Genomic DNA, 56522 nt, shown 5'->3' with positions numbered 1-56522 from the left:
CCGGTCTTGCCGGCAAAGGGCAGGCCCTCGCGATCGTCATCCGCATCCGGCATGGGGCCGATGACCATGATGCCCGAGGAAGCGTCACCTTCGGTGAAGATCGTATTGCGGGCGCTGTTCTTGAGGTTGCATCCGGAAAAACCCTCAAGCGCGGTTTTCAGTTCGGCAAGCGATCTCGCGCTTTCTGCGGCAAAACGCGCCGCTGCCACCGCCTGCTCATCCGGCATGGCGACATTCTGCTGAACGGCAGGACTTGCCGGCGCTCCGCGCGCGGGAGCACTGCGCGTTGCTCCCTGCCGCTGCGGCACATCGGCGCCGCGATCCGCGGGCCTTTCAGTCTGCCGTGCAGATGTCGCCGCCGCCTGAACAGGCGCGGACCGGGCAGGGCGGGCGGCGGCAAATTCGGCGAAACGGTCTACGGGCGCCTCTTCCAGCAACCAGTCGACGCCCGCATCCGCATGGAAATGCAGGAGGGCGGCGAGTTCGGCCGGGGAGAGGTCTTGAGCGGCGATCATGGGCGGAAATTACCCCATGTTCCCCGCCCGGGGAACCCGCAAATCACACTGTCCAGCGCTGAATATCGCCGCTTTCGCCGATCATGGCCAGACCATGGGCAATCGAAAGCAGCTCGCCGCCGCTTTCGATGCGGTCGGCGTCGAAACGGCGGGTGAAAAGCTCCCGCACCGCCGGCACGAAGGAGGTTCCGCCGGTCAGGAACACCTTGTCGATCGCATCTGGCGAAACCTGCGTCTTTTCCAGAACCTCGTCGAGCGCTTCTTCTATCTTGGCAAGGTCCTCGGCGATCCAGCTGTTGAAATCGCTGCGCTTCACCATCTTGCGTCCGGCCTTGCCGAGCGGCGCAAAGTTGAACTCCGCTTCTTCCGCCGAGGAGAGCGCCATCTTGGTGGCGGAAATAGCCTGATAGAGCGGGTAGCCCTCATCATGCTCAACGAGGTCGATGAACATTTCCAGCTTTTCCGGCTCCAGCGCCGAGCGCACCAGCGACTTCAGATCGGTGAATTCCTTCGAGGTCTTGAAGATCGACAGCTGGTTCCAGCGGCCGAAATTCACGTAATAGCCGGAGGGCACATCCAGCACCTTGTCGAAACTCTTGAACTTGCTGCCCTTGCCGATCTCCGGCGACACCAGATTGTCGATCATGCGGAAGTCGAAATGATCGCCCGCAACACCGACGCCGGAATGGCCGATGGGGGTGGCGGAAAGCTTGCCGGCATGGGTTTCGAAACGGATGAGCGAATAGTCGGTGGTGCCGCCGCCGAAATCCGCCACCAGCACGTTGGCGTCCTTCTTCAGGCTTTGCGCGAAATAATAAGCGGCCGCCACCGGCTCATAGACATAGTGGATTTCGGGGAAACCGGCCCGGCTCAGCGCCTCGTTGTATCGGGCAAGCGCCAGCGTCTCGTCCGGATTGCTGCCGGCAAAACGCACCGGCCGGCCGGCAATGACAGTCGATACATCATCGGGCCATTCCGTCCCGGCATAGGTCTTCAGCTTGCGCAGGAACACTTCCATCAAATCCTCGAAGCTCTGCCGCTTGGCGAAGATCAACGTGCCCTGAAACAGCGGTGACGCCGCAAACGTCTTGATCGATTGCAGGAAACGGCAGTCGCCGGCATTGTCGATGAACTGGCGGATAGCGGCGTGGCCCGCCTCCACATGCAGGGCGGCCGCGCCGAGGCCGGCGTCCTTCATGAAGGAGAGGGCCGTGCGCATGCTGTCATCCGTGCCGGCGCTGCTGGTAAAGCGCATGGAATGGCTTGCGCCGCCATTGTCGGAAAGAGCCATGACCGTATTTGTCGTGCCGAAATCGAGGCCGAGAGCCCGCTTTTGCGTCATCGCCATATTCCTTGTGTCGATAGAAGAACCCGCCCGGCCCTGGATGGCCCGGCGTGAAAATAAGGGATGCTCTTGGCACCCCGATGTCAGAGGAGGGCGGTTGATTGCACAGGGCGGGCGGAATGGCAAGCGCCGTGGGTCTTTTTTCGGTCGAACGCCCGTGCCCGCGCGCCAGTCGCAAAGTTGCGGCAATCCTGGCAATGCATGGTAAACGGGATTACAATTCCTTTAAGAAAGAGCAGTGTAGTTCTAGGCGACGGCTTTAAGGGAATTCTGTTAAAGTCAGCTTTGTCGAAGTAACCGGATTGAAGATGTATCCATTTTGCTATCGAGCGTAAATATTTATTAAATTTCGGAATGTCCATATGGACATGCTGTATTTGGTTTTCGGTCGTTTTTAGTTTTGGAAATTATATGCCCCACAAAATCAGCCAGCATGCAGTGGAGGATGCAGCGCCGGACGATGCCGGTGTCGTTCACGGCGATATGGGCGTTTTCTTCCGGCAGCTCATGGCCCTCCTGGAAGCATCGCAGCAGGGATACGCTTTGTTTGATGGCAGCGATGAGTTGCGGTTCGCCAACAGTGCCTTCCGCGCCGCGCTCGGTATCGGACAGCGCGATTTTCCGAGCTGGGTGGAACTGATGCGCAATGGTTTTCGCAACGCGACCGGTACGGCCATCGAGACATCGGATTTCGAACTCTGGCTGCGCTCGGCCAAGACGAGGCGCGGCAAGCTGCCGTACCGGACCATTGAGACCAGTCTCAATGACGGGCGCTGGATACTGACGACCGAGACCACGCTGCCGGGCGGCTGGATGCTATGCGTGGTCACCGATGTTTCCGAACTTGGCATCGAATTGCGCGATCTGCGCCAGGAGCGGGACAGGGCGCTGAAATCCGCCCTGAGCGACGAGCTGACCGGGCTCGGAAACAGGCGTTACGCCATGGATGCGCTCAACCACCTGCTTGGACCCAACAAGGCGCAGGCGCTCGCCGTCATCATCATTGATATCGACCACTTCAAGAGCGTCAACGATCGCTTCGGCCATGCCTACGGCGATCTCGTGCTGAAAGATTTTGCAGGACGACTGTCCGCCGCTGCCGGGCGTGACGACCTTCTCGGCAGGATTGGCGGGGAAGAGTTTTTGCTGGTGCTCAGTGGCTCGCGCATGCACGGCGCCGAAAGCCTGATGCGGCAGCTCCTGTCGTCACTGGCCGATGCAGCCCCTCTGCGCGACATGCCCGAGTTTCGCTACAGCTGCTCCGCCGGGATCGCCTTTGCCAATCCCGGGGAGAGTACCAGTGACGTTTTGCGCCACGCCGATACCGCGCTTTATGAAGCCAAGAATACCGGGCGGAACCGCTACGTGGTTTACGGAACGGCGTCGTGACAGCACCCAGTCGTCAGTTCGACTTTGCCGCGCCGCCATCCACCCTGAGCATCGTGCCGGTGATGTAGCTTGCGGGCACCGAGCAGAGGAAAGCGCCGGCGGCAGCGAACTCCTCCACCGTGCCGAGGCGGCCTGCGGGAATGCTCTTGACCGAGGCCTCGCGGATTTCCTCGATGCTCTTGCCGAGACGCTTTGCATTGGCGCCATCGAGCTCATCGATGCGGTCGGTGTGGATGCGGCCGGGCAGAAGCAGGTTTGAGGTAATGCCGAAACCGGCCACTTCGGAGGACAGCGTCTTGCTCCAGCCCACAAGCGCGCCGCGCAACGTGTTGGAAAGGGCGAGATTGGCAATCGGCTCGAATACGCCTGACGAGGCGACGGTGAGGATGCGGCCGAAACCCTGCTCCTTCATGCCGGGCAGAAGCGCATTGGTCAGCGTGATGACCCGCAGCACCATCGACTGGAAGAACGTATCCAGCTTCTCCGCCGTCATCTCCTGAGCGAGGCCCGGCGTCGGGCCGCCGGTATTGTTGACGAGAATGTCGATGCCGCCGAGCTTTTCCCTGACGGCCTGAACCATGGCCTCGACAAAATTGTCGTCGGCAAGATCGCCCCAAACCCAGTCGGCCTTGCCTTTGCCAAGGGCGTTGATGGCCTTGCAGTTCGCTTCCAGCTTTTCACCGCTCCTGCCGACGAGAAGGACATTTGCACCCTCCTTTGCCAGCGCCGTCGCAATGCCAAGCCCAAGGCCGCGTGAAGAGGCGAGAACGAGGGCGCGTTTGCCGGAAATGCCGAAATCCATGGGTTTTGTCCTGTCTTGTGAGTGCTGTATGTGGTGTTTATAGAGCATTTCCAGGAAAAGTGGACCCCGGTTTTCCGTCTGGAAATGCGCCGAAACAAAGAGTTAGGCGTTTTCTCGATTCGAGGAAAAGCAAAATCCCCCTGTGAAGGCGGGCCCGGTTTTGAAGGTCGAACAAGTGTCATGACAGAACAATCTTTGCTGAAATTCTCGATTGCCGTCACGGTTCTGCTGGCGTTGTTCGGCATCGGGGCGGGCCTGTTTTCCGGCTCCTTCGCGGTCGTCTTCGACGGTGTCTACGCCCTGACGGATGCTTTCATGACGGTGCTCGCATTGCTCGTGGCGCGGCTGATCGCCGCCGCCGCGGCACCCAGGCCGGGCGGCCGGCTGGTGGAGCGCTTCACCATGGGCTTCTGGCATCTGGAGCCAATGGTGCTCGGCCTCAACGGCACGCTTCTGATGGGGGCGGCGATTTACGCGCTCATCAATGCCATCGACAGCCTGATGGATGGCGGCCGGTCGATCGAGTTCGATTACGCCATCATCGTCACCTTCGTCAGCTTCGCCGTCTCGCTCGCCATGGCATGGTTTGTCAAACGGCAGAACCAACGGCTGAAATCCGCCTTCGTGGCGCTGGACGCTAAAAGCTGGCTGATGAGCGCGCTGCTGAGCGTGGCGCTGTTCATCGCTTTCGCCATCGGTTACGGGCTGACGGGAACGTCGCAGGCATGGCTGTCGCCGTATGTCGACCCGGCCGTGCTGGCGCTGGTCTGCCTCGTCATCATTCCCATGCCGCTCGGCAATGTGAAACAGGCGCTGGCCGACATACTTCTTGTCACCCCGCTGGAGTTCAAACAGCATGTCGACAGGGTGGCGGGGGAGGTCGTGGCGAAGTTCGGCTTTTCCTCGCATTACTCCTATGTGGCCCGGGTTGGCCGCGGCCGCCAGATCGAACTCTTCTTCATTGTTCCCAGAAACTGGCCGCCGCGGCGCCTTGAGGAATGGGATGCGATCCGCGACGAGATCGGCGAAGCGATAGGCGGCGAGGGGAGTGACCGTTGGCTGACGATCGTGTTCACGACGGATGAAGAATGGGCTGTTTGAGCGGGGTGTGGAAAGCAAGATCTGCTTCGTCCCCGGGAGTGGGCCAAGCGGCCCGCGCCTTTAAAACTGGCGGCGCTCACGGTCCCTTGGTTTCGTTTTCCTTCTTCGCCTGATCATGATGCCATTTGATGGCGAAGAACATGCCCGTTCCCAATACGAGAATTTTGAACGGCAAGAAGACGATAGGGAAGAAGTCCCACATTTCAGATATTCCAGCTATGACGCGACGATATATTTCTTGGGAATATTAGCTCAAAACCGCTGCGTCCGACACCGGCCATATTGACGCAGATGCGGTCCCGATCTCCCCTTGTCATGCGATCGGCCTGCCCATCAATCGCTTTTGGCCGCCTGATTATAGGCTGGCTATGCCTGCCCAATGCCCGCAACCCTTGACGCATTCCCCCGTCGATCATATCCTCATTATTACGTGAACGTAAAAGTAATAAACAATCATCAGGTTGTCTGACAATTGACTGGCGTGCGACATGTTTTGCCGCTATAGAAGCTCGACAAAGGCGTGCCGCTTTGCAAAGACGGATGCTGATGGATACGGTGTCGCGGATGGACTTTTTGTCCGGCGCAGGCGGTGCGTCGCAGGTGTGGAAAAGACGATAACAACAGCCGGATGGGACTGGCGATCTGAGAGGATGGAAATGACGGAAGCGATGGAACTGCCCGAACGCGAAGCGATGGAATTCGACGTTGTGATCGTCGGTGCGGGTCCGGCCGGTCTTGCCGCCGCAATCCGGCTGAAGCAGGTGGAGCCGGAGCTCTCGGTCGTCGTGCTGGAAAAGGGCGCGGAAGTCGGTGCCCACATCCTCTCCGGCGCCGTGGTCGACCCCATCGGCATCGACAGGCTGCTGCCGGGATGGCGCGACGAGGAGGGGCATCCCTTCAAGACCGAGGTCAAGGACGACCAGTTCCTGTTCCTGGGGCCGGCCGGCTCCATCCGCCTGCCGAACGCCATGATGCCGCCATTGATGAACAATCATGGCAATTACATCGTCTCGCTTGGCCTCGTCTGTCGCTGGCTGGCGGAAAAGGCGGAAGGGCTCGGCGTCGAGATCTATCCGGGCTTTGCCGCCACGGAAGTGCTTTATAACGACGACGGCGCTGTCATCGGCGTTGCCACCGGCGATATGGGCATCGAGAAGAATGGCGAGCCGGGCCCGAACTTCACCCGCGGCATGGAACTGCACGGCAAATACGTGTTGATCGGCGAGGGCGTGCGCGGATCGCTCGCCAAACAGCTGATTTCCAGATTCGACCTGTCCAAAGATCGCGAGCCGCAGAAATTCGGCATCGGCATCAAGGAGCTCTGGCAGGTCAAGCCGGAGAAGCACAAGCAGGGCCTCGTGCAGCACTCCTTCGGCTGGCCGCTGGGTTTCAAGACCGGCGGTGGCTCTTTCCTGTATCATCTGGAAGATAACCTCGTCGCCGTCGGTTTCGTGGTGCATCTCAATTACAAGAACCCCTATCTCTATCCCTTCGAGGAATTCCAGCGGTTCAAGACGCATCCGGCGATCCGCGATACGTTCGAGGGCGGCAAGCGCATTTCCTATGGCGCGCGCGCCATCACGGAAGGTGGTTACCAGTCAGTGCCGAAGCTCACCTTCCCGGGCGGCGCGCTGATCGGCTGTTCCGCCGGTTTCGTCAACGTGCCACGCATCAAGGGAAGCCATAATGCGGTTCTCTCGGGCATGCTCGCGGCGGAAAAGATCGCCGCGGCGATTTCCGCCGGCCGCGCCCATGACGAGGTTACCGAGATCGAGGCCGAATGGCGTGAAGGCGATATCGGCAAGGACCTGAAGCGGGTCCGCAACGTCAAGCCGCTCTGGTCGAAGTTCGGCACGCTCATCGGCGTCGGCCTCGGCGGTCTCGACATGTGGACGAACCAGCTGTTCGGTTTCTCTTTCTTCGGCACGCTGAAGCACGGCAAGACGGATGCGCAGAGCCTGGAGCCCGCCTCCAAACACAAGCCGATCGCCTATCCGAAGCCGGATGGCGTTCTGACCTTCGACCGCCTGTCCTCCGTCTTCCTGTCGTCCACCAACCATGAAGAGGACCAGCCGGTCCATCTTCAGGTGAAGGACATGGAGCTGCAGAAGCGCTCCGAACACGACGTCTTTGCCGGTCCCTCCACGCGTTATTGTCCAGCCGGCGTTTATGAGTGGGTGGAGAAGGACGGCCAGGAAGTCTACGTCATCAACGCCCAGAACTGCGTGCACTGCAAGACCTGCGACATCAAGGATCCGAACCAGAACATCAACTGGGTGCCGCCGCAGGGCGGCGAGGGGCCGGTTTACGCCAACATGTGACGGTGAAGCTATCTTGCCTCATGATGCTCGGGCTTGTCCCGAGCATCTGCAACGGGTGATTTTACGATAGGTGGACAGATACTCTGCGGAGCGCCGTTTCCGTCGGCGAAAGCTCGTCGCGGTCATGCAGCTCGTCGGTCCGCCTGGTTCATTGTGTCTGCCACGGCACCAGAGCAGCGCCATTGCCCTCTTTCCCGTCAGTATTTGTGGATTGCTCTTCGATTTCTTACATATAGGATGTTGGGGTGTTGTAGCATCATGTGGCCTGTGGATCGCGGGCAGTGAATGCGATAACGCCTTGAACGTGCATATGGTCCTAGGTGCCGTCGCCAGACGGCAGGGAGTGAAGGAATGTCCGGCTTTCAAAGGCTGAATATCGTGCGGAAGACAGGCTTGGCTGGCAGCGTCGCGGCGCTTGCGATGGCTGCCTTTTCTTTCACTGGCAATCCGGTGGCTGCCGCGAGCTGTCGTTCCGATGCCATGGCCGGCATAGACTGGCGCGAATGCAACAAGCGCCTCCTGATGCTGGGCGGCAGCAATCTCGACTCGGCGATGCTCTACGGTACGGATTTCACTTATACGGATCTGCGCGGTTCGTCGCTGAAGGGCGCTAACCTTGAGAAGGCCAAGCTCATCCGCGCTGCCCTTGGCGAGGCGAACCTTCAGGGCGCCAATCTGACGAAGGTGGAAGCCTATCGAAGCGATTTTTCCGCCGCCGACGCCACCAACGCGAAATTCGTGAATGCCGAAATGCAGCGAACCAAATTCGAAAACACCAAGCTGGACGGCACGGATTTCACCAAGGCTGAACTCGGCCGCGCCGATTTCGAGGGCGCAACGCTGAACGGCTCGAAATTCTCGCTCACCAACCTGTCGCGGGCCCGGTTCGGTGGCGCGAAGCTGGGTGGCCCGGTCGATTTCACCAGCGCCTTCCTGCTGCTGACTCGGATTGAGGGGGTCGATCTTTCCACGGCCACCGGCCTTGACCAGAAACAGATCGACATCGCCTGCGGCGACGCCAAGACCAAACTGCCGAATGGCCTGACGGCGCCCGCCTCCTGGCCGTGCCCGGAAGATCCCGACGACGAGTGATAAAAGGCCGCGCGGTTTTGCGCGGCCCGAACCTCTCCGTAAGCGGAAGGGAAGCGTTCGCCATGCGAACGCTTCATCGGCGATCAGAAGCCCGAAAGCACGATCTTGCCCTTGGCCTTGTTGCTCTCGATCAGTGCATGCGCCTTGATAAGATTTGCGGCATTGATGGTGCCGAAAACCTCGGTCAGCGTCGTCTTGATCTTGCCGGCATCGACAAGCTCGGCCACGTGGTTGAGCAGCTTGTGCTGCTCGATCATGTCAGGCGTCTGGAAAACGGCGCGGGCGAACATCATTTCCCAATGGATGGATATGCATTTGCGCTTGAACGCCATGATGTCGAAACCGCCAGCCGGATCGTCGATCAGGGCGAAACGGCCCTGCGGTGCGATGGTCGCCACGCTGTCGGCCGCGTGGATGTCGCTATGGGTGGTGGAGAAGACGAAGCCCGGCGCACCAAGGCCAAGCGCTTCCACCTGCGGCGCGATGGGCTTGCTGTGATCCACAACGTGATGCGCGCCGAGTTCCTTTACCCATTCGATCGTTTCCGGCCGCGAGGCAGTCGCGATCACGGTCAGGTCGGTCAGCGCCCGCAGAAGCTGAACGGCGATGGAACCGACGCCGCCCGCGCCGCCGATGACGAGAACGGCGCTGGCTGCACCCGGAACCGGCTCATTCACCCGCAACCGGTCGAATAGGGTCTCATACGCGGTGATGGCGGTCAGCGGCAGCGCGGCGGCTTCCTCGAAATTCAGGGACTTCGGCTTGGCACCGACGATGCGCTCGTCGACCAGATGGAATTCGCTGTTGGAGCCGGGACGGTTGATGACGCCGGCGTAAAACACCTCATCACCCGGTTTGAACAGCGAAACCTTGTCGCCAACGGCCTTCACCACACCCGCTGCATCGAAGCCGAGCACACGGGCCTCGCCGTTTTCCGGCGACTGGTTCCGACGTACCTTGGTATCGACGGGATTTACCGAAACGGCTTTCACCTCCACCAGAATGTCGTGTCCCTTCGCTTCCGGCTGGGGCAGATCGATGTCGATGAGGGCATCCTTGGCAGTGATGGGCTGGCTCGCCCTGTAACCGATGGCGCGCATGAAAAGTCTCCTTTGCTTGTTTGCGTGCCTCTTACTTGATACATATGAACAACGATCGCAAGAATGCACATTTTGTGATGATACATACAAAAAGGATACTGTGATGTCGCGACCACGCGCCAAGCTCACCGGCAACTTTCCCGGCTGCCCGGTGGAATCGGCCCTGAGTTTTCTCGATGGCAAATGGAAAGGCGTGATCCTCTATCACCTCATCAATGAGGGGACCCTGCGCTTCAACGAACTGCGCCGCCATATTCCAAGTGTCACCCAGCGCATGCTGACCAAGCAGCTGCGGGAACTGGAGGAGGCGGGTTTGATTTCACGGACCGTTTTCCCCGTCGTGCCGCCGCGCGTGGATTATGCGTTGACGCCGCTTGGCGAGACGATGCGGCCGGTGATTTCGGCGCTGAAAAGCTGGGGCGATGCGCACGTCGTCTGCAAAAACGGCGCGAAATATACGCAGCTTCCGCAGGTGGCGGAGAAGGCGGCCTGAAAGAAATCACGGGTAAGAGCACGTGCCGTGGACATCATTTTTCATGGTGCGATGCAACACGGATTTGCCCCGATTGATGCATAATGCTGCGATCTCGATTCGCAGCAGGGACATCAAAGCACATGAGCATGGGTTGGATGGAGGCCGGATTTCTCGGTCTTTTGCAAGGACTTACGGAGTTTCTCCCAATTTCGTCGAGCGCGCATCTGAGGATCGCCGGGGAGTTCCTGCCCTCCGGCGCCGACCCCGGCGCTGCCTTCACCGCCATTACCCAGATCGGCACGGAAATGGCCGTGCTAGTCTATTTCTGGTCCGACATCATGCGGATCGCCGCCGCCTGGCTCCGGCAAAACCTTCGTCTCGGCCCCTATGACAAGGCCGATGCACGTCTCGGCTGGCTGATCATCGTCGGCTCCGTGCCCATCGTGCTGCTCGGCCTTCTCTTCAAGGACGCCATCGAGCATTCGCTCCGAAACCTCTACATTACTGCCGTGATGCTGATCGTGTTCGGTATCGTTCTTGGCGTCGCCGACAGGATCGGGAAAAAGCGCTACAAGCTCAACCAGCTGATCTGGCGTGATGGTATCCTCTTCGGTTTCGCGCAGGCCATGGCGCTCATCCCCGGCGTTTCGCGTTCCGGCGGCACCATCAGCGCCGGCCTGCTTCTGGGTTATACCCGCGAGGCGGCGGCCCGTTATTCCTTCCTGCTCGCCGTACCCGCCGTCTTCGGCTCCGGTTTCTACCAGCTGTTCAAAAGCATCGGCGAAGACAATCCGGTGGGCTGGGGCCCGACAGGCCTCGCGACCCTGATCGCCTTCATCGTCGGTTACGCCGTTATCGTCGTTTTCCTGAAGCTGGTTTCGACCAAAAGCTACATGCCCTTCGTCTGGTACCGCGTGGTCATCGGCGTCATTCTTTTGGGGCTGCTGGGAACGGGCGTGATCAACGCGGGTGGGTGAGGGGCTTTCCAGGAACCATGCTTTGGGCAGAGTTGCATCATCCGCACGCCGTCACCCCGGACTAGATCCGGGGTCCAGCGCGATCGAGTCATTGATCGCAAAAGACTCTTCTCACGGCGCAGACGCGCCGTGGCTGGATGCCGGATCAAGTCCGGCATGACGGAGGAGAGATTATGACGTGCCGCGAAATGTAGAAGGCCCGCTCTTTCGAACGGGCCTTTCGTCTTTCAGAGCAACGTGCCGCTCAAGATCACCAGCGCCACCGAGAAATAGATGACGAGCCCGCTGACATCCACCAGCGTGGCGACGAAGGGGGCCGAAGCGCTGGCGGGATCAAGCCGCAGACGTTGCAGCACGAAGGGCAGCATGGAGCCGGCGAGCGAACCGAAAGTGACGATACCGACGAGGGCCGCAAAAACCGTGGCACCAACGAGCAGCCAGTGCTCACCGTAGTCGTAGAAGCCAGCCTGCTGCCAGACCGTGAGCCGCAGGAAGCCGATGGCGCCCAGAATGCAGCCGAGCGTCAGGCCCGTCGGGATTTCCCGAAGCAGCACCCGCCACCAGTCGGAAAGCTTCAGTTCGCCCAGCGCCAGCGCCCGGATGATGAGCGAAGTGGCCTGCGAACCGGAGTTGCCGCCCGAAGACATGATGAGCGGAATGAACAGCGTCAGCACCACGGCCTTTTCCAGCTCGCCTTCGAAATGCTGCATGGCGCTGGCCGTCAGCATTTCGCCGAGGAACAGTGCTGCGAGCCAGCCGGCGCGCTTGCGGATCATGTCCGGAAAGCCGATCGTCATGTAGGGCTTACCCAGCGCCTCCATACCACCGAACTTGTGGGCGTCTTCCGTGGTATCGGCGATCATGGTGTCGATCACGTCGTCAACGGTGACGATGCCGAGAATATGCGAGCGGTCATCCACGACGGGCAGCGCCAGAAGGTCGTGCTTGCGGATCAGCCGCGCGACATCCTCCTGTGACATCAGGGGGCTCGCACAGACAATGCCTTCCTTGGATGCGACCGAAAGAATGGAGGCGCCCGCTTCGCCGGTCAAAAGGCGGCGCAGCGTCACGACGGTGGTTAGCGTCCCGTCCTCGGCCAGCACATAGATGGCATAGACCGTTTCACGCGACCGCTCGACGACGCGGATGTGCGAAAGGGTCTGTTCCACCGTCCAATTGTCCGGCACGCTAACGAATTCCGTGGTCATGATCGAGCCGGCCGTGCGCGGCGGGTAACCCATCAGGTGCTTGATGGAGAGCGCCGTGGTGCGGTCCAGCCGGGCAAACAGCTTGGCGCGCGGCTCTTCGGCCATTTCCGCCATGACGTCGGCCACGCGGTCGTCCGACATCAGGTTGACGAGGCGCGCGGCCTGTTCGACCGGAATATCGGCTATGATCGCGGCGGCACCATGCAGTTCCGGCCGGTCGAGAATGGCGACGGCCTTTGCCTGCGGCATGGCGAGAAGGGCGGCTGCGGCGGCGCCGACATCCAGCGTGTTGAGGTGCTCGACGCGTTCGGCAATGGTGGTGGAGCCGGCATTTCCGCTACGAAGAAGGCGTGCGGCCTTGCTGGCCCTCTGGGAGAGGTTGTGGAAGTTCATGATTGCTCACCTTTCCGTCGATTCGCCGATCACGGCGAACGCGGTGGTGAGCCGACAGCGGTCGGATCAGTTCACGTTCGCCGGTCTCGGCAAAGGCAATCGACTGCTACTGTCGCTAGACATCTAATGATGCTCCGTTGAAATCCGCGCCGTGCCCAAGGCATGCGCGTAAGGCCGTGTTGCGCCTGAAACCGGAAAGAGTCAAGCGCCCGATTGTGAATTTTCCGTAAGCTTCGAAAGGGCCGGGTCAAGCCGCCTTTTGACGCCGCTCTACGGTGACGGAAACAAGAAAAACGCCAAGCCCGAGAAGGGAAAGAACGGCGCCCACATAACCCGTCGAGGCGTAACCGAAGCCCATGGCTATGACGAGGCCGCCGAGCCAGGCGCCAAGCGCATTGGCGATGTTGAAGGCGGAATGGTTCGAGGCGGCAGCCAGCGTCTGCGCATCCTGCGCCACATCCATCAGCCGCGTCTGTACGGCCGGGCAGGCGGCAAAACCGCAGCCGATCAGGAAGACGCAAAGGCAGAGCATGAAGGGATCCTGCGCCGTCATGCCGAAGACAGCCATGACAAGCACATTGAAGGCCAGCATGCCGCCAATCGTGCCGTTGAGCGAGATATCGGCGAGCCGTGAGCCGACGACATTACCGACATTCATGCCGATGCCGAACAGCGCGAGCACCATGGAGACCGTAGAAACCGGCATCATCGCCACGTCAGTCGTGGTCTTCGCGATATAGCTGAAGACCGAGAACATGCCTCCAAAGCCGACGGCGGCAATGGCGAGCGTCAGCCATACCTGTATGCGGCGGAAGGCGCCGAGTTCGCGCCATACGCTGGCGCCTTCTTCCACCCTGTCACGCGGCTGGAACAGCCAAAGCAGGGCCACCGTCAGAAGTGCGATGCCGCCGACAAGCATGAAAGCCGCGCGCCAGGACAGTAGCTGGCCGAAGAAGGTGGCGAGCGGAGTGCCGAGCAGGGTGGCGATGGTGAGGCCGAGCATGACTCGGCCAACGGCGCGGGCGCGCTTGTGGATTGGCGCCATCGAGGCCGCCACGAGCGCAGCAACGCCAAAATAGGCCCCATGTGGCAGGCCGGTGATGAAGCGGAGAATGGTGAAGCTCACAAAATCCGGCGCGACGGCGCTCAGGATGTTTCCAGCCGCAAAAAGTCCCATCAGACTGAGAAGCAATGTGCGGCGCGTGATACGCGCGGCGAGAACCGCGATGATCGGCGCGCCAATGACGACGCCCAGCGCATAGGCGGTGATGACATAACCCGCTTCCGGCACCGTGACGCCATAGGTCGAGGCGACGTCGGGCAAAAGGCCCATGATGGCGAACTCGCCGGTACCGATGCCAAAACCGCCGGCAGCCAGCGCCAGCTCTATAAGCGCAATGGCAAGTGGGGAGAGGACCACGGCAGGCGCAGCCGTGTAAACGGTTTCATTCTCCCCGCCAGGGCGGGCTTCGGAGATGTTCGAATGACTCATCGTGACCTGAAAAGCGGGAAGGGCCCACAGAAAAAAGGGCAAGACCGTATGGGAGCGGTCTGCCCTGACTGGAGATGCGCGGTCATGAAAATGACCTTAAGTGACCTCTAACATGAAATGATGCGTTGCGGTAGAGCGATTCTCGGCAAAAGACGATCTTCACGCGATGGTGTTCGGAACTCTATATAAGGCCAGGCATTTACGCGCGGCTGCGAATGTTACGGGACCGGGTTGGAAACATGAAGCTCATTGCAATTTTCAATCGTGACGGCGGCACATTTCGCACTACCGACATGGAAGCCTATTGTGATCATGCCCGCGAGGTCTTCACCCGCGCCGGACACGTGATCGATTGCCGTCTTGTCTCCGGAAAGGACGTCGTCGAGGAAATGGCACGCGCCGCCGAGGAGCCGGGCATTGAAGGCATCATTGCCGGCGGCGGAGATGGCACCATTTCGGCGGCTGCCGGCATTGCCTGGAAACAGGGCATCGCGCTCGGCGTCGTGCCGGCCGGCACCATGAACCTCTTCGCCCGCTCGCTGAAGCTGCCGCTCGACATTCGTCAGGCGCTGGAAACGCTGGCGAATGGCGAGATTGCCAGTGTCGACATCGCCAGCGCCAATGGCCGCCTCTTTGTCCACCAGTTTTCCGCGGGCCTGCATTCGCGCATGGTGCGCTATCGAAACAATCTCGCCTTTGCCTCCCGTCTCGGCAAGATCAAGGCGAGCATCCGCGCCGCCATCAGCGTCATCCTCAACCCGCCTGTCTTCGAGGTGCAATACACCGTTGATGGCCGGACGCAGCATCGAAAGGTATCGGCCATTTCCGTCTCCAACAATGAATTCGGTCAGAATTCGCTGCTGGTGGCGGATAACGTCTCCGGCGGTCATCTGGGTTTTTATCTCACCGATCCGTTACGCCCGTCCGGTGTCGCCAAACTCGCCCTGGATATTCTGCGCGGCAAGTTCAAGCAGAATGCCGCCGTGACAGCCATGACCGTGACGGATGTGGAACTGCATTTTCCCAAGAAACGCCATGATGTCCGCTGCGTCATCGATGGCGAGCTGCTGCCGATGGAACGCGACGTGGCACTGGAAGTGCACGCCGGCGAGTTGAAGGTGCTGGTGGGGCGGTCGTTCTTCGCTTAGCGCAAACCGACCGTGAATTAGGCCATCGCCGCCTGTTCTTCTGCCCGGCGGGGAGAAAAACAAGCGGCGATGCCGTATCCTCCCTAGCCCCCTGAAAACCTCCAGTCTTGCCAAATCGAAGCCGCCCGGCCATGGTCGGCGGGTGCGATGGCGTGCGCGCTGTCGCTTCTATGGGAGTGCGATCTGTCATGAATGAAATCTCCAACCCCCTCTCCAACCTTGCTGCCATCGATGCCGCCCATCATCTCCATCCCTTTTCAGACATGGGCAAGCTCAACGCCGCCGGCACCCGCATCATCGAGCGCGCGGAAGGGGTGTTCATCTACGACAGCACCGGCAGGAAATATCTCGACGCCTTCGCCGGCCTCTGGTGTGTGAATATCGGTTACGGACGCCGCGAGATCGCCGATGTGGTACGGCGTCAGATGAACGAGCTCCCCTATTACAACGCGTTTTTCGGCACCACCACGCCGCCCGCGACGCTGCTGGCGCAGAAGATCGCTTCTCACGCCGGGCCTGGCATGAACCACGTGTTCTTCACCAATTCCGGCTCGGAAGCCACCGATACCTGGTTCCGCATGGCGCGGGTCTACTGGAAGGCCCTCGGCCATCCCGCGAAGACGAAAGTTATCGCCCGCCGCAACGGCTACCACGGCTCGACGGTGGCCGGGGCCTCGCTGGGTGGCATGAAGTGGATGCACGAGCAGGGCAGCCTGCCCATCGATGGCGTCGCCCATATCGGCCAGCCCTATTGGTATGCCGAGGGTGGCGATCTTTCTCCGGCCGAATTCGGCCTGAAGGTGGCTCGCGAACTCAATGAGAAAATCGACGAATTGGGCGAGGAAAACGTTGCTGCTTTCGTGGCCGAACCGATTCAGGGAGCCGGTGGCGTCATTGTACCGCCGGAGACCTACTGGCCGGAAATCGCCCGTATCTGCAAGGCGCGCAATATTCTGCTCGTCTCCGATGAGGTGATCTGCGGTTTCGGTCGCCTGGGCTCCTGGTTCGGCTACCAGTATTTCGGCGTGGAGCCGGACTTTGCCCCCATCGCCAAGGGCCTGTCCTCGGGTTATCTGCCGATTGGCGGCGCGGTCGTGTCGGATCGGGTGGCGGAAGTGATGTTGTCCGAGGTCGGTGATTTCAACCACGGCTTCACCTATTCCGGACATCCCGTCTGCGCCGCCGCCGCGCTGGAAAATCTCCGCATCATCGAAGCGGAGGGTCTGGTGGAGCGGGTGCGCGACGATATCGGCCCTTATTTTTCCCAGGGCTGGAAAAGCCTTGAGGACCACGAACTGGTGGGCGAAGCCGTCAATGTCGGCTTGATGGGTGGACTGCAGATCACGGCGGACAAGGCGACCCGCAGACGCTTCGGCAAGCCGGACGATGTTGGTATAACGGTGCGCAATCATTGCCTTGCAAACGGCCTCGTCATGCGCGCAACGGGCGACCGAATGCTGGCTTCGCCGGCGCTGACCATCAGCTGTTCGGAAGTGGATGAGATCATAGAGACGTTGCGCAAGGGGCTCGACCACCTGCGTGATACGCGCGAGCATTTCTAGGGAAAGTGGACACCGGTTTTCCGTTAAAGAATGCGAAAAGAGATGCCAAGGGAGGACTGAAATGGCAGGACAGGAACACCATTACGCCGTGAAGGTGACGTGGACGGGTAATCGTGGCAAGGGCACGTCGGGCTATCGCGACTACGAACGCGACTACACGATTTCCACCGAGGGAAAGGCTGATATAGCCGGCTCGTCCGATCCGGCCTTCCGTGGCGATCCCGCCCGCTGGAACCCTGAAGACCTGCTGGTCGCTTCGCTCTCGGCCTGCCACAAGCTCTGGTACCTGCATTTCTGCTCGGTCAACGGCATCATCGTCGAAGACTATGTCGACGATGCCGAAGGCACGCTCGTCATGGAAAAGGATGGCGCCGGGCAGTTCAGCGAAGTGGTGCTGAAACCGGTCATTACCATCTCGAAGGGCGATCCCGCCCGGGCGGATGCGCTGCACCATGACGCGCACGACAAGTGCTTCATCGCGCGGTCGGTGAATTTTCCGGTGCGGGTGGAGGGGACCGTGAAGGTGGTTTGAGACTCATGCCAGTTGCAGACCGAGATGATCGGCCATCGGCTGAAAGTCTCGGTCGTTTTGCAGCAGCTTATGGCCGTGCTCAATACAGTAGGTGCCGATGATGAGGTCGGGAGTTTTACGCACGGTTTTCCCAACGCTTCGAAGTTTCCGATAGTTAGCGGCGGATTTCACGGCAAGTTCTGGCGTGAGCATCGAGACAAAACCGAAGCGCTTTAACCGGTCATGTATCGCCGCCGCCCGATCGTCGTTGCGTTCGCCCTGCAGGATTTCGAGGAGAATAATGTCGCCGATGATGACGTCGGTCAGATCGCCGATATCATTTAGCATCCTACCTTGGCGGGTGGATTTATTCTGAAACCAGTCAATCCAGACAGAAGTATCGACGACTATCATTCCGCGGCGTCTTGCGCTTCGATGTCGTCCACGCTCCAGCTACGGCGCACATCGTCCAGATTACCACTCCAGCCGATGCCTCTCAGTTCTTCCAGCGCTTTGCGTCGTCCGAGATTCTCTACAAGATCGCGCAACGCCTTCTCCACCGTCGCCTTTTTTGTCGAAAGGCCGGTAATTTCCATCGCTTCGGCGATCAAGGCGTCATCAAGATCAATATTCGTACGCATGGATAATCCTTGGTGTATCGATTTTCAAAATCATACACCAAGGCATGCTTCTGCGATATCTCTTTTTACTGGAACGCCGTCTCGTAGAAGCTTCTGAGCTTGCGCGAGTGCAGCGTTTCCGTCGGCATGGCGGCAAGCTTCTGCACGGCGCGGATGCCGATCTGCAGATGCTGGGCGACCTGGGTGCGGTAAAATTCCGTCGCCATGCCTGGCAGCTTCAATTCGCCATGCAGCGGCTTGTCGGAAACGCACAGCAAGGTGCCGTAGGGCACGCGGAAGCGGAAGCCGTTGGCCGCTATGGTGGCGGATTCCATGTCGAGCGCGATGGCGCGGGACTGCGATAGGCGCTTGACGGGACCGGCCTGATCACGGAGCTCCCAGTTGCGGTTGTCGATGGTGGCGACGGTGCCGGTGCGCATGATGCGCTTCAGTTCGAAGCCCTCGTAACCCGTGACTTCGGCGACTGCACCTTCCAGCGCCAGCTGCACTTCGGCAAGCGCCGGGATAGGCACCCACACCGGCAGGTCGTCGTCAAGCACGTGGTCCTCGCGCACATAGGCGTGGGCCAGAACATAGTCGCCCAGCCGCTGGCTGTTGCGCAGGCCGGCGCAATGACCAACCATCAGCCAGGCATGCGGGCGCAGCACGGCGATGTGATCGGTGATCGTCTTGGCGTTGGAGGGGCCGACGCCGATATTGACGAGCGTAATGCCGGCATGACCTTTTTTCTTCAGGTGATAGGCCGGCATCTGCGGCAGTCGGGCCAGCACCGCGTCCGTCTCGGGCTTATCGGAACCCGCATGGGTGATGATGTTGCCCGGCTCCACAAAGGCCGTGTAACCCTCGCCGCCATTCTTCATCATCTGCCTCGCCCAGGCAGCGAATTCGTCGATATAGAACTGGTAGTTGGTGAACAGCACGAAGTTCTGGAAATGGCTGGCGCTCGTCGCCGTATAATGGCTGAGGCGCGCCAGCGAATAATCGATGCGCTGCGCCGTAAAGGGCGCAAGCGGCGCCGGCTCGCCCGGCACCTGATCATATTCACCATTGGCTATGAGATCGTCGGTATTGTTGAGATCGGGCGTATCGAAGAGATCACGCAGCGGCACGTCTGACAGCGACGAAGCCGCCGCTGCCTCGACATACGCGCCTTCACCGAAAGCGAAATGCAGCGGAATGGGCGTAGCCGATTCCGACACCGTGACCGGAACGCCGTGGTTCTTCATAAGAAGCCCCAGCTGTTCCTTGAGATAGTGGCGGAAAAGCTCAGGCCGTGTGATCGTTGTCGTATAGACGCCGGGCGCAGTTACGTGGCCATAGGAAAGGCGGGAATCGACATGGCCGAAAGTGGCGGTCTCGAGGCTGACCTGCGGGTAGCAGGCGCGGTAACGCCCGGCAATCGGCGCGCCCTCGGCAAGGTCTGTGAAGGAATTGATCAGGAACGCCGTGTTGCGTTCGTAGAGCGCGCTCAAAGCCGCAACAGCTTCTTTCGGGTCCGTGAATGTCTGCGGCGCGAAAGGCTCTGGACTGATGAAGGTGAGGGGCGGAATCGTTGGTTTTGCTATTGTCATGGCCCATTATAAGAGGCCAATTTCGACAGGCAAGCGACAGAAATACGAAGAAACTGAAAAGAAACGCGAAAATGCAGCCGGACAATGCTGGCGCGGCAGAAACTCAGCCGAGCGCGCCGCGCTGCAGGCTCATCAGCAGCACGAAGCCGGCGCCTTTGGAGGCTGGGCGGGGATCGGCCTTGTAAACCGCAAGTCCGGCCACCGGGCCGAGAAAGATCGAGGCCATCAGCATCAGCCGCAGTGCGGAGAACAGGCCGTTGGAAAAACTGGTGGTCATTGGCCGGTCCTCACAATACGACGGGGCAATTGGCGGCGGGCGCCGAGCCGTGCTGGCATGCGATTGCCGCACCGGCATTCACGCGCTGGAAACTGCGGTTCGGATTAACGACGAGCGAGGCGAAGGACATGGCGAAGATCGCCATGAGAAACGCGAAGATTGCCAGTCGGCTGATCAGCTTTGTCATGTCCATTCCCCTTTATCGGAGTTGATGGACAGAGTTTTGCCATAGTCGGACTGAACGGACCCTGAGGCCCCGGTTCATATGGTGTTCAGGGATGTTAACGGGCGGTGACATGGCGGATTGATGCCGCAGTGGTGCGCATGTCCAGCTTCAGGACAGAGGGATGTCCGCGCCTGGCGCAAGATCGGTTAGCAGTTTCTCCAATTCTTCACCTTGAGTCACGTCGACAATCGGCACCCGGTGTTCCTGCGCGGATGCCAGCATCTCGGTGTTCTCACGTAGCGAGCGTTCGATGAAGGCGTCCATGATCCGCTGCCTCTTCGCCGTTGCATCTTGGTAGCGTGCTTCAGAGCGCATTCTTCCGAGAAGAAAATCATTGTCGGCATGAAGAAATACGCCCGCCACCGTGCTGTCGAGGAGAGGCGATATGAACTCCGGTCGCAGGGCGGCGCCCTCGAAGATCGTCGTAGTCCCTGTGCCGGATCTTCTGTCAATCATCGCGCGGATCAGCGGCCAGATGTTCTGGTGATGGACCTTGAGAAACCAGTGGATCGTATCCGCCGACAGCTGTGTGTAATATTCCTCAACCGGCACCGGAATACCCGGCCATGGCCTCCCCGGATGGCGGGCGAGACTGTCGGTCGATATCGCCTCGCAGCGCAGCCTTTCGCTGAGCAGGCCGGCCAGCGTGCTTTTGCCGACATGCGAGGTGCCCGCGATCAGAATTGTCGAAAGGGTGGGGCGCATATCGTTGCTCTCATTGGCATCGGATGCAGCGATAATAAACGGATATATGGTTTCCATGCGACGTCTGTTCGCAGCCTGCGCGCGATTCCTGGCAGCCACCGCGCTCTGCGTCGCGAGACGGCAGGCTGGGGGACAAAAGCCCGCCTGCCGTTCCCTGTATTACAGCCGTGTCCAGGTCTGCGATTTGCACAGGACCTTCAGTACGCAACCCTTCATGCTCAGCGAATTCCCCGAAACGGTGCCGGAGCCGCTATAGGTCTTGTCATTGGCGGGATCGGTGATCTCACCCGAGTAGCTGTTTCCCTTTCCCGAAAGCTTGCCGATCTGTTTTCCGGCATGCTTGCCGGTCTTCAGCGTTACGCAGAAAGCGCCGCCGCAGGGGCCGATCACGGCGGTTTCGCCGCTGGCCGTCTTCCAGTTGCCTTCGATCGCCTCGGCGGCAAAGGCAATATTGCCGCTCATCAACAGGGCAGCTGCAATCGTCATCATAAGCTTCATGAAATTCCTCCCGAAATTCGCGCAGGCTTTTCCCAGGCCGGAACGGCCAAGGATGCGATGCGCAGATCAAACTCCCTTCAGCATGCCTCCACCATCTCTGGCCGGCGGCCGCCGTGCGGTGCAACGATTGCTCCTCCCACCGCGCTCTTCCGTGCCCGTTTTATCCTCGTGACGGGCAGGGCGGATAGTATTTGACGTTCACGTAAAAGGAAACAGAAATTTGCGGTGCCGGTGCAGCGTTGGCGTGTGCGGGAAGGGCGAAGGAGAGCAGTTTCGAAAATCGCGGTTCTTATCGTGGTGAAGGAAGGGTTTAAATCCAATTGTAAAGCTTTCGTAAAATTCATCGGAAAGTCCTTAATTTCCGCAGGCAATGATATTTAACAAAAACCCAATTTTACCAATCGTTTGCAGTTTGTTTGCGGCACATTAATCATGCCTTTTAAGCGAGCGTTGAAAGCCTCGTGGCATAGTGAACTCATCAAAAGCGCAGGGAAAACCTGCCGGACGGAAGGACAAAAAAGCCGCAAAAGACGGCAGTCCGGAAGACGCCTCGGCAAGAAGGCGCACGATGAAAACAGGCAGAACGACAGGGATTAAAACAATGGCACGCTTTGACATCAGTGATATCGAAATGGCTGCCGGTGGCGAAACCCGCGCCGACACCCTTTGCAATCTCGGCCTGGTCTATGCGACCGGCCGGGGCTGCAAGGTGGACCTGATCGCGGCCCACAAATGGCTTAACATCGCCGCGATCCGCGGATCGGAAAGAGCGGCTTCTCTCCGTGCGGATCTCGCCCGCAACATGACGAAAGCGGAACTGGCCGAAGCCCTTCGCGCCGCCCGCGACTGGATGACGATGCACTGATCCATCTCCGCGATCCATAAGATTGCCGGTCCGGTTCCCTCCAGTCCCGACGACCGGCCCAAACGAAAGTAAAACCCGAAGGGGAACGCGGCGAGGGCTCCGAAACGAAGCTTTTGCGCTGACACATCGAACCGCGACCGGCAGGAACAAGGCCGGCGCGGTTTTCTTATGTTCTGCAATGTGTCTTCGCCGGAAAATGATTGTCGCGCAGGGGCTTGCGGGAGGATGTTGATTCGATGCGTGTAACGCGCGGCACTTCCCAACCCACCCTCATTCCTGTGACAAACACAGGAATGAGGGTGGGTTGGGAGCTTACCCGATGGCCTTGAGAACCTTCGGCAATGCCTGCTCGAACAGATCGAGCTTGTCACCCGGCCCAACGCTCACGCGGATGCAACGGTTAAGCGGGGCCACGCCCGGCATGCGGATGAAAACCCCATGGTCCATCAGCCCGTCAACGATGGCGCGCGCATAGGCGCCGTCGCGGTGGCAATCGATGGTAACGAAATTGGTAGCGGAGGGCAGCGGTGAAAGGCCGTTATTGCGGGCGACAGCGGAAATACGATCCCGTGCCTCGGAAATCTTGCCAACCACCTCATGCAGATAGGACTGGTCCTTGAGCGCTGCCAAAGCGCCGGCGATAGAAATACGCGCCATGCCGAAATGGTTGCGGATCTTGTCGAAGGCTTCGACATTGCCAAGCGTACCGATGGCGTAACCCACGCGGGCGCCGGCGAGCCCGTAAGCTTTGGAGAAGGTGCGCATGCGCAGGATATTGGGCTGGCCGATCAGCGCGTCGATAGCAGGCACCGCGCTCGCGGGCGCGGTTTCGCAATAGGCCTCGTCCAGAATGAGCAGGCAGGTTTCCGGCAACGCACGGGCAAATGCCACCACCTCGCTCGCATCCCACCAGCTTCCCATGGGATTGTCCGGATTGGCGAAATAGACGAGCGGCGCGTTTTCCCTGTGAACGAGGTCGAGAAGCCCGTCGAGGTTTTCGTGGTCGTCTACATAGGGCGTGGTCACCAGTTTTCCGCCAAAACCGTTCACGTGATAATTGAAGGTGGGGTAACCTCCCAAAGAGGTGACAACAGGCGTGCCTGGTTCCACGATCAGCCTGGCGATTTCACCGAGCAATCCGTCCACTCCGCCGCCTATGGCGATGTTGCCGCGCGAAACCCCGTGGTGGATGGCAAGCGCTTCCTTCAGCTCGAAATTTTCCGGATCGCTATACATCCAGGTTTCAGCCGCCGCATCGCGCATCGCCAGAAGCACCGATGGGGCGGGGCCGAAGCCGCTTTCGTTTGCACCGATTCGCGCCTCCACCTTCAAGCCGCGGTTCCTTTCTATGGCCTCCGGGCCGACGAAGGGAACGGTGGAGGGAAGCGAAGCGGCAAGCGGCGTGAGGCGTGAAAAAGCGGACATTGACAGAAGTTCCGGGACCTGTGTTTGAAAACCCGGCTCACAATAGGTACAAAAAAACCGGACGCAAGCCGCGCCCGGGGGTTAGATGAGTGTTTGGCAACAGATTTTTGGTTCGCCACGGCACAACGCAAAGATCGGCGGGCTGACGCGCGGTTGCCGCTCAGACGCTGGTCTCGAAGCTCAGCCGGCGGACATGGTGCAGAAATTCGGCATCGATCAGCATGTTGAAGCCGATCGTCACTTTTTCCTCTTCCCGGCGGATCAGCGTGCAGCCGATTTCGTCGCGGATACCGAGAATTTCCAGATAGAAGTTGACCGGCATTTCCAGATCGGCACTGACATCCAGCTCCGCGCCGTAGAGCGAAATGGTGCGCACCAGGCAGCGCATGGTGTCCTTGGCGCTCAGGTGGTGCCCGATGAAGGTGATCTTGCCGGGCCGGTCGATCTGAAATTTCTCATACATCTCGTCCTGCGGGACGTTTTGACCGATATCCATATGTAGAGCCATGACAACCTCCCGGATTGCCTCTTCCGTCTGATTTTAACGCGGCTTCCTTGCCAGGGCATGAAGGAAATATCCGCAATTGTCTCTAGTCCGTATCGACATGGGCCAGCTTTGTGTACGCAACCCGTGTTTCGCCTGTTTAAAACGCACATTATCTCGACTGGTTGCAGAAGGCGGGCGCCCGTTTTGATAATCGGGCATGCTTGCACAGGGCTGGAGCCTCGTGCGGTTGACGCCGGCCGTACTTGGCGTTACGCCTGATCGCGCAACATCGCTTCGCAGCCTCGGGCGTCATCGGCCGGCTGTGATTGTCCTGGGAGTGGAAAGTGACTGGAAGGCTGGTAATCGTCGGGGCGGGGCAGGCCGCTTTTGCGCTGGCGTCGAAGCTCCGGGCGCTGAAGGACGAGCGTGCCATCACCATCATAGGCTCGGAAGATGCCTACCCCTATCAGCGGCCGCCGCTCTCCAAAAAATACCTCCTCGGCGAGATGAGTTTTGACCGGCTGATGTTCCGCCCGGAAGAATGGTATGCCGAAAACAATGTCGATATCCGGCTTTCCACCTGGGTGGAGGAGATAGACCGCGCCGGCAAGACCGTGCGCATGCAGGATGGCAGTACGCTTTCTTATGACCGGCTGGTTCTTGCGACCGGGGCCGCGCCCCGGCTGCTGCCCGCCAGCATCGGTGGCGATCTCGACGGCGTGCTTACCGTCCGTGACAGGCGCGACGCCGACCGCTTGACGGAGGAGATGAAGCCGGGCCGCAGGCTGCTGGTCATTGGTGGCGGTTATATTGGCCTTGAAGCTGCCGCCGTTGCCCGCAAGCTTGGCCTCGAGGCGACGCTGATCGAAATGGCCGACCGTATTCTCCAGCGCGTGGCGGCGAAGGAAACTGCGGATATCATGCGCGGCATTCATGAGGCCCAGGGCGTTTCCATCCGCGAAAAAACCGGTCTCGTGCGCCTCGTCGGCATGGACGGGCGGGTTGCTGCGGCCGAACTTTCAGATGGTTCGACGATCGACGTTGATTTCGTCATCGTCGGCATCGGCGTGACACCGAACGACCGGCTTGCCCGCGAATCGGGTCTCGATGTTGGTAACGGCATCGTGGTTGACGAATATACCCGCACATCCGACCCCGCCATTCATGCGGTGGGCGATTGCGCGCTTCTGCCCTGGCGCGGCCAGCAGGTGAGGATCGAATCGGTCCAGAACGCGGTCGATCAGGCTGAGGCGGCCGCCGCGGTACTGGCCGGCACGGAAGCGGTATACGACGCGAAACCCTGGTTCTGGTCGGATCAGTACGATGTGAAGCTGCAGATCGCCGGCTTCAATCTCGGTTACGACGAGACGATTTTGAGGCCCGGCGCAAGGGAAGGCAGCTGGTCCATCTGGTATTTCCGTGATGGCCGCTTCGTGGCTGTCGATGCCGTCAATGACGCCAAGGCCTATGTTGCGGGTAAGAAACTGCTCGATACAGCCGCCCAACCCGACCGCACAATCCTGGCGGATCCGTCCGCCGATCTGAAATTACTGCTCTCCTGAGGATATCATGCCCGCTGCCGAAAACCGTTTCAAAACCGCCATTCATGCCGGCAAGCCGCAGATTGGCCTGTGGCTCGACATGGGCGAGGCCATTACGGCGGAAATCGCCGGAACGGCTGGCTTCGACTGGCTGGTGATCGACGGTGAGCACGGGCCGAACGACCTGCGCAGCATCATCGACCAGCTGCGCGCGCTTGCCACCTCTGCCGCCGAGCCGGTGGTGCGTGTGCCTGTCGGCGAGAGCTGGATGATCAAGCAGCTTCTGGATGCTGGCGCCCGCACGCTTCTTGTGCCCATGGTCGATTCAGCGGCACAGGCGGAAGCCCTCGTCAGCGCCATGCATTACCCGCCGCGCGGCATTCGCGGCATGGGAGCGGCCGTCGCCCGCGCTTCCGCTTTTAATACAATAACGGATTATGCCGACAGCGCCTCTGCCAGCGTATGCCTGCTGGTGCAGGCGGAAACCCGCGCGGCAATCGAAGATCTCGACAATATTCTTGCGGTGGACGGCGTGGATGGCGTCTTCATCGGCCCGGCGGATCTCGCCGCGGACATGGGTTATCTGGGAAGGATTGACGAAGCGGCGGTGCAGGCGGTTATCGAAGCGGCGATCGTGAAAATCGTCGCGGCTGGCAAGGCCGCCGGCATCCTCACCTTCAATGAAACCTATAATCGCCGTTATCTGGAACTCGGCGCGTCGTTCGTTGCCGTGGGAGCCGATGTCACGGAATTCGCCAATACGCTGCGTGCGCTTTCCGCACGCTACAAGGGTGGGCCGGCAGTGACGCCGTCCGGATCGGGATATTGATCAATCGTCGTTACTGGCGTTCAGCTTCTCCGGCGGAATACCTTCCTCGCCGGAGGCGAGATAACCGCCATTGATGAGGGCGGAGCGGACGATGCGCTGGATTGCCTCGTCTCTGTCGATGCCGTGATCCCTTGCAAAATCAGACAATGCCGCCTCAAGGTCGTCGCTGAACCGCATATTCGCCCCCTTCATTCCTGCCGTTTTTACCAATGCATAAAGGCAAGGCGGGCAAACCCGCCTTGCCTTGATTTAATGCCCGTTCGTCATCAGCGCCAGCGATAAAGGCTGCTGTTCGACGAACTCTGCTGCGTGCTTGTGCCCACCGCATAACCGATCGCGAAACCGAGTGCGCCGACGATCGTCAGCAGGGAGGTGGCGGTGCCTGGATTTTCCTTCACGGCTTCCACGACATTCTGGCCCTGCGCCCGGACATTATGCGCCGCCTTGCGAACGCGGCCGCGCGCCTCATCCAGAAATTCCGATGCATCCTCGCCGACACCTTCCGCACGGGCGGAAACGGATTTGGACAGGGACGCGATCTGCGAACGCAGTTCTGCAATCTGGTTTTCGATCGTGTCTTCGACAACATTTAGTTTCGTCTGAGCCATTAGAACACCTCTTTTGTTACCGAGGTGGAAACGTGCGGGCCCTGAAGAAGTTCCGCAACCGGGCGTAAAGTTAGACCCGCGGTTTATTTGGCCAACAGGTTTTTTGGCTTCTTGGCGAAAAAGCCTTGCAATCATTTTTCTTACGCAATAATCAGGCCGCACCGGAGAGGTGGCCGAGTGGTCGAAGGCGCTCCCCTGCTAAGGGAGTATACGTCAAAAGCGTATCGTGGGTTCGAATCCCATCCTCTCCGCCATTCATTCCTTTAGAACCCACCGACAACGATTGATAATCCTTGGCGTGCGAATCGCAAGTTGTTGCCTCGATTCTCTTTAAATTGCATAGGCGTAATTGCTGCGGGCCTGTTCAGGCCCGGTTAAGCCCGAACGCGGGAATTTAGCGGTTTGGGAACTAAGGACTCCTATGTGCGTTTGAGTCCGCTATCGGGAGCTAAAATCATGAAGCTATTAAACGCAGCAATCTGTCTAGTGTCTCTGGGAGTTCTGGCCGGATGTGTCGACGAGCCGGGTTACCGTTCTGGAGGATATTATAATACGACTGGTGTGTATTATCGATCGTATGACCGCGACCGCTACTACCGGGACTACGACCGCCGTCACTGGGGTGACCGCAGGGAATGGCGCGACCAACGCGATCGCAGGGACTGGCGCGACCGCAACCGGAGTCAAACCGATTGGCGGGATCGGGGACAGCCACGTATGGAGCCAGGGACGGGAAGTCGCCGGGACACGGGAAAGGCACCGGTCATCTTGCCAAATGGTCGCGCGATTTACCCCGACTAAAAACGTCATCACCGCCGGTAGCCCTGGAGGGCACCGCGGAATGTAAGACAGTGGCGCTCTCCATTTAGGAGAGCGGCTGCGGATGATCACGGCTTAACTCGATGGGTACATTTTAGTCGGTTTTAATCGGCTCGGGCGCGCAGGAATCATCGTGTGTGCGCCGTCGGGTCCCACCCGTTGCCTGACACCATGTGGCGAGCTTTTACTGATACATATCCAAAAATCGTGATTAGGATTGGCCGATTAAGTGTGATTCATGGTCGGCTGGATGTCGCGAGAATACGTGTCTGTCTGCCAGATATCGCAGAGCACGGCAGCCTGTTGGGCACTTTGTCGCATATTCAACGTCTAGAGATAAAACACTGGAGCCGCGTCGCCCATTCTGTGGCCGCGTAGACTGTCGCGCAAGAATTTGCACGCCGTGTTCTGACGAATCATTACAAGACATCGCTCGCCTCATCACCTCTTTCCCTATGATTGTTTGGCTCCCATACGACGCCGGAGGCGGGAGGACGCGGAATAGAGCAAAAAAATCCATGCGGCTTTGCCTGCTTAGCAAGGGTTCTCTAAAAACGCCATTAGATGAGAAACAACCTACCGGTTGCCCTAACCAACGGATTCTCAACGGAAATCTTAACGTATCGTAAAGTTTATGCAGGCCCGCGCAGGGCTGTGTGTTGTTTCCGCAACAAACCGAAATGAAGCATGTACGTAAATGCTATTTATCGAATGTTGGCGATTGCAAGCGACGAAACCTTTTGTATTTTCACCACCAGAAGCGAGGCGGTGGATCGTTTGGCTTCTAAGAACACGGGAATGGGGCAGGGAATGCTGTCCTTCAGCGAAAAAACCCAGACCCACTTAAAAACTTTGACTGGAGGTCAACCATGAACATCAAGAGCCTTCTGATCGGCTCCGCTGCGGCTCTCGCAGCAGTATCCGGCGCTCACGCTGCCGACGCTATCGTCGCTGCTGAGCCTGAGCCCCTGGAATACGTTCGCGTTTGCGACGCTTTCGGCACCGGCTTCTTCTACATCCCCGGCACCGAAACCTGCCTGAAGTTCGACGGTTACATCCGTTTCCAGACCGACTTCGGCCGTAACAAGTCCGGCACGTCTGACTGGGATTCCTTCACCCGCGCTCAGTTCAACATCGACACCCGTACCGACACCGAGCTTGGCGCTCTGCGTGGCTACATCGGTTTCCGTGGCGACGCTGACAACGACACGAGCCGCAGCGTCAATGTTGACCAGGCTTTCATCGAACTCGGCGGCCTGAAGGTTGGTTACTACTACAACTGGTGGGATGATGGTCTCTCCGGCGAAACCGATATCCTTTCTTCGAACGACACCCGTCTGAACGCCATCCGTTACACCTACGATGCTGGCTCGTTCTACGTTGGCGTTGCAGTTGAAGAACTGGAAGCTCCGCTCGACGCACGTTCGAACCTCGGCGTCCTGAAGGGCGGCTTCATCGAAGGCCCGAACAACGTTGGTATCAGCGGTATCATCGGCGCCAAGTTCGGCGGCGTAAACGCTAACCTGCTTGGCGGCTACGACACCGACCAGGAAAACGGTGCGATCCGTGCAATCGTCACGGCTGACATCGGTCCGGGCACTCTTGGCCTCTCCGGCGTATGGGCTTCCGGCGCCAACGCTTACTACGAAGAGTCTGAGTGGGCAGTTGCTGCTGAATACGCCATCAAGGCAACTGACAAGCTGACCATCACCCCCGGCTTCCAGTACTTTGGTACGGTTGATATCGGCGCTGACAACGACTTCGTTGGCGATCGTGACGCATGGCGCGCTGGCCTGACGGTTGATTACAAGATCACCCAGGGTCTCTCCACGAAGATTGCTGTTAACTACCAGGACGTCGACGGCACCGAAGGTGTTAACGGCGGTGGCGACCAGTGGACCGGTTTCGTTCGCCTTCAGCGTTCGTTCTAATCTGATCTGACATTGTCAGTGATGGAGACCCCGGCAGAAATGCCGGGGTTTTTCATTTGGATAGGCGCTTTAGCCGGCTATGAGGCAAGGGCGGGAACCGCACGAGGCAAACTTCGGCGCTTTGCTGAAACACCCAATGTGACTTGCATTGATTCGCCATCAAGGAATTCAAATTTACTTCTGAGGCTGATTCTCCAAGGAAGAGAGTGCTGATCCTCGCTCGCGCCCGCGCCTTTGGCCAATTTCTCATGACCTTGTTGTGTCAGAATTTTGGAGAAATGCGTCGCTTCATGTTGTCGGTTTGGTCGGACTCTTCGTTAAGTAACTGAAAAGCATAGTTTATTAACTCATTTTTAACAAACAGCTCCCCGTCGGTTAGAATTGTAGCTATTTCGCAACAATGAGAAACTAAGGACACCTTACTGTCTTCCTTCTGTCATGATTGCGATTGCCTGTCCGGCCGGTTTTGGCTCTAATCATCCTCATAAGCGGCACGCATTTCAGAAGTGCTTCCCACCCGCTGCTTAGAAGATTAAGTTTGACTGGAGGTCAACCATGAACATCAAGAGCCTTCTCATCGGCTCCGCTGCGGCCCTCGCAGCAGTATCCGGCGCTCATGCTGCCGACGCTATCGTCGCTGCTGAGCCCGAGCCCCTGGAATATGTTCGCGTTTGCGACGCTTTCGGCACCGGCTTCTTCTACATCCCCGGCACCGAAACCTGCCTGAAGTTCGGCGGTTACATCCGTTTCCAGACGGACTTCGGTCGCAACCAGTCCGGTACGTCTGACTGGGATTCTTTCACTCGCGCTCAGTTTGAAATCGACACCCGCACCGACACTGAACTCGGCGCTCTGCGCGGCTTCATTGGTTTCCGCGGTCAGGCTGACAACGACACCAACCGTGGCGTCAATGTTGACCAGGCTTTCATCGAACTCGGCGGCCTGAAGGTCGGTTACATGTACACCTGGTGGGATGACGATCTCTCCGGCGAAACCGACATCCTCTCTTCGAACACGACTCGTTCGAACGCTCTGCGTTACACCTACGATGCCGGCTCCTTCTATGCAGGTATCTCGGTTGAGGAATTGGAAACCGCACTTGACAGCGTTTCGAACCTCGGCGTTGCTAAGGGTGGCTTCATCGAAGGCCCGAACAACGTTGGTATCAGCGGTATCATCGGCGCCAAGTTCGGTGCGGTTAGCGCAAACCTGCTTGGTTCCTATGACACCGACCAGGAAAATGGTGCGATCCGTGCAATCGTCACGGCTGACATCGGTCCGGGTACTTTCGGCCTTTCCGGCGCATGGGCTTCCGGTGCAAACTCTTACTACGAAGAGTCTGAGTGGACCGTTGCTGCTGAATACGCCATCAAGGCAACCGACAAGTTGACCATCACCCCCGGTGCACAGTACTTCGGTACGGTTGATATCGGCGCTGACAACGACTTCGTCGGCGATCGCGACGCTTGGCGCGCTGGTGTAACGCTTGACTACCAGATCACGCAGGGCCTTGCTACGAAGGTTGCTGTTAACTACCAGGACGTTGACGGCACCGAAGGTGTTGACAGCGGCGCTGGTGATCAGTGGACCGGTTTCGTTCGCCTTCAGCGTTCGTTCTAATCTGATCTGACATTGTCAGTGATGGAGACCCCGGCAGAAATGCCGGGGTTTTTCTTTTGGAAGACCGGATGGGACTGTAAGTCGTCGGGCATCGCGTGTGCTTTGAAGCATCGACCAGCCCACCTGTCGCTCATCTGTCCAAGCCGTCGGTGTCATCCCTGGGCTTGCCCCAGTGATCCAATCACGTCGCATGAAATCTGAACGCTGCAGATGCTCGGAACGGGCCCGAGCATGACGCAAGGAACCTTAGGCTTCACAGTGGTCAGAAGCGCTCGCCGGCAGGTGCTTGAATGCGCCGCTCGTCGGCTAGGGAAACCGCCTTTACCCGGAGCGCCCATGGCGCAGATCATCAACGATATCGGCCTGTTGCCCGAGCCTCGTCTTGTAGACCTGATAATTTTCCATCACCCGCTGCACGTAGTTGCGTGTTTCGGGGAACGGGATGCGCTCGATCCAGTCGACCACCTCATCGATAGGCTTGCCGCGCGGGTCGCCATAACGGGCGATCCATTCCGGCACACGTTTCGGGCCGGCATTATAGGCGATGAAGGTGAGGATGTAGGAGCCGCCGAAGCTGTCGATCTGCTCGCCGAGATAATGGGCCCCGAGCGTGGCGTTATAGCCCGCATCGCTGGTCAGCATCGCCTGCGTGTAGGGCAGGCCGTGGCGGCCGGCCACGCCCTTGGCGGTTCCCGGCAGCAGTTGCAGCAGGCCGCGGGCATTGGCGGCGGAGACGGCGGCGGGGTTGAAGGCGCTTTCCTGCCGGGCGATCGCATAGGCAAGCGCCTTTCCGGAGCCGGCAATATTGGCGCTGGCGGGAATGACGCCGAGCGGATAGGCGAGTGCGGCCGCATCGATACCGCGGCTGAAGGCCGTCTTGCCGATCTGCAGCGAGACCTGATGATTACCGTTGCCCTCAGCCCGCGCCGCCAGAATGGCAAGCTCGCCGGGACTGTCGAGCTGTTCGGCCAGCGACCTGTAAAGGCTGTCGGCGCGCCAGCCATAACCTGCCGCCTCCAGGCGGTCTATGGCGCGCACGGCTTCGCGGCCGGCAAAGCGTTCTCGGTCGCCATTGCTCGGGCTGGGATAGGTCACGTTCAGCGTCTTCGTGCCGATCCGTGCAGCGGCAAGCTGGCCGTAAAACGTACCGGGATGGGCTGCCGCCTTTGCAAAGAAGTCGCGTGCATCGCCGGGTCCTCCGGCTTCGGCCGCCCTTCCGAGCCAGTAATAGGCGCGGGAGGCTGAAAGTGGCCGGTTTGATGTCTGGAGCAGGGCGTTGAAATGACGCGAAGCCGTGGCCGGGTCGCGCATCGCCCGCAGAGCATACCAGCCGGCATGAAACTCGGCATCGGCGACATCCACCGCTGATGTGGCATTGTGATTGGCGACGATACGATAGGCTTCAGCAAAATCGCCGAGATCGGCGAGGCCGCGCGCGATGATTCGCCGCTCGTTCCACCATTCGCCGGGATTGACCAGCTTGGTAGTATCCTTCGGCGCCTGCCGCAGAAGAGCCGCCGCTTCCGGATATTTCTGCTGGTTGCGCAGGTTCTCCACGCGCGCGAAAAGGAACGCGGGATCATCGCGCCAGCCGGCATCCACCTTGCCGAGCAGGGCGCCGGCATTGGCGGAACGCTGCAGCACAGCCGCCCAGGCATTGTAAAGGGACTGCGCTTTGCCGAGTTCGCCGAAACGTTTCGCCTGGCTGATGCGGCTGCGATACATCAGATAATCCATGCGCGCCTTGTGGTCCGCGGCCGTCAGATAGGCAGGAAAGGCGGCCAGCACGCGGTCTTCCATATCCTTGTCCATGCCTTCGCTCACCCACAGCTGGCGAATGAGTCGCTGCGAATCCACGACCTTGCCGGAGGCGGCCAGCGCCTTGGCGAGAACCACCGTGCCCTCCGCCGTTTCTGGCTTGCTGCCGCCGAATGCAGCAAGCACCTGCTGTGCCGGCGGGTCCTCGCGATAAAGCGCTTTTTCGGAATTGGCCCGCAAAGTCGCGGCGCCCGGCCAGCCGGCGAGTTCGCGCTGTGCTGCGGCGATTTCGGCTGAAGGCACATCCTTCTGGCCCGAAACGGCGATTGCCCATGTGAGGATGTGACGGTCCAGACTGCCGGTCGGCATGGCGTTGCGCAGCGCGATGGCCCGCGCCGCATCGCGCCCGGAAAGCGCGTCGAGGCCTGCCTTCAGCTGGCTCGCATCATCGGGCCGGTTAAGGCGGGGAATGGCGCCGGTAACCTCTGGCGAAGCGGGCATGAAAGCGGGAACGGTGGGCGCATCCGGCTTCACATAGGGAAGCGGCGCGACGCCCTCGGGCAGCGGCCCGGCCAGCGCGTTCCACACGGTTGCGGCAAGGCCCGCCGCCATCAATCCCCAGACTGTTTTTTTCATGCCGTTCTTCATCGTGTAACGGAGTTGCCGACTTTCTTCTAATATCGCTACATTGCAGCGGGATTGCCGAAAAAAGGTCTGATCTCCCGCCTGTAAATCTTGGGATTTCAGGCTTAATGAAATGTTAAGCGCGACCCTGCAATTCAATCAACTTTTATTCACCGGCCCGCGAGCAATGTCGCTTTTCGCTATGTGCATTTAACGCTTGCAGATCACGGCCCGAACACTGTCACACTTCCGACAATTTCGGACAAAATACGCTGCCTTTGCGCTTGTCGGCGCCAAGGGCTGGCACTAATGTGTGCCGGTTTTAACCATCGAATGCGGCCGAAGCATGAACCGGCTCGGCGCCAGGAGCTTTGCATGTTCAAGGGATCAATTCCCGCCCTCATTACCCCGTTCACGGACAATGGCGCCGTGGACGAAAAGGCTTTCGCCGCCCATGTGGAATGGCAGATCGCCGAAGGCAGTAACGGACTTGTGCCGGTGGGCACGACGGGGGAATCCCCGACGCTTTCCCACGACGAGCACAAACGTGTCGTTGAACTGTGCATCGAGGTTGCGGCGAAACGGGTTCCGGTCATTGCGGGTGCAGGCTCCAACAATACCGATGAAGCGATCGAGCTGGCCCTGCATGCGCAGGAAGCGGGTGCGGATGCGCTGCTGGTGGTTACCCCCTATTACAACAAGCCGACCCAGAAGGGCCTGTTCGCCCATTTCTCCGCCGTCGCGGAAGCGGTGAAGCTGCCCATCGTCATCTACAATATTCCGCCGCGCTCGGTGGTGGATATGTTGCCGGAAACCATGGGCGCCCTGGTCAAGGCCCATAAGAACATCGTTGGCGTCAAGGACGCGACGGGCAAGATCGACCGCGTTTCCGAACAGCGCATTTCCTGCGGCAAGGATTTCGTCCAGCTCTCGGGTGAAGACGGTACCGCTCTCGGCTTCAACGCCCATGGCGGTGTCGGCTGCATTTCCGTGACGGCCAACGTGGCACCGCGCCTCTGTTCGGAATTCCAGGCGGCGATGCTTGCCGGCGATTATGCCAAGGCGCTGGAGTACCAGGATCGCCTGATGCCGCTGCATAAGGCCATCTTCATGGAGCCAGGCGTCTGCGGCACAAAATATGCGCTGTCGAAGACGCGCGGCGGCAACCGCCGTGTGCGTTCGCCCTTGATGAGCACGCTGGAACCGGCAACCGAAGCAGCCATCGATGCGGCGCTGAAGCATGCCGGCCTGATGAACTGAGACAGGTCTGAAAAGCCGGAAGGCGCGCAATGGACCGCTTCGCAGCAGAAGCCGTCCCGCGCGCCTTTTCTTTTCGTGGCGACGATACTAAATAGAGGTTCGAAAACCGCTCTCGGCGGCAGGCCGAAGGCGCAATAAGAAAAACAAGGGATTGAAATATCATGGCCCCCAAAGGCAGCCAGCGCGTGGTGAACAAGATCGTTGCGGAAAACCGCAAGGCCCGTTTCAACTACGAAATCGTCGACACCTATGAGGCAGGACTGGTGCTGACCGGCACCGAGGTCAAGTCGCTGCGCGAAGGCAAGGCGAACATTGCCGAATCCTACGCGTCGGACGAGGGCGATGAAATCTGGCTCATTAATTCCCACCTGCCGGAATATCTGCAGGCCAACCGTTTCAACCATGAGCCGCGCCGCCGCCGCAAGCTGCTCCTGAGCAAGCGCGAGATCAACCGCCTGCGCGCCGGCATCAACCGCGAAGGCATGACGCTGGTGCCGCTCAAGATCTACTTCAACGACAGGGGCCGTGCGAAGCTGGAACTGGCGCTCGCCAAGGGCAAGAAGCTGCACGACAAGCGCGAGACGGAGAAGGAACGCGACTGGAACCGGCAGAAGTCGCGGTTGTTGAAGGGTGGGGCGGCCTAAGTTCGCCGCCTTTCGCAGCATGCTCCTCCGTCATGCCGGACTTGATCCGGCATCCAGTCGCAGCGCGTCTGCGCTGTGAGAAGAGCCCTTTCAGCCCAAGGACTTGGGCTGGCTGGATCCCGGCTCAAGGCCGGGATGACGGGAGTTTGTTACTGTCCGCTGCGCCCGTCACGCCGCCCGGTACGTCCGCTCCACATGCGCCTTCGTCGTCGAAACGCTGAACCGGCTGACAAGCGCCGCGAGGTTGGCGCTGACATCGCTCAGATTGTGCGTGGCGGCATTGGTCTCTTCCACCATTGCCGCATTCTTCTGCGTCAGATTGTCCATGCTGTTGATCGCCGCACTGATTTCCTGAATGCCGACGGATTGTTCCTGCGCCGCCTTGGTGAGCGAGGTGATGTGATCCTTGATGTGATCGACCTTGCTGCCGATCGTATTCAGGGATTCACCCGTTTTGTTCACCAGCGAAACGCCCTGCATCACATCCTCGGATGACTTGGCGATCAGTGTCTTGATTTCCTTTGCGGCGGTGGCGGAGCGTTGCGCCAGCTCACGTACTTCCTGGGCGACGACGGCGAAACCCTTGCCAGCCTCGCCGGCGCGCGCGGCTTCCACGCCGGCGTTCAACGCCAATAGATTGGTCTGGAACGAAATCTCATCGATGACGGAAATAATCTGGGTGATCTTCTGCGACGAGTCCTCGATGGCGCCCATCGCTTTCACCGCATCCGTCACCACATTGCGAGAGCGTGCTGCTTCGATGGCCGAACTTTCGACGATGGCCTTGGCCTCTTCGGAACGTTGCGCCGACAATCTGGAAATGGTGGTGATTTCCTCAACGGCTGCGGCGGTTTCCTCAAGCGCGGCCGCCTGCTGCTCCGTCCGGCGGGCCATGTCATCGGTGGCGGAGGTGAGCTCGCGCGTATTGCCGGAAATCTTGTTCGCTTCCTCCACGATCTGGGCGAAGGCACCGGCGAGATTGCCGACAGCGGTGTTGAAATTGGCGATCAGCCCTTCGAATTGCGGCGCGGTCTTTTCGTTGATGCTGGAGGTGAGGTCGCCGTTGGCCAGCCGGTCGAGGGCACTGTTGAGGAGCGTGAGAATATGGTCCTGCTCCTTCTTCATCTGCGCCTGTTCGGCCTCTACCTTATGCCGCTCGGCGGCGAGCACGTCGAGATAGACGGAAATCGAATAGTCCATGTCCAGAAGGGCGGCCTTGATGGTAGCGGACAAGGCGTCCTTCACCTTCCTGGCCTTCTTCTCCATGAATAGGCCCTTCAACTCCGACTCGATCAGGGCCTTGACGATGCCGTCAAGCATCAGCGCATAACCGCCAATGTACCATCGCGGCTCCAGCCCCAGTCTGGCATGGGTGCGGCCGATCGCGGTCACGGCATCTGTATAGTCCGCGTTGAATGTACCGGAGGCGATCCTCGTCCAGTGTTTGAGCTGCATGCCCTTGGCGTGCTGCACATGTGCGTCATTGGCAAAGAACTTCGCCGTCTCCGGCACCGAGCGCACTTTCGCATAGAAGCGGTCCAGCGACGCATCGAGAGAGCCGGTGATGACACCCTTCATGTCTGAGAGATTCTGTCGCTGCTCGTGGCCGAGCCCCAGAAAATTCAGTCTTTCTTCGAGCTGTCGGTCGGTTTTTTCTTGGCCATGCATGTCTAGTCATCCTGCTTTGGCACCCAAATCATGTCGTTGGTGCCGTTACTTGATTTAGACACGTCTAAAATTAACCAAGATATAATTTCCCCCGGCCGGATTTGACGGTTGTTAATTTCAGCGGGAATTTTTCCCTGCAGATAGGGGGGTAAACAAAAACGCGCCAGTCTTTGAGACGGACGCGTTCTTGAAATATCGGTGATTGCGAAATCGGGATCAGACCGTCTCGGGGCCTTCCGCGTGCCGGGCAGGGCGCTCATTCGGATCGCGTCCGATTTCGGCTTTCAGCGTCATCAGGTCGATGAAGTGATCGGCCTGGCGGCGCAGGTCGTCGGCGATCATCGCGGGCTGGGTGGCCATGGTGGAAACCACGGAAACCTTGCGGCCCTTGCGCTGCAGCGCGTCCACCAGCGTGGTGAAATCGCCGTCGCCGGAAAACAGCACCAGGTGATCGACCGTTTCGGACTGCTCCATGGCGTCGACCGCCAGTTCGATATCCATGTTACCCTTGATCTTGCGGCGGCCGAGCGCGTCGGTAAATTCCTTCGCCGGCTTCGTCACGACCTTGTAACCGTTATAGTCTAGCCAGTCGATCAGCGGGCGGATCGAGGAATATTCCTGATCTTCGATCAGGGCCGTGTAATAATAGGCGCGCAGCAGATAGCCGCGCTTTTGAAACGCCTTCAGAAGCTTGCGGTAGTCGATATCGAATCCCAGGCTTTTCGATGCTGCATAAAGATTGGCTCCATCTATGAAGAGCGCAATTTTCTCCCGTGGATCGAACATTCCATCCCATTCCTTTTTTTGGAAAGGCCATTATCTGGCTTTTATATCCGGTCGATAGCGCTAAATATCATGTCGTATCAACGCGCTTTGCGTACCGCCGTTGCGTTTTAAGTAAGCTACCTTCCCCCTTATTCCAAGACAATTCTTCTAGACATTTTGTTCATCAGGCGCCAAACATCGAGGATAAGGTGCCAAAAGACGCCAAAGACAGGAAAAACTTGAATTCCGCGGCCAATGGCTGTATCGGAAGCTGGAAAGCTTCGTCGCGAGAAATTCCAGGTGTTTTCCGCACGGCACGAAGCGCAGATTCAATAGGTTAGAGCAACCCTTGTGCATCCTGAAAACCGCACGGCGCTCTGATCCACGACATTACGACCCGCAAAGGACAGGCAATGGCCCGCGTCACAGTTGAAGATTGCATTGATAAAGTAGACAACCGTTTCGAGCTGGTGCTTCTCGCCAGCCACCGTGCGCGCCAGATTTCTCAGGGCTCTTCCATCACGGTTGACCGCGATAATGACAAGAACCCCGTCGTTGCGCTGCGTGAAATCGCCGACGAGACGCTGTCTCCCGACGATCTGAAGGAAGACCTCATCCATTCGCTGCAGAAGCACGTGGAAGTGGACGAGCCCGAGCCCGATCCGGTCACGCTTGCCGCCGCCGCTGCCGACAGCGAAGAAGACGACCAGCCGGAAACTGTCACCTTCGACCAGATGTCGGAAGAAGAACTGCTGGCCGGTATCGAAGGCCTTGTGCCGCCGGAAAAAAATGACGATTATTGATCCGGTTTTATGACGCCTTTGGCAGGCGGCGGTTACCGTCTGTCAATAGTTGCCGTCATAATCTGATCCTTATTGATGCAGCATTGTGCGCCGACCCCAAGGTTGGCGCGCTTTCTTTTTGTGGAATATCGCATGATGCGGCAATACGAACTCGTTGAGCGGGTTCAAAAATATAAACCGGATGCGAATGAGGCCCTGCTGAACAAGGCCTATGTTTACGCGATGCAGAAACACGGCCAGCAGAAGCGGGCCAATGGCGACCCCTACATCTCGCATCCGCTGGAAGTTGCCGCAATCCTCACCGAAATGCATCTCGACGAATCGACCATCGCGGTGGCGTTGCTGCACGATACGATCGAGGACACCACCGCAACTCGCGCTGAAATCGACGAATTATTCGGCGAAGACATCGGCCGGCTGGTGGAAGGGCTGACCAAGCTCAAGAAGCTTGATCTCGTCACCCGCAAGGCGAAACAGGCGGAGAACCTGCGCAAGCTGCTGCTCGCCATTTCCGATGACGTGCGCGTCCTCCTGGTGAAGCTCGCCGATCGCCTGCACAACATGCGTACCATGGAATACATGCCGGCCGACAAGCGCAGCCGCATTTCCGAAGAAACCATGGAAATCTATGCGCCGCTCGCCGGCCGCATGGGCATGCAGGACATGCGCGACGAGCTGGAGGACCTGTCCTTCCGTTATCTCAATCCTGAAGCCTATGAGACGGTGACAAACCGTTTGCAGGAACTGGAAACGCGCAATGAAGGCCTCATCAAGAAGATCGAGGACGAGCTGCGTGAATTGCTCGTGGCGAACGGCCTCATCGGCGCGGGCGTCAAGGGCCGGCAGAAAAAGCCTTATTCGGTGTTTCGCAAGATGCAGTCGAAGTCGCTCTCTTTCGAGCAGCTGTCTGACGTCTACGGTTTCCGCATTCTGGTCGACGACATTCCCTCCTGCTATCGGGCGCTCGGCATCGTGCACACACGCTGGCGTGTGGTGCCGGGCCGCTTCAAGGATTACATCTCCACGCCGAAGCAGAACGACTATCGCTCCATCCACACCACCATCGTTGGCCCGTCGCGCCAGCGTATCGAGCTGCAGATCCGCACCAAGCGCATGCATGAGATCGCCGAATTCGGTATTGCCGCCCACGCGCTCTACAAGGATGGCGAAAACGGGGAGGGCGATCTGCTTTCGCCGGAAAGCAACGCCTATTCCTGGCTGCGCCACACCATCGAATCGCTGGCGGAAGGCGACAGCCCGGAAGAATTCCTTGAGCATACCAAGCTGGAACTCTTTCAGGATCAGGTGTTCTGCTTCACGCCCAAGGGCAAGCTCATTGCCCTGCCGCGCGGCGCGACTCCCATCGATTTTGCCTATGCGGTGCACACCAATATCGGCGACACCACCGTTGGCGCCAAGATCAACGGCCGGATCATGCCGCTCGTCACCCGGCTGAACAATGGCGACGAGGTGGAGATCATCCGCTCCGGCGTGCAGGTGCCGCCCGCCGCATGGGAAGAGGTAGTGGTGACGGGCAAGGCACGCTCGGCCATCCGCCGCGCCACCCGTATGGCCATCCGCAAACAATATTCCGGCCTTGGTTATCGCATTCTCGAGCGCACCTTCGAACGCGCCGGCAAGGCCTTCTCCAAGGAGGCGCTGAAGCCGGTCCTGCATCGGCTGGCGCAGAAGGATGTCGAGGACGCCATCGCGGCTGTCGGCCGTGGCGAGGTTTCCTCGCTCGATGTGCTGCGCGCGGTATTCCCGGATTATCAGGACGAGCGCGTGACGGTGAAGATGACCGGTGACGACGGCTGGTTCAACATGCGCAGCGCCTCGGGCATGGTCTTCAAGATACCGGGCAAGTCCCGTTCGGCGCTGGAGGATGACGGTGCGGCCGAAATGCTCGACGGGCCTGACCCGCTGCCCATTCGTGGCCTTTCCGGCAATGTCGATGTGCATTTCGGGCCGGCCGGCGCCGTTCCGGGGGACCGCATCGTCGGCATCATGGAAAAGGGCAAGGGCATTACCATCTATCCAATCCAGGCGCCGGCGCTTCAGCGCTTCGACGACGAGCCGGAACGCTGGATCGATGTGCGGTGGGATCTGGACGAAGCGAACAAGTCGCGCTTCATGGCGCGGGTGATGATCAATGCGTTGAACGAGCCGGGCACGCTCGCCTCAGTCGCGCAGTCGATCGCAACGCTCGACGTCAATATTCGCGGGCTGAACATGGTCCGCATCGGTACCGACTTCTCCGAGTTGGCGCTGGACGTGGAAGTCTGGGATCTCAGGCAGCTGAACCAGCTTCTGTCGCAGCTCAAGGATCTGGATTGCGTCTCCACGGTCACGCGTGCCTTTGATTGAGGCATTTTTGATGCCTTTGAGATAGCGGAAGGCCGCTGTTATGCGTTCTGCGCATGGCAGCGGCCTTTTCCTGTCTCTGGTGGTTAATGCGGTTTGCGACTATTTTCCTCTCAGAAATTGAAGAGAAGGAGACGCGGCGTGCCGGTGGATGAACACCGATGAGAAACGCCAGTTCCAAACCGAAAGGACCGAAAATCATGTTTACTCCGCTTCGTAAGATCGCCCGCGCCGTTCGTGGCAAGACCACCCAGGAACGCGAATTCGAATATCTCAGCGGCTCGGTATCGAATGTCGACCTCGAGTTCCGTCAGCGCGAAATCGACCGCGGCCTGTTCCGCCGGTAATGCGCTCAGCGCATGGCAGCCAGTCGCCATGCGTATGGACACGGAAAGCGCGGCGGTAATGGCCTGTGTTTTCCTGTGCACCGCAAGCCCAGGAGATACGCGCCTCAGCGCGTCTCCTCCATGCCGCTGTCCAGTGTGACTGATCGGGTATGCTGCATCTGCAATGATCAGCGTGGGATAACCGGGCAAAAGTTCTTTGTTGCCTACCACGCTCTTGGCTCGGCCGGGGTGATGAAATAGACTGCCCCCATGCCGTTTCGCCGCCGTGAACCCGTTGGTTTTTCAGAGAAGATTCGCGACCTCTTCTGGCCGCGAACGGGTTTTTCCCGTTCCCTGCGCTACATGAAGTTGCGCCTGCTCAGGCTTTCCGCCTCTCCCCATTCCATTGCCGCCGGTGTCGCCATCGGTGTGGGTGTGGCGTGGATGCCGTTTCTCGGTGTTCACATCATCATTGCCATGGCGCTCGGTTTCCTCATGCGCGTCAACCTCGTGGCGGCGGCACTCGGTACGACGTTCGCCAATCCGCTGACATTTCCTTTCATCTGGGCCTCCACCTGGGAGCTGGGACATGTCATTCTCGGGCGAAAGACGTCGGAAAGTGCTGCGCATGTGGATTTCGTGGCGCTGTTTAGCCATCTTGAATTCCGGCAGATATGGACGCCGGTACTGGAACCCATGACCATTGGTGCGGTTCCGCCCGCCATCATCAGCGCGGTCATCGCCTATATCGCCGTTTATGGGCTCATCAACGGTTTTCAGCGCCGCAAGATGGAAAATCTCGCGCATCGCGCCGCCAACAAGAATGCTTCTCTGGAGATGTTGAAATGATCATTGGATTGGGAAGCGACCTGATAGACATCCGGCGCGTTGAAAAATCGATCGAGCGCTTCGGCGAGCGTTTCACTCATCGGTGTTTTACCGATATCGAGCGCGCCAAATCCGATGGCCGCAAGAACCGCGCCGCGTCCTATGCCAAGCGTTTCGCCGCCAAGGAGGCCTGTTCCAAGGCGCTTGGCACCGGCCTTGCGAACGGCGTTTTCTGGAAGGACATGGGCGTCGTCAACCTTCCGGGCGGCAAGCCCACCATGGTGCTGACAAACGGGGCAGGGGAGCGACTGGCGGCCATGCTGCCCGCAGGCCATCGCGCCAATATTCACCTGACGATCACGGATGACCACCCTTACGCTCAGGCATTTGTGATCATCGAGGCGCTTCCCGTGATCGATTGAGGCCTGGGGGCGTCGTTGGGCGCGCTCTATTTGCACCGCTGTCACAGAAGCGCTTCCCTTCGGGCTGGAAAGGTTCTAGAGAAGTCGCAGAAATATGAAAGCGTTGCGGGCCGCGTGAAACAGCATCACCCGCCCCAGGCGCGATAAGCAACGGCCCGTCAGCTTCTTGGATCGAAGAAGCCGGGAAACAATCAGGCAGGTCTTTAAGTGTCGGAAAAAGCGGAAAAGAAGCAGAACGCCCTTTGGGAGAACGTCAAGGTCATCATTCAGGCGCTGCTGCTGGCGATGGTCATCCGCACCGTGCTGTTTCAGCCCTTCACCATCCCGTCGGGCTCGATGATGCCGACGCTGCTGGTCGGCGACTATCTTTTCGTCAACAAGTTCTCCTACGGCTATTCTAAATATTCGCTGCCTTTCTCGCCGAACCTGTTTTCGGGCCGCATTCTGGAATTCAGCAAGCCGAAGCGCGGCGATGTCGTGGTCTTCCGCCTGCCGCCCAATCCTGAAGTGGATTACATCAAGCGTCTGGTCGGCCTGCCGGGCGACCGAATTCAGGTCACGAACGGCGTGCTGTTCATCAACGGCCAGCCGGTGCCCAAGCAGCCGGACGGCACCTTCACGTCGGATTATCGCGCCGATCCGGGCGCCAACGTCCCCGTCTTCCGCGAAACGCTTGACAATGGCGTTACCTACGACACGCTCGATCAGTCGCCCGACTCGCGCGGCGACAACACCCGCGAATTCGTGGTCCCCGAAGGCCATTATTTCATGATGGGCGACAACAGAGACAATTCGCTGGATAGCCGTTTCGATGTCGGTTTCGTGCCGGAAGAAAACCTGATTGGCCGCGCCAGCGTCATCTTCTTCTCTTTGGGCAACGACACGCCGTTCAGCCGCATTTGGGAATGGCCGGCCAACATGCGTTGGGACCGCCTGTTCAAGGTTGTGGGATGAGCAAGACCAAGCCGCTTTCCGCGGACGAGATTTCTCGTCTGGAAGCGTTGATCGGATATGAGTTCAAGGAAAAGGCCCGGCTCGACCGGGCCTTGACCCATGCTAGCGCCCGCTCCGCCGCGGCGGGCAATTACGAACGTCTGGAGTTTCTGGGCGACCGCGTTCTGGGTCTCTGCGTTGCAGAACTTCTGTTCTCCATCTTCCGCAACGCGTCCGAAGGTGAGCTTTCGGTGCGTCTGAACCAACTGGTCAGCGCCGAATCCTGCGCGTCGATCGCTGACGAGATGGGCCTGCACAATTTCATCCGCACCGGATCCGACGTCAAGAAACTCACCGGCAAGGCGATGCTGAACGTGCGCGCCGATGTCGTCGAAAGCCTGATTGCCACCATCTATCTGGATGGCGGCCTCGATGCGTCGCGCAAATTCATTCTGAAATATTGGCAGGGCCGTGCCACGAGCGTGGATGCCGGACGGCGTGACGCGAAAACGGAACTGCAGGAATGGGCGCACGCAAAGTTTGCGGTCACCCCATCTTACCGGGTTGACGATCGCTCCGGACCGGATCACGATCCCCGCTTTACGGTGACTGTTGAAATTCCCGGCGTAAAGCCGGAAACCGGCGTCGAGCGTTCCAAGCGCGCGGCCGAGCAGGTGGCGGCAACCAGATTGCTGGAACGCGAAGGCGTCTGGCAGAAAAGCTCTACCTGAAACTGAGCTGACCGGCGACGGCAGCTGACTATCAAGCGCATGGCGAGCCCTCTGGCCGCATGTTGAATACCTCTGACCTTGAATGGATATCATGACCGATCACGAAAACCCCGCCTCGACAGGCGAAGACAATGCCCTTCCGACCCGCTCCGGCTTCGTTGCCCTCATTGGCCCTACAAATGCCGGTAAGTCGACGCTGGTAAACCGGCTGGTGGGCGCCAAGGTTTCCATCGTCAGCCACAAGGTGCAGACGACGCGTGCGGTCATGCGCGGCATCGCCATTCACGACAACGCGCAGATCGTGTTCATGGACACGCCCGGTATCTTCAAGCCGCGCCGTCGGCTGGACCGCGCCATGGTCACCTCCGCCTGGGGCGGCGCGAAGGACGCCGATCTCATTCTTCTTTTGATCGACAGCGAGCGCGGCCTGAAGGGCGACGCTGAGGCGATTCTCGAAGGCCTGAAGGACGTCCCCCAGAAGAAAATTCTCTGCCTCAACAAGATCGACCAGGTAAAGCGCGAAGACCTCCTGAAGCTCGCCGCCGCCGCCAATGAGACGGTCGCCTTCGACCGCACCTTCATGATCTCGGCGACCAATGGCTCCGGTTGTGAAGACCTGATGAACTATCTGGCTGCCGAATTGCCCGAAGGCCCATGGTATTATCCGGAAGACCAGATCTCCGACCTGCCCATGCGCCAGCTTGCCGCCGAAATCACCCGCGAAAAGCTGTTCCTGCGCCTGCACCAGGAACTGCCCTATGCCTCGCATGTCGAGACGGAAAAGTGGGAAGAGCGCAAGGATGGCTCAGTGCGCATCGAGCAGGTGATCTATGTCGAGCGCGACAGCCAGAAAAAGATTGCGCTCGGCAAGAACGGCGATGCCATCAAGGCGATCTCCACCGCCTCGCGCAAGGAACTCTCGGAAATCCTCGAACAGCCGGTGCATCTCTTCCTGTTCGTCAAGGTGCGCGAGAACTGGGGCGACGACCCGGAGCGTTTCCGCGAAATGGGGCTGGAATTCCCGCGAGGCTGAAAGCGCGTCATTCCCGCGTTTCTGTGAGGATACAGAAACGCGGTGGGAGGAGCGCGATGTCTTTGTTCCCGGCAGGGAACCGAATATCCTTGGAACGGGTTGTTCCAAAAACAATTGGGCGCAACCTTTTTTCATGATGGATAATCATGTCACCCAAAAAACCGAACGGGATTTCCACCACCCCCTGCCAGCAATGCCCGCTGCGCGATCTACCGCATTTCAGGGACTTTTCTTCTTCGGAACTGGATTTCGTGTCCCGTTTCAAGACGGGGGAATTGGCGGTGGAGAGCGGCTCCGTCATCCTGATGGAAGGCTCACACAGCGCTCACCTCTACACGGTGCTTGCGGGCTGGGCATTTCGCTACAAGACTTTGGAGGACGGCCGGCGGCAGATCCTGAATTACGTGATGCCGGGCGACCTCGTCGGCCTGCAGGGCACGGTGATGGGGGAGATGCAGCACTCGGTTGAGGCCTTGTCGCCGGTCACGCTGTGCGTCTTTGAGCGATCGCGCCTCAACAATCTCTTTACCGACCACCCGACGCTTGCCTATGATCTGACATGGATTGCGGCGAGCGAAGAGCGCATGCTCGACAGTCATCTGCTCAGCATCGGCCGTCGCACGGCGCTTGAGCGCGCGGCCTACCTTATCGCTTTCCTTTACAGCAGGGCGAAAGCGGTCGCGCTGCTGCAGGGCGAGGCGACGATTCCTGTCACCCAGCAGCACGTGGCCGATACGCTCGGCCTCTCCATCGTCCACACCAACAAGACGCTGAGAAAGCTCGTCGATCGCGGGCTTATCCGCTGGACGGACAAGGGCTGTCTGGTGCTGGATGACGCCGGACTGGCGCAAGTTGCGGGCTGGGAAAGCGACGGCAAGCGGCAGAGACCGTTTATCTGATCTTCCGACATGTCTTTTTTAAATGACGGGCGAGCCGCAATTTGCGACTGCTCCCATGATATCTCACTGGAGAATCGTTTCGAAGACGACGGCTTCGAGCCTGACGGCTCTCTTTGTTAGGAAGAAAAATATGGTGCCACAACGGGTTATCATCGTTGAGGATGAATATCTGGTGGCGCTCGATGTTGAGGCGGTTCTCCAGTCGATGGGTGTGGAGACCGTTATCATCGCCACGACGCTTGCGCAGGCGAGGAAGGCTCTCGAAGAGGATGGCGCCGATTGCGTGCTTCTCGATGTCAGCCTTTCTGACGGTAAAAGTTATGATTTTGCACGCCACTTGCGGTCTGCGTCCATTCCTTTCGGTTTTGTCAGCGGTTACGGCGACACGACCGGATTCCCCGAAGATCTCCTGCATGCGCCCTTGCTCGGCAAGCCTTTCGGAGAAAACGAAATCACCGATTTCGTCCTCCGCCTCGTCGATGCGGCGCGTGTTACCGTAAAAGAATAACGTTTCGCCACCGGATCGGTTATGATCGGGCTTGAATCGAAATTCGGACAGGTTTCATGCAGTGGCAGGATGAGGCGATCATTCTCGGCGTAAAGCGCCATGGCGAGACGAGTGTCATCGCCGAGGTGATGACCCGCACACGCGGCCGCCATCTCGGGATGGTGCGCTCCGGGCGCTCCCGCAGCATGCAGCCGGTGCTGCAGGCGGGAAACCGGGTAGACGTCGTCTGGCGCGCGCGCCTTGACGATCATCTCGGAGAATACCGCATCGAGCCCCTGCAACTGCGCGCGGCGCAATTGATGGAAACGGCCACCGCCGTATACGGCGTCCAGGCCATGGGCGCGCTGCTGAGGCTTTTGCCGGAGCGCGATCCGCATCCGCATCTTTATCAGGCGCTCGATATCATTCTCGATAATCTCCACGACCCGGCCGATGCAGGCGAACTTTTCGTGCGCTTCGAATTGGCGGTGCTGAATGATCTCGGTTTCGGGCTTGATCTTACCGAATGTGCGGCGACGGGGCTGCGCAACGATCTCATCTATGTTTCGCCGAAAACGGGAAGGGCGGTCTGCCGCACGGCGGGAGCGCCCTATGCGGACCGGATGCTGTCGCTTCCGGCTTTTCTCGGCGAAGGCCAGTCGAAAGCCGCTGATCCCGAGAGCCTTGCGGCAGCTTTTCGCCTGACCGCCCATTTCCTCAACCGCCATGTCTACGATCCGCGCGGGCTCAATGAAAACGCCGCCCGCGACGGTTTCGTGCAGGCGGCGCTGAAGGCTTTGGAGCGCAGGGGATCGCCGCCCGCACTGGACAGGGCCGGTTAATTCCGGGCCATCGCTATTGGGCGAAGGCCGGCCGTGGGGCGGGGCGTTCTTCAATGGGCCAGTGCACGACGGCTGCAAAAATCCCCATGCCGACGCCAAGCCACCAGACGAGGTCGTAAGAACCGAACCTGTCATAAAGAAAGCCGCCCAGCCAGACGCCAAGGAACGAGCCGATCTGGTGGGTGAGGAACACGACGCCGCCGAGCATGCCGAGATGGCGCGTGCCGAACATGATGGCCACCAGCGCATTTGTGGGCGGCACGGTGGAGAGCCAGAGGATGCCCATGACGGAAGCAAAGAGAATGACTGAAAGCGGCGATTGCGGCAAAAGCAGAAAGGCAGTCACGACCACGGAACGGGCAATATAGATATAGGCCAGGAAATAGGGCTTGGAATAACGCTGTGCGATGACGCCGGCGGCCAGCGATCCGATGATGTTGAAGAAGCCGATGAGCGCCATGGCAATCACCGCGTAGCGTGGTTCGATACCGATATCGCCGAGATAGGCCGGGAAATGCGCGGTGATGAAGGCCACCTGGAAACCACAGACGAAGAAGCCCGTCGTCAGCAGCAGATAGCTCTTGTGGCCAAGCGCTTCCTTCAGCGCTTCGCCCGCGGTCTGCTGGAACTGCGCCTGCGACTGGGTGCCGGAGGATGAGTTTCCGCGCATGAAAAAGGCGAGCAGCGGCACCAGCATCATCATGGCGGCGAGCCAGACGAGACTGTCCGACCAGCCATAGGTGGAAATCAGCCCCTGGCTGATAGGTGCAAACAGGAACATGCCTGCCGAACCCGCCGCCGTGCCGATACCAAAGGCGAATGAACGCTGCTGCGGCGTGACATGGCGGGCGAAGGCGGAAAGGATGACGCTGAAGGACCCTGCGGCAATGCCAAGCCCCACGAGAACGCCGCCGCCGAAATGCAGCCAGAAGGGCGATGTGCCGAAGGACATGCAGATGAGGCCCGTCGCATAAAGAAAGCCCGAGAGCACGAGCACGCGGCCCGTACCGAACTTATCGGCGATGGCGCCGAAGAAGGGTTGGCCGAGACCCCAGAAGAGGTTCTGCAGCGCCATGGCAAGACCGAAGGTTGAACGATCCCAGCCGGTATCGGCCAGCATCGGCAACTGGAAAAAGCCCATGGCGGAGCGGGGGCCGAACGTCATGACCGCAATCAGCGACCCGGCTGCGATAATCAGCCAGGGCATGCTCTGGCGAGTGGCTTGCGACATGAATATTCCCCCCTCGCAGCACCCGCCTCTGAAAGAAGCGCAAAGCATGCCGCGGATTCCACAATGATGGGATGAATATTATCTTTTGTCAGCCGGCCCCACTAGCGACTTTTCTTGACGACCATTATTCATGCGATTGATGGAATGCGGCCTAAGAGGCGACGATGAAACAGAATATCTACGACGATCCCGGGTTTTTCGAGCGCTACAGCGCCATGCCGCGTTCCGTGGAAGGTCTGCGTCAGGCCGGCGAGTGGCACGAATTGCGCGCCATGCTGCCCCCGCTGAAAGACAAGTCCTTTCTCGACCTCGGTTGCGGTTTCGGCTGGCATTGCCGCTTTGCCGCGGAGCAGGGCGCACGCCATGTCGTCGGCGTCGATCTCTCGGAGAACATGTTGCGCCGCGCCGCCGAGATCAATGGTGGGCCCGGCATCGAATATCGCCGCGCCGCTATCGAAGACATCGATTTTCCGCGGCAGAGTTTCGATGTGGTGCTGAGTTCCCTTGCCCTGCATTACGTCCGCGATCTCGACGTGGCATTCGCAAGGATTTTCGCCGTGCTGAAGTCGGGCGGCGATCTCATTTTTTCCATCGAGCATCCCGTTTTTACGGCGCTGGAAAAACAGGACTGGTTTTACGGCGAGGATGGCGAAATCCTGCACTGGCCACTCGACAACTACCAGAACGAGGGCGTGCGCCACTCCAACTGGATGGCGGACGATGTGGTGAAATATCACCGCACCGTGTCAGCTATCGTCAACGGCCTCCTGTCCGCTGGTTTCACCCTGACGCGTCTGGCGGAACCACGTCCGGATCCGGCTTTGATGGCCGAGCGCCCGGAGCTGAAGCATGAAGACCGCCGCCCGATCTTTTTGATCGTCGGTGTGAAGAAGTCGTGACATGACCCGTGCGTTGTATCGCCGGGGTGCACAAAGATTGAGATCGGCGCGTCAGGCTCGAAGCTTGCCTTGTTCACAGTGCTCCGTCCTCTCCTCATCTGTGTGCTTGTCACAGAGATCCAGCCAGCCCAAGTCTTTGGGCTGAGGGATTGTTTTGCCGCGCAGACGCGTATCGGCTGGATTCCTGTGACAAGCACAGGAATGAGGGGAGCGAGGGTTTGACGGCACGTTAAAGCGCTGCCTGATGCCCAGAGGATTCCGTTTGAACCGGACTGACTTAGCGCCTCTTGATCGCCCAGCCTTCGGGCCTTTCCTCGATCACCTTTGCGACGTCGCCGACAAACAGCCTGCCTTCACCGCGCGGTGTCACGTTCCAGCCGAACAGCGGGCCGGGCACGCGCCGGTCTGCGGACATGCGGATGCGGCCCATGGCCTTCATGGGAGAGGGCACATCGCGGGAGCCGGTCGTCTGGTCCTGCGTGGTCATGATGCAGCGGGCGCAGGGTTTGACGAGATCGAAGCGAATGCCGCCGATCTCGATGGCCGCCCACCCGTCTTCCGCCCATGGTTCGTCCGTCTCAAGCACGATATTGGGCCGGAACCGCTCCATGCCAACGTCGTCTTCGCCATTTTCGCGCATGTTGTCGTTCAGCGCGGCGAGCGAGGCGGTGGTGGTGACAAGGATCTGGTAGCCATCCGCAAAGGTGACGGGCGTTTCATTGCCTGTCCACTCGAGGCTCGCGATGCGTTTGGAAGCGTTATCGAAAAAGGCGAGCTTCACTTCGCGTCCGAGCCATGCCGAGAGCGTGTCATTGGTCACAGCGTCGGCCATATTGGCGCTGACTATCGATTTCCATACCGCCACATCCATGCGCTCGCCGGATGGTCTTGCGACGATCTCGCCATGCTGGTCGCGCGAAAGCAACATGCCCCCGTCCTCGTGCCGCGCCAGAACCGTGGCAATGGCAGGCAATTCACGCTGGGTGATGAAGTGGCCCGACGGGTCCACAAGCATGGCGCGACGGTCACCCGGCAGACCCTCGGCCGACACGGCGCTGTCCGGGAGGGAAATGCCGCGCGCGCTTTTCAGCGGGTAGATATTAAGCTCTGTCACACGCATCATGCTTCCTCATATTTCATCGAGAAACAGGTCCAGCACCTGTTTCAGCCGCTCATGGCGGGCTCTGGCCATCTGCCTGCCGGTCTCTGTGCGAAAACCATCTGCCAGCTTGAACAGCTTGGTCTCGAAATGGTCGATGGCAAAAGCGCGGTCATCAAGCGGCCGTTCCTTCGCCAAGGGGTCGACCGGATCGTAAAGTGCGGAGCCCATGCGTCCGGCAATATAAAAGCAGCGCGCCGCGCCCACCATACCGATGGCGTCCAGCCTGTCGGCATCCTGAAGGATTTTCGCTTCCAGTGTCTGCGGCTCGATATTGGCGGAAAAGCTGTGGGTGATGATCGCATGCGTGGCGGCGTCGATATCCTGCTTCTTCCAGCCGAGGCCGGCCAGAATGCCTGAAGCCTTTTCTGCCGCCAGCCGTGATGCCTGTGCCCGCAAGGGCGAGTTTTTCTCCACGGCCACACAATCATGCAGCAGCACGCTGGCCGCCAGCACGGTGCCATCGCCGCCTTCACCCGCATGGATGCGCATGGCATTGCGGAAGACGCGGTGAATATGGGCCAGATCATGCGAGCCGTCGCCCGCATCGGCGGCGTGCGGGATCAACTCCTGCGCAAGCGCCGCATGGGGCGCGAAAGCCTCCGCCGCGATCATGCCTGCGGCTTCCGGGTGAGGATTTTCTGGTAGAACAGGCCGATGCCGATGAGCACCGCGCCGAGCCCGATGAAGGACAGCGCCCGGAGCACGCCTTCGAGGTTGCTCATGTCGATCAGGAAGGCTTTGGCAACCGAGATCAGCACGAAGGCGGCCGATGCCAGACGCAGGCTGCGGGCATTAAAGCGCGAGCCAAGCACGAGCAGCAGGACGCCGATCAGCAGCCAGACCACCGAATAGCTGTAGGTCTCGCCCTGCATAAAGCCCTTCCAGTCAGCAATATTCTCGCCCTGCCAGAAACGGCGCACCGAAAGCGTGGCCCAGGCAAAACCGAGCGCTGCTCCCGCCACCGCCAGCATGCTGACATAGGGCGGCGGACGTTTTCCGCGCGCGTAATAGGCGAGGCCGCCATAAGCGAATGCCGGCAAAAGGTAACCGATCAGCAGCAGGTTGAGGACCGGGATGCGGCCGGTATTCTCGCCGGTGAAATAGGGGTTGAGCGTGAAGAAATGCATCGTCAGCACGTTGATGACGGCGATGACGCCGGCGATCATCGAGCCGTAACGGAAGACGGGGCTGGGGCTTTTCAAATCCAGCGTCATCAGGACACCGGAGAAGCCGATGGTCAGCAGCGTGTAGATCGACTGCTCGCCGAGCGTCGGCACATTGCTGTCGAGCGTACCGCCATTCATTGCGTGGCGAACGAGGATGGCCACGGCCAGAAGTCCCATGACGCCGGCGATGGCCTGCAGGAAGTTCTTGATCCGCATGCCCGGCCAGTCGCGCAACAACCACGCGGAGACGATGGCCAGCAAGGCAGGGATGCCATAGCCCGGCAGCAGCGCGTTGAAGACCGGCGTCGTGCCGAGATTTTGCGGCCCGACGATTGTCGGCTCCCAGGCGATCCGGCCAAGAACGGCAACACTTGCGACAGCCATGACCCAAGGCAGTATATCCCAGTTGCGGTAGCGGCTCGCCAGCACGTAAAGGAAGCCGATGACGGACAGCAGCACTGTCGTCGCGAGCCCTTCCGTCAGCGTGTGCAGGCAGACCGCGAAGGCGGCGAAGGAGCCGAGCACAAGGATGTTCAGCGGCTTGCGATAGGCCTCACTGTTGCGCCGGTGCAGCCATTCAGCACCGGCAAGCAGCACGAAGCCAAGGCCGAGACCATAGGCCGCGTGCAGCCAGTCGCGGCCGAGATTGCCATATTCGACGAAGCTCGCCGTCGCGAGCCAGACAGGGAACAGGGCGGCAATGCCAGCCCAGAGCTGGGCGAAATCCGCATCTTCTGCGCCCTTGCGTTTCAGGAAGGAAAAGGCGCACAGCACGAAGATAGCCCCAAGGCCGAGCGCCATGGCAATTTCCGCAGCGTAGCCTGTGCCCACGGGCGGAAGCGTCACGCCGGTATCATTCACGAGACCAATAAAATCGATGCCACGCCGCGACATGAGCGACACCGCAGACTGCGCGCCGAGCGCGGCGATGATCGCCGGCCAGACGGCATAGTGACGGGCAGCACCGAGTGCTGCAAGAGCTGCAATAAGCGCTGAAACGATGAGCGCCGGGTGAGTATCGACGCTGCCTTCGGCAAAGAGGAAGCCGATGGCCGGCAGGATCACCGCCATCGATACGGTGAGGTTGAGGGCGAGCGACGGGCGCAGCAAAAGCCGCATGATGCGAATCGCGCGCCGCTCGGGAGCTGCCGTTTCGGCAGTTTCCCGAGGCGTGGTGTCGTACTGTTTTCCGGGCCAAAGGAAGATCGTGCCAGCGAGCATAATGAGCAGGGCAAGAGTCGGCGGTTCGGCACTGATTGCATCCGAAAAGCCGATATATCCGAGAGCCCAGAGGCCAAGTCCGGCATTGGCAAGCGACGGGACCACCGTCCAGCCCTGCCGGCGCGCCGCTGCCGCGGTTGCGAGCCAAGAGACGGTGAGGAAGACGAAGAGCGCCCAGATATTCGGCGTTTCGGTGGAAATCAGCGCCGGCGTCAGCATCGAACCTAGAAGTCCGAGACCGGCGAGCGCCTGTCCGTGCAACAACGACAGGCCGATGGTGGCGAAGGCGACGAGGCCGAGCAGGATAAAGGCGGTGCCGGGGCCGATATAGTCGTAGATGCCATAAGCCGCATAAACCACACCGAACAGCGTCAATGCGCCGGCCGCAGTGAGCACACCCGGTATCATGGCGTTGGAGTAGGTGGTGGCGATGCCTGGCACCGCCTTGCGGCGGATCGCTTCACCGGCAAGCCCGAGAAAGAGGCCGAAAATGGCGGCGAGCGACAGCCTGACCGCCGGGCTGAGCAGGCCTGATTCGATCGAATATTTGACGAGGAAAATGCCGCCGAGCGCCAGCGCCAGCCCGCCCGCCCAAACCGCCCAGCGCGCGCCGAGCAGGCTTTCGAAGCTTTCTTTCGCTGCCGGGGCAGACGCGGTATCAGAAGCCGCCACGGATACGGCATCGGCTAGTGGCGCAGCGGAAGCGTCTTCGCGCGCCACGTCTTGATCCGCCGCAGCGGTGCTGGCTTCTGAACGCTCGAAGGCGTCTTCATCCCGGATGCCCGCTGGTTCCAGCGCCGTTTGGCCTTCCGTCTCTGCTGCGAAATCAGTCTTTTCGGCGGTTTCTGTGTTTTCCGCCAGTGCCGCAGCAGGAGCGGCCACGCCCGCCGCCATCAGCCGCTTGAGGCTGTGAACCTCCCGTTCGAGCGACTTAATGCGGCTTGAATTGCGGATGCTTGCGACCAGCGTGTAGATGAAGGCCGCGACAAGGGCGAGGATAAACAGCGGGATTTCCAAACGGACTCTCCAATTATGAAGCTGTTTTTAAAGCCCTTTTGGTGAATTTATGCAAGGCCCGGTTGATGAGGTTGTGGGTAACGGGGGAGCGAGCGCTCGCATCCGCTTCTTCTCCCCGAGGGGAGAAGTCTGCGGCAGTGGGATGAGGGGGCGAGGGTAGAAATAAACTGAGAGCTTGCCCCCTCAACCGACCCTTCAGACCACTTTCTCCCCTCGGCGAGAAGAAATGGGCGGCATCCGCTCGCCTCATGCGCATCCCCCGAAAATCAGGGAACATACGCCAGCCAGCGCCGCGCCACTTCGATATCCGTGAGCCCGAGTTCGTGCCCATCTTCCAGCGTTTCCACCTCAACCCTTGCGCCGTTTGCCGCAAGCCTGTCCCGCAACACGCTCGCCCCGTCGCGGTATTTGTCGCGTTCTCCCGCAACAAGCAGGAAGCTGCGGCCGGAAAGATCACTTTCCGGCCATGTTTCGAGAACAGGCATTGGGCGGTACAGCAGGGCGTCCCCGGCAAGCTCCGGATAAAGCGCGGCAAAGGCCGCATAGAAGTTTGCCCCATTGGAATGGCCGATAAACCGCAGTTTCGAACGATCGAGCCCATAGGAGCGGATTGCCCCTTCCACGAATGCGGCGAAGGCTTCCGCTTCCGAGACGATATCCTTCTGGTCGAAGCTGAAATCGGGATAACGCCGGAACCACCGGGCAATCCCTTCTTCCGTACTGCGGCCGCGGACGCCGAGAAGCGTCGCGCCCGGTGCTGCCCGGTGCGCCAGCGGCATCAGGCTTGTTTCACTTCCGCCGGAACCGTGCAGCAGAATCATGGTGCTGCCATCAGGCTCTTCGGGCGTGTAGAAACGGTGTACGAAGGGCAGGTCGCGATAGACGATGCGCTCTTCGCCAGGCATCGCAAATTGCGGCAGGGCGACACGCACATCCGCCTCATCCTTCATGAAGAGCGGCGGGATGAACAGTTTTTCGCCGAGCGATTCCAGCGGTTCGTCCACCGTCATACCCGGCCCGTCGGTCGCCATTTCGATCAATACCCCGCCCGGTTCGCGGACGTAGAGCGAATGGAAATATTTACGGTCATGGGCGTTGGTGGTGCTGGAATTCAGTGATTTCAGCCCGGTTAGAACCGAGTTCAACTCATCCATGTCTTTTGCGCGGAAGGCTATGTGATCAACCGTGCCGGTGCCCGGCGCGCTGGACCAGAAGCCCGTGGCGTCGCGCACATCGATAATGTCGCCGCTATCGGAAACGAGCCGGCGAATTGCGCCCGTCTGGCTTACCTGCCTGTATCCGAAGTGTTTTTCGAGAAAAGCCACGGTTTCTTCCGGCACTTCGCTCAGCACGGTTGCACCGTAGATGCGGCGAATGGCGTCCTCTTCGGAAATGTCTTTCGTCATGCGCGGCGTGGCGTCGTCAAAGGCCTGAGTGCCGACCAGCTTGACGATCAGGCCGTCAGGGTCTTTCAGCCGAATGACGGGCTCGCCGAATTCGTCGGAGGGACCTTCCGCCCGGATGCCGAATCTCAGCGCCCGCGTCAGCCAGAAGCCGATGGCGGCAGGATCGATCGCCACGGAAATTTCCAGCGTCTGGCCGTAACCCACGCGGCCTTGGCCACCGTCCTCCCACACCAGAAAAGTCAGCAGGGAACCGGGCGAGGCGATATCATCGCCATAGAGCAGATGAAGCTGCATGGCGTCTTCGAAGCCCGCCGTGCGTTTGGCCAGCCGCAAGCCCAGAAAGCCGGCGTAAAAATCCACATTCGCCTGCACCTTTCGGGTGATCATCGTGATGTGGTGTATGCCCAGTGCAGAATTCATCTTGCCCCCGCTGTAGCCGCCTGCTGTTCGTGGCCTATTTGTCTCACGCTGCCCCTGATCCGCAACCCCGGCAAATGAGAACGCTGTGTTCTCTGCGTGAACGATACTGCTCTCGCTTCGTTGCATGCGCGATGGGCAG

The 56522-nt window shown here is 59.6% G+C and carries 55 protein-coding genes and 1 tRNA gene (1 of these 56 running past the window's edge); 30 read left to right on the top strand and 26 right to left on the bottom strand.

The window, feature by feature from the left end:
• Window positions 1–515: the 5' portion of a uracil-DNA glycosylase gene (locus FHW77_RS15540; RefSeq protein ID WP_004440832.1), read on the bottom strand. The gene continues 385 nt to the left of window position 1, outside the view; only the first 515 of its 900 coding nucleotides appear in the window; the start codon lies at window positions 513–515; its stop codon lies off the left edge, out of view.
• A 43-nt stretch (window positions 516–558) separates the two neighbouring features.
• A complete protein-coding gene (locus FHW77_RS15535) occupies window positions 559–1857 on the bottom strand; it encodes an Hsp70 family protein (protein ID WP_004440833.1) in 1299 nt (432 codons plus the stop codon).
• 414 nt (window positions 1858–2271) lie between these two features.
• On the opposite strand from FHW77_RS15535, the gene FHW77_RS15530 reads away from it, so the two are divergent.
• Complete coding sequence (locus FHW77_RS15530) at window positions 2272–3249, top strand: sensor domain-containing diguanylate cyclase (RefSeq protein ID WP_004440835.1); 978 nt, start codon at window positions 2272–2274, stop codon at window positions 3247–3249.
• 13 nt (window positions 3250–3262) lie between these two features.
• Here FHW77_RS15530 and FHW77_RS15525 read toward each other — a convergent pair whose 3' ends face one another.
• The gene (locus FHW77_RS15525; RefSeq protein ID WP_004440837.1) at window positions 3263–4051 is read right to left on the bottom strand and encodes an SDR family oxidoreductase; all 789 of its coding nucleotides are present in this window, start codon (window positions 4049–4051) and stop codon (window positions 3263–3265) included.
• A gap of 180 nt (window positions 4052–4231) precedes the next feature.
• Between FHW77_RS15525 and FHW77_RS15520 the strand changes: the two genes are divergently transcribed.
• On the top strand, window positions 4232–5152 hold the full coding sequence (locus tag FHW77_RS15520; RefSeq protein ID WP_004440840.1) for a cation diffusion facilitator family transporter: 921 nt from the start codon (window positions 4232–4234) through the stop codon (window positions 5150–5152).
• A gap of 76 nt (window positions 5153–5228) precedes the next feature.
• On the opposite strand, the gene FHW77_RS26755 is transcribed toward FHW77_RS15520, so the two are convergent.
• Window positions 5229–5354 (bottom strand): hypothetical protein, encoded by a 126-nt coding sequence (locus tag FHW77_RS26755; protein WP_004440843.1) that lies wholly within the window; start codon window positions 5352–5354, stop codon window positions 5229–5231.
• 454 nt (window positions 5355–5808) lie between these two features.
• Between FHW77_RS26755 and FHW77_RS15515 the strand changes: the two genes are divergently transcribed.
• Window positions 5809–7473, top strand: a complete 1665-nt coding sequence (locus FHW77_RS15515) for an electron transfer flavoprotein-ubiquinone oxidoreductase (RefSeq protein WP_004440845.1) — start codon at window positions 5809–5811, stop codon at window positions 7471–7473.
• Window positions 7474–7824: 351 nt separating this feature from the next.
• Window positions 7825–8565, top strand: coding sequence for a pentapeptide repeat-containing protein (locus tag FHW77_RS15510; protein ID WP_004440847.1), 741 nt, complete (start codon window positions 7825–7827; stop codon window positions 8563–8565).
• 83 nt (window positions 8566–8648) lie between these two features.
• Here the strand turns inward: FHW77_RS15510 and FHW77_RS15505 are convergent, their stop codons facing one another.
• Entirely contained in the window at window positions 8649–9665 is a 1017-nt protein-coding gene (locus FHW77_RS15505; RefSeq protein WP_004440849.1) for a zinc-binding alcohol dehydrogenase family protein, read from the bottom strand.
• A 103-nt stretch (window positions 9666–9768) separates the two neighbouring features.
• Between FHW77_RS15505 and FHW77_RS15500 the strand changes: the two genes are divergently transcribed.
• A complete protein-coding gene (locus FHW77_RS15500; RefSeq protein ID WP_004440851.1) occupies window positions 9769–10158 on the top strand; it encodes a winged helix-turn-helix transcriptional regulator in 390 nt (129 codons plus the stop codon).
• A 122-nt stretch (window positions 10159–10280) separates the two neighbouring features.
• Window positions 10281–11117, top strand: a complete 837-nt coding sequence (locus FHW77_RS15495; RefSeq protein ID WP_022555883.1) for an undecaprenyl-diphosphate phosphatase — start codon at window positions 10281–10283, stop codon at window positions 11115–11117.
• A 227-nt stretch (window positions 11118–11344) separates the two neighbouring features.
• On the opposite strand, the gene mgtE is transcribed toward FHW77_RS15495, so the two are convergent.
• The gene (gene mgtE, locus FHW77_RS15490; RefSeq protein ID WP_004440855.1) at window positions 11345–12718 is read right to left on the bottom strand and encodes a magnesium transporter; all 1374 of its coding nucleotides are present in this window, start codon (window positions 12716–12718) and stop codon (window positions 11345–11347) included.
• Between the two features lie 247 nt (window positions 12719–12965).
• A complete protein-coding gene (locus FHW77_RS15485; RefSeq protein WP_004440856.1) occupies window positions 12966–14210 on the bottom strand; it encodes an MFS transporter in 1245 nt (414 codons plus the stop codon).
• A gap of 239 nt (window positions 14211–14449) precedes the next feature.
• On the opposite strand from FHW77_RS15485, the gene FHW77_RS15480 reads away from it, so the two are divergent.
• The 3 genes from FHW77_RS15480 (at window position 14450) to FHW77_RS15470 (ending at window position 17452) form a co-directional block, all read left to right on the top strand.
• Window positions 14450–15358 (top strand): diacylglycerol/lipid kinase family protein, encoded by a 909-nt coding sequence (locus tag FHW77_RS15480; protein WP_004440858.1) that lies wholly within the window; start codon window positions 14450–14452, stop codon window positions 15356–15358.
• 188 nt (window positions 15359–15546) lie between these two features.
• Window positions 15547–16920: an aspartate aminotransferase family protein gene (locus FHW77_RS15475; RefSeq protein WP_004440859.1), complete on the top strand. Its 1374-nt coding sequence runs from the start codon at window positions 15547–15549 to the stop codon at window positions 16918–16920.
• Between the two features lie 61 nt (window positions 16921–16981).
• Window positions 16982–17452: an OsmC family protein gene (locus FHW77_RS15470; protein WP_004440860.1), complete on the top strand. Its 471-nt coding sequence runs from the start codon at window positions 16982–16984 to the stop codon at window positions 17450–17452.
• Between the two features lie 3 nt (window positions 17453–17455).
• Here FHW77_RS15470 and vapC read toward each other — a convergent pair whose 3' ends face one another.
• From vapC to FHW77_RS15435, 7 genes are all read right to left on the bottom strand, one after another.
• Window positions 17456–17845: a type II toxin-antitoxin system VapC family toxin gene (gene vapC, locus FHW77_RS15465; RefSeq protein ID WP_004440862.1), complete on the bottom strand. Its 390-nt coding sequence runs from the start codon at window positions 17843–17845 to the stop codon at window positions 17456–17458.
• The gene (locus tag FHW77_RS15460) at window positions 17842–18072 is read right to left on the bottom strand and encodes a type II toxin-antitoxin system VapB family antitoxin (protein ID WP_004440864.1); all 231 of its coding nucleotides are present in this window, start codon (window positions 18070–18072) and stop codon (window positions 17842–17844) included. The genes vapC and FHW77_RS15460 overlap by 4 nt, the downstream gene beginning before the upstream one ends.
• Window positions 18073–18137: 65 nt before the next feature.
• On the bottom strand, window positions 18138–19643 hold the full coding sequence (gene amn / locus FHW77_RS15455; RefSeq protein ID WP_111813914.1) for an AMP nucleosidase: 1506 nt from the start codon (window positions 19641–19643) through the stop codon (window positions 18138–18140).
• A gap of 103 nt (window positions 19644–19746) precedes the next feature.
• Window positions 19747–19920 carry a hypothetical protein gene (locus FHW77_RS15450; RefSeq protein WP_004440867.1) on the bottom strand — a complete coding sequence of 58 codons (174 nt, stop codon included), beginning with the start codon at window positions 19918–19920 and terminating at the stop codon, window positions 19747–19749.
• Between the two features lie 10 nt (window positions 19921–19930).
• Complete coding sequence (locus FHW77_RS15445; protein ID WP_034495855.1) at window positions 19931–20113, bottom strand: hypothetical protein; 183 nt, start codon at window positions 20111–20113, stop codon at window positions 19931–19933.
• Window positions 20114–20254: 141 nt separating this feature from the next.
• Window positions 20255–20851 (bottom strand): hypothetical protein, encoded by a 597-nt coding sequence (locus tag FHW77_RS15440; RefSeq protein ID WP_004440871.1) that lies wholly within the window; start codon window positions 20849–20851, stop codon window positions 20255–20257.
• Window positions 20852–21010: 159 nt separating this feature from the next.
• The gene (locus tag FHW77_RS15435) at window positions 21011–21349 is read right to left on the bottom strand and encodes a DUF2147 domain-containing protein (RefSeq protein ID WP_004440872.1); all 339 of its coding nucleotides are present in this window, start codon (window positions 21347–21349) and stop codon (window positions 21011–21013) included.
• A gap of 601 nt (window positions 21350–21950) precedes the next feature.
• On the opposite strand from FHW77_RS15435, the gene FHW77_RS15430 reads away from it, so the two are divergent.
• The gene (locus FHW77_RS15430) at window positions 21951–22214 is read left to right on the top strand and encodes an SEL1-like repeat protein (protein WP_004440874.1); all 264 of its coding nucleotides are present in this window, start codon (window positions 21951–21953) and stop codon (window positions 22212–22214) included.
• Window positions 22215–22526: 312 nt separating this feature from the next.
• Here FHW77_RS15430 and FHW77_RS15425 read toward each other — a convergent pair whose 3' ends face one another.
• Complete coding sequence (locus FHW77_RS15425) at window positions 22527–23639, bottom strand: pyridoxal phosphate-dependent aminotransferase (protein WP_004440875.1); 1113 nt, start codon at window positions 23637–23639, stop codon at window positions 22527–22529.
• A 160-nt stretch (window positions 23640–23799) separates the two neighbouring features.
• Window positions 23800–24147 carry a hypothetical protein gene (locus FHW77_RS15420; RefSeq protein WP_004440878.1) on the bottom strand — a complete coding sequence of 116 codons (348 nt, stop codon included), beginning with the start codon at window positions 24145–24147 and terminating at the stop codon, window positions 23800–23802.
• Between the two features lie 323 nt (window positions 24148–24470).
• Between FHW77_RS15420 and FHW77_RS15415 the strand changes: the two genes are divergently transcribed.
• Complete coding sequence (locus FHW77_RS15415; RefSeq protein ID WP_111813912.1) at window positions 24471–25688, top strand: NAD(P)/FAD-dependent oxidoreductase; 1218 nt, start codon at window positions 24471–24473, stop codon at window positions 25686–25688.
• A 7-nt stretch (window positions 25689–25695) separates the two neighbouring features.
• Entirely contained in the window at window positions 25696–26496 is an 801-nt protein-coding gene (locus FHW77_RS15410; protein WP_004440883.1) for an aldolase/citrate lyase family protein, read from the top strand.
• Here FHW77_RS15410 and FHW77_RS15405 read toward each other — a convergent pair whose 3' ends face one another.
• Window positions 26497–26673: a hypothetical protein gene (locus FHW77_RS15405; RefSeq protein ID WP_004440886.1), complete on the bottom strand. Its 177-nt coding sequence runs from the start codon at window positions 26671–26673 to the stop codon at window positions 26497–26499. It abuts the gene before it with no gap.
• 89 nt (window positions 26674–26762) lie between these two features.
• Complete coding sequence (locus FHW77_RS15400; protein ID WP_004440887.1) at window positions 26763–27104, bottom strand: hypothetical protein; 342 nt, start codon at window positions 27102–27104, stop codon at window positions 26763–26765.
• Between the two features lie 163 nt (window positions 27105–27267).
• Between FHW77_RS15400 and FHW77_RS15395 the strand changes: the two genes are divergently transcribed.
• From FHW77_RS15395 to FHW77_RS15380, 4 genes are all read left to right on the top strand, one after another.
• Window positions 27268–27358: transfer RNA gene (locus tag FHW77_RS15395), tRNA-Ser, on the top strand.
• A gap of 1252 nt (window positions 27359–28610) precedes the next feature.
• Window positions 28611–28796: a hypothetical protein gene (locus FHW77_RS15390; protein ID WP_034495850.1), complete on the top strand. Its 186-nt coding sequence runs from the start codon at window positions 28611–28613 to the stop codon at window positions 28794–28796.
• Window positions 28793–29854 (top strand): porin, encoded by a 1062-nt coding sequence (locus FHW77_RS15385; protein ID WP_004440892.1) that lies wholly within the window; start codon window positions 28793–28795, stop codon window positions 29852–29854. The genes FHW77_RS15390 and FHW77_RS15385 overlap by 4 nt, the downstream gene beginning before the upstream one ends.
• A 555-nt stretch (window positions 29855–30409) precedes the next feature.
• Window positions 30410–31474, top strand: coding sequence for a porin (locus FHW77_RS15380; protein WP_034495848.1), 1065 nt, complete (start codon window positions 30410–30412; stop codon window positions 31472–31474).
• Between the two features lie 321 nt (window positions 31475–31795).
• Here FHW77_RS15380 and FHW77_RS15375 read toward each other — a convergent pair whose 3' ends face one another.
• Window positions 31796–33868, bottom strand: a complete 2073-nt coding sequence (locus FHW77_RS15375; protein ID WP_034495845.1) for a lytic transglycosylase domain-containing protein — start codon at window positions 33866–33868, stop codon at window positions 31796–31798.
• Window positions 33869–34231: 363 nt separating this feature from the next.
• Between FHW77_RS15375 and dapA the strand changes: the two genes are divergently transcribed.
• Both dapA and smpB read left to right on the top strand, forming a co-directional pair.
• The gene (gene dapA / locus FHW77_RS15370) at window positions 34232–35116 is read left to right on the top strand and encodes a 4-hydroxy-tetrahydrodipicolinate synthase (RefSeq protein ID WP_004440897.1); all 885 of its coding nucleotides are present in this window, start codon (window positions 34232–34234) and stop codon (window positions 35114–35116) included.
• Window positions 35117–35277: 161 nt separating this feature from the next.
• Entirely contained in the window at window positions 35278–35760 is a 483-nt protein-coding gene (gene smpB / locus FHW77_RS15365; RefSeq protein WP_004440898.1) for an SsrA-binding protein SmpB, read from the top strand.
• Window positions 35761–35928: 168 nt separating this feature from the next.
• Here smpB and FHW77_RS15360 read toward each other — a convergent pair whose 3' ends face one another.
• Window positions 35929–37428, bottom strand: coding sequence for a globin-coupled sensor protein (locus FHW77_RS15360; RefSeq protein ID WP_004440899.1), 1500 nt, complete (start codon window positions 37426–37428; stop codon window positions 35929–35931).
• 216 nt (window positions 37429–37644) lie between these two features.
• A complete protein-coding gene (locus FHW77_RS15355) occupies window positions 37645–38214 on the bottom strand; it encodes a LabA-like NYN domain-containing protein (protein ID WP_004440903.1) in 570 nt (189 codons plus the stop codon).
• A gap of 392 nt (window positions 38215–38606) precedes the next feature.
• On the opposite strand from FHW77_RS15355, the gene rpoZ reads away from it, so the two are divergent.
• From rpoZ to recO, 11 genes are all read left to right on the top strand, one after another.
• The gene (gene rpoZ, locus FHW77_RS15350) at window positions 38607–38996 is read left to right on the top strand and encodes a DNA-directed RNA polymerase subunit omega (protein ID WP_003521126.1); all 390 of its coding nucleotides are present in this window, start codon (window positions 38607–38609) and stop codon (window positions 38994–38996) included.
• A 132-nt stretch (window positions 38997–39128) separates the two neighbouring features.
• Window positions 39129–41363, top strand: a complete 2235-nt coding sequence (locus tag FHW77_RS15345; protein ID WP_004440906.1) for a RelA/SpoT family protein — start codon at window positions 39129–39131, stop codon at window positions 41361–41363.
• A 197-nt stretch (window positions 41364–41560) separates the two neighbouring features.
• A complete protein-coding gene (locus tag FHW77_RS15340; RefSeq protein WP_003496944.1) occupies window positions 41561–41707 on the top strand; it encodes a hypothetical protein in 147 nt (48 codons plus the stop codon).
• 249 nt (window positions 41708–41956) lie between these two features.
• A complete protein-coding gene (locus tag FHW77_RS15335; RefSeq protein WP_004440911.1) occupies window positions 41957–42535 on the top strand; it encodes a DUF2062 domain-containing protein in 579 nt (192 codons plus the stop codon).
• Window positions 42532–42936, top strand: coding sequence for a holo-ACP synthase (acpS, locus tag FHW77_RS15330; protein ID WP_004440912.1), 405 nt, complete (start codon window positions 42532–42534; stop codon window positions 42934–42936). The genes FHW77_RS15335 and acpS overlap by 4 nt, the downstream gene beginning before the upstream one ends.
• A gap of 207 nt (window positions 42937–43143) precedes the next feature.
• Window positions 43144–43890, top strand: a complete 747-nt coding sequence (gene lepB, locus FHW77_RS15325; protein ID WP_003509951.1) for a signal peptidase I — start codon at window positions 43144–43146, stop codon at window positions 43888–43890.
• A complete protein-coding gene (gene rnc / locus FHW77_RS15320; RefSeq protein ID WP_004440914.1) occupies window positions 43887–44600 on the top strand; it encodes a ribonuclease III in 714 nt (237 codons plus the stop codon). The genes lepB and rnc overlap by 4 nt, the downstream gene beginning before the upstream one ends.
• 82 nt (window positions 44601–44682) lie before the next feature.
• The gene (era, locus tag FHW77_RS15315) at window positions 44683–45633 is read left to right on the top strand and encodes a GTPase Era (protein ID WP_022555902.1); all 951 of its coding nucleotides are present in this window, start codon (window positions 44683–44685) and stop codon (window positions 45631–45633) included.
• A gap of 146 nt (window positions 45634–45779) precedes the next feature.
• Entirely contained in the window at window positions 45780–46532 is a 753-nt protein-coding gene (locus FHW77_RS15310) for a Crp/Fnr family transcriptional regulator (protein WP_004440919.1), read from the top strand.
• Between the two features lie 130 nt (window positions 46533–46662).
• Window positions 46663–47040 (top strand): response regulator, encoded by a 378-nt coding sequence (locus FHW77_RS15305; RefSeq protein ID WP_004440922.1) that lies wholly within the window; start codon window positions 46663–46665, stop codon window positions 47038–47040.
• Window positions 47041–47096: 56 nt separating this feature from the next.
• On the top strand, window positions 47097–47861 hold the full coding sequence (gene recO, locus FHW77_RS15300; RefSeq protein ID WP_006699397.1) for a DNA repair protein RecO: 765 nt from the start codon (window positions 47097–47099) through the stop codon (window positions 47859–47861).
• Between the two features lie 13 nt (window positions 47862–47874).
• On the opposite strand, the gene FHW77_RS15295 is transcribed toward recO, so the two are convergent.
• On the bottom strand, window positions 47875–49092 hold the full coding sequence (locus tag FHW77_RS15295; protein WP_004440927.1) for an MFS transporter: 1218 nt from the start codon (window positions 49090–49092) through the stop codon (window positions 47875–47877).
• Between the two features lie 164 nt (window positions 49093–49256).
• Here FHW77_RS15295 and FHW77_RS15290 point away from each other — a divergent pair, with 164 nt between their 5' ends.
• Window positions 49257–49991, top strand: a complete 735-nt coding sequence (locus tag FHW77_RS15290) for a class I SAM-dependent methyltransferase (protein WP_044458759.1) — start codon at window positions 49257–49259, stop codon at window positions 49989–49991.
• Window positions 49992–50268: 277 nt separating this feature from the next.
• Here the strand turns inward: FHW77_RS15290 and FHW77_RS15285 are convergent, their stop codons facing one another.
• The 4 genes from FHW77_RS15285 to FHW77_RS15270 form a co-directional block, all read right to left on the bottom strand.
• Window positions 50269–51111 (bottom strand): MOSC domain-containing protein, encoded by an 843-nt coding sequence (locus FHW77_RS15285; RefSeq protein WP_044458787.1) that lies wholly within the window; start codon window positions 51109–51111, stop codon window positions 50269–50271.
• A gap of 9 nt (window positions 51112–51120) precedes the next feature.
• On the bottom strand, window positions 51121–51765 hold the full coding sequence (locus FHW77_RS15280) for an HD domain-containing protein (RefSeq protein WP_004440935.1): 645 nt from the start codon (window positions 51763–51765) through the stop codon (window positions 51121–51123).
• On the bottom strand, window positions 51762–54557 hold the full coding sequence (locus FHW77_RS15275; protein WP_004440938.1) for a DUF2339 domain-containing protein: 2796 nt from the start codon (window positions 54555–54557) through the stop codon (window positions 51762–51764). The genes FHW77_RS15280 and FHW77_RS15275 overlap by 4 nt, the downstream gene beginning before the upstream one ends.
• 266 nt (window positions 54558–54823) lie before the next feature.
• On the bottom strand, window positions 54824–56383 hold the full coding sequence (locus tag FHW77_RS15270; protein WP_004440941.1) for a VOC family protein: 1560 nt from the start codon (window positions 56381–56383) through the stop codon (window positions 54824–54826).
• Window positions 56384–56522: the final 139 nt, after the last annotated feature.

It is taken from the genome of Agrobacterium sp. RC10-4-1 (genome assembly GCF_014138475.1).
Lineage (GTDB): Bacteria > Pseudomonadota > Alphaproteobacteria > Rhizobiales > Rhizobiaceae > Agrobacterium > Agrobacterium pusense.
This window is presented reverse-complemented; position numbering and strand designations above follow the sequence as displayed.

Excerpts from the sequence above, each read along its gene's own strand:
- FHW77_RS15535 (WP_004440833.1), bottom strand. The coding sequence starts at position 1,857 with ATGACGCAAAAGCGGGCTCTCGGCCTCGATTTCGGCACGACAAATACG.
- FHW77_RS15530 (WP_004440835.1), top strand. The coding sequence starts at position 2,272 with ATGCCCCACAAAATCAGCCAGCATGCAGTGGAGGATGCAGCGCCGGAC.
- FHW77_RS15525 (WP_004440837.1), bottom strand. The coding sequence starts at position 4,051 with ATGGATTTCGGCATTTCCGGCAAACGCGCCCTCGTTCTCGCCTCTTCA.
- FHW77_RS15520 (WP_004440840.1), top strand. The coding sequence starts at position 4,232 with ATGACAGAACAATCTTTGCTGAAATTCTCGATTGCCGTCACGGTTCTG.
- FHW77_RS26755 (WP_004440843.1), bottom strand. The coding sequence starts at position 5,354 with ATGTGGGACTTCTTCCCTATCGTCTTCTTGCCGTTCAAAATTCTCGTA.
- FHW77_RS15515 (WP_004440845.1), top strand. The coding sequence starts at position 5,809 with ATGACGGAAGCGATGGAACTGCCCGAACGCGAAGCGATGGAATTCGAC.
- FHW77_RS15510 (WP_004440847.1), top strand. The coding sequence starts at position 7,825 with ATGTCCGGCTTTCAAAGGCTGAATATCGTGCGGAAGACAGGCTTGGCT.
- FHW77_RS15505 (WP_004440849.1), bottom strand. The coding sequence starts at position 9,665 with ATGCGCGCCATCGGTTACAGGGCGAGCCAGCCCATCACTGCCAAGGAT.
- FHW77_RS15500 (WP_004440851.1), top strand. The coding sequence starts at position 9,769 with ATGTCGCGACCACGCGCCAAGCTCACCGGCAACTTTCCCGGCTGCCCG.
- FHW77_RS15495 (WP_022555883.1), top strand. The coding sequence starts at position 10,281 with ATGAGCATGGGTTGGATGGAGGCCGGATTTCTCGGTCTTTTGCAAGGA.
- mgtE (WP_004440855.1), bottom strand. The coding sequence starts at position 12,718 with ATGAACTTCCACAACCTCTCCCAGAGGGCCAGCAAGGCCGCACGCCTT.
- FHW77_RS15485 (WP_004440856.1), bottom strand. The coding sequence starts at position 14,210 with ATGAGTCATTCGAACATCTCCGAAGCCCGCCCTGGCGGGGAGAATGAA.
- FHW77_RS15480 (WP_004440858.1), top strand. The coding sequence starts at position 14,450 with ATGAAGCTCATTGCAATTTTCAATCGTGACGGCGGCACATTTCGCACT.
- FHW77_RS15475 (WP_004440859.1), top strand. The coding sequence starts at position 15,547 with ATGAATGAAATCTCCAACCCCCTCTCCAACCTTGCTGCCATCGATGCC.
- FHW77_RS15470 (WP_004440860.1), top strand. The coding sequence starts at position 16,982 with ATGGCAGGACAGGAACACCATTACGCCGTGAAGGTGACGTGGACGGGT.
- vapC (WP_004440862.1), bottom strand. The coding sequence starts at position 17,845 with ATGATAGTCGTCGATACTTCTGTCTGGATTGACTGGTTTCAGAATAAA.
- FHW77_RS15460 (WP_004440864.1), bottom strand. The coding sequence starts at position 18,072 with ATGCGTACGAATATTGATCTTGATGACGCCTTGATCGCCGAAGCGATG.
- amn (WP_111813914.1), bottom strand. The coding sequence starts at position 19,643 with ATGACAATAGCAAAACCAACGATTCCGCCCCTCACCTTCATCAGTCCA.
- FHW77_RS15450 (WP_004440867.1), bottom strand. The coding sequence starts at position 19,920 with ATGACCACCAGTTTTTCCAACGGCCTGTTCTCCGCACTGCGGCTGATG.
- FHW77_RS15445 (WP_034495855.1), bottom strand. The coding sequence starts at position 20,113 with ATGGACATGACAAAGCTGATCAGCCGACTGGCAATCTTCGCGTTTCTC.
- FHW77_RS15440 (WP_004440871.1), bottom strand. The coding sequence starts at position 20,851 with ATGCGCCCCACCCTTTCGACAATTCTGATCGCGGGCACCTCGCATGTC.
- FHW77_RS15435 (WP_004440872.1), bottom strand. The coding sequence starts at position 21,349 with ATGAAGCTTATGATGACGATTGCAGCTGCCCTGTTGATGAGCGGCAAT.
- FHW77_RS15430 (WP_004440874.1), top strand. The coding sequence starts at position 21,951 with ATGGCACGCTTTGACATCAGTGATATCGAAATGGCTGCCGGTGGCGAA.
- FHW77_RS15425 (WP_004440875.1), bottom strand. The coding sequence starts at position 23,639 with ATGTCCGCTTTTTCACGCCTCACGCCGCTTGCCGCTTCGCTTCCCTCC.
- FHW77_RS15420 (WP_004440878.1), bottom strand. The coding sequence starts at position 24,147 with ATGGCTCTACATATGGATATCGGTCAAAACGTCCCGCAGGACGAGATG.
- FHW77_RS15410 (WP_004440883.1), top strand. The coding sequence starts at position 25,696 with ATGCCCGCTGCCGAAAACCGTTTCAAAACCGCCATTCATGCCGGCAAG.
- FHW77_RS15405 (WP_004440886.1), bottom strand. The coding sequence starts at position 26,673 with ATGCGGTTCAGCGACGACCTTGAGGCGGCATTGTCTGATTTTGCAAGG.
- FHW77_RS15400 (WP_004440887.1), bottom strand. The coding sequence starts at position 27,104 with ATGGCTCAGACGAAACTAAATGTTGTCGAAGACACGATCGAAAACCAG.
- FHW77_RS15390 (WP_034495850.1), top strand. The coding sequence starts at position 28,611 with ATGTACGTAAATGCTATTTATCGAATGTTGGCGATTGCAAGCGACGAA.
- FHW77_RS15385 (WP_004440892.1), top strand. The coding sequence starts at position 28,793 with ATGAACATCAAGAGCCTTCTGATCGGCTCCGCTGCGGCTCTCGCAGCA.
- FHW77_RS15380 (WP_034495848.1), top strand. The coding sequence starts at position 30,410 with ATGAACATCAAGAGCCTTCTCATCGGCTCCGCTGCGGCCCTCGCAGCA.
- FHW77_RS15375 (WP_034495845.1), bottom strand. The coding sequence starts at position 33,868 with ATGAAAAAAACAGTCTGGGGATTGATGGCGGCGGGCCTTGCCGCAACC.
- dapA (WP_004440897.1), top strand. The coding sequence starts at position 34,232 with ATGTTCAAGGGATCAATTCCCGCCCTCATTACCCCGTTCACGGACAAT.
- smpB (WP_004440898.1), top strand. The coding sequence starts at position 35,278 with ATGGCCCCCAAAGGCAGCCAGCGCGTGGTGAACAAGATCGTTGCGGAA.
- FHW77_RS15360 (WP_004440899.1), bottom strand. The coding sequence starts at position 37,428 with ATGCATGGCCAAGAAAAAACCGACCGACAGCTCGAAGAAAGACTGAAT.
- FHW77_RS15355 (WP_004440903.1), bottom strand. The coding sequence starts at position 38,214 with ATGTTCGATCCACGGGAGAAAATTGCGCTCTTCATAGATGGAGCCAAT.
- rpoZ (WP_003521126.1), top strand. The coding sequence starts at position 38,607 with ATGGCCCGCGTCACAGTTGAAGATTGCATTGATAAAGTAGACAACCGT.
- FHW77_RS15345 (WP_004440906.1), top strand. The coding sequence starts at position 39,129 with ATGATGCGGCAATACGAACTCGTTGAGCGGGTTCAAAAATATAAACCG.
- FHW77_RS15340 (WP_003496944.1), top strand. The coding sequence starts at position 41,561 with ATGTTTACTCCGCTTCGTAAGATCGCCCGCGCCGTTCGTGGCAAGACC.
- FHW77_RS15335 (WP_004440911.1), top strand. The coding sequence starts at position 41,957 with ATGCCGTTTCGCCGCCGTGAACCCGTTGGTTTTTCAGAGAAGATTCGC.
- acpS (WP_004440912.1), top strand. The coding sequence starts at position 42,532 with ATGATCATTGGATTGGGAAGCGACCTGATAGACATCCGGCGCGTTGAA.
- rnc (WP_004440914.1), top strand. The coding sequence starts at position 43,887 with ATGAGCAAGACCAAGCCGCTTTCCGCGGACGAGATTTCTCGTCTGGAA.
- era (WP_022555902.1), top strand. The coding sequence starts at position 44,683 with ATGGATATCATGACCGATCACGAAAACCCCGCCTCGACAGGCGAAGAC.
- FHW77_RS15310 (WP_004440919.1), top strand. The coding sequence starts at position 45,780 with ATGTCACCCAAAAAACCGAACGGGATTTCCACCACCCCCTGCCAGCAA.
- FHW77_RS15305 (WP_004440922.1), top strand. The coding sequence starts at position 46,663 with ATGGTGCCACAACGGGTTATCATCGTTGAGGATGAATATCTGGTGGCG.
- recO (WP_006699397.1), top strand. The coding sequence starts at position 47,097 with ATGCAGTGGCAGGATGAGGCGATCATTCTCGGCGTAAAGCGCCATGGC.
- FHW77_RS15295 (WP_004440927.1), bottom strand. The coding sequence starts at position 49,092 with ATGTCGCAAGCCACTCGCCAGAGCATGCCCTGGCTGATTATCGCAGCC.
- FHW77_RS15290 (WP_044458759.1), top strand. The coding sequence starts at position 49,257 with ATGAAACAGAATATCTACGACGATCCCGGGTTTTTCGAGCGCTACAGC.
- FHW77_RS15285 (WP_044458787.1), bottom strand. The coding sequence starts at position 51,111 with ATGCGTGTGACAGAGCTTAATATCTACCCGCTGAAAAGCGCGCGCGGC.
- FHW77_RS15280 (WP_004440935.1), bottom strand. The coding sequence starts at position 51,765 with ATGATCGCGGCGGAGGCTTTCGCGCCCCATGCGGCGCTTGCGCAGGAG.
- FHW77_RS15270 (WP_004440941.1), bottom strand. The coding sequence starts at position 56,383 with ATGAATTCTGCACTGGGCATACACCACATCACGATGATCACCCGAAAG.